We start from the raw sequence: 57671 nt of genomic DNA, 5'->3' as shown, positions 1-57671 counted from the left end.
CGGTAGCAGGATTAAGAGCTACATCGGTTACATCTGCGGTTACGGTAATGTTTCCATTATCTAGACCAGAGATATCTGCATCTGTTGCTGTCCACGCATTTCCAGTTACGGTAGCGGTAGTGGTAACAACAGGATTAGTACCGTCATTAAAAGTTACGGTTACTGTTTGTCCGTCTTCCACGTCTGTTGTTGTTCCAGATATAGTCACATCCCCATCTTCCGAAGCATTTACAATACCATCACCTTCAATCGGCGTGGTAATATCAATAGTAGGCAGCGTATTATCTAAAACAATTGTTTCTGTATCGGTAGCAGGATTAAGAGCGACATCGGTTACATCTGCGGTTACGGTAATGTTTCCATTATCTAGGCCAGAGATATCTGCATCTGTTACTGTCCACGCATTTCCAGTTACGGTAGCGGTAGTGGTAACTACAGGATTAGTACCGTCATTAAAAGTTACGGTTACTAGTTGTCCGTCTTCTACATCTGTTGTTGTTCCAGAGATAGTTACATCTCCATCTTCCGAAGCATTTACAATACCATCACCTTCAATAGGTGTAGTAATATCAATAGTAGGCAGCGTATTATCTAAGATTACAATTTCATTATCGGTAGCAGGATTAAGAGCGACATCGGTTACATCTGCGGTTACGGTAATGTTTCCATTATCCAATCCAGAGATGTCTGCATCTGTTGCTGTCCACGCATTTCCAGTTACGGTAGCGGTAGTGGTAACAACAGGATTAGTACCATCATTAAAAGTTACGGTTACTGTTTGTCCGTCTTCTACATCTGTTGTTGTTCCAGAAATAGTCACATCTCCATCTTCCGAAGCATTTACAATACCATCACCTTCAATAGGTGTAGTAATATCAATGGTAGGCAGCGTATTATCTAAAACAATTGTTTCTGTATCTGTAGCAGGATTAAGAGCGACATCGGTTACATCTGCAGTTACGGTAATGTTTCCATTATCCAATCCAGAGATGTCTGCATCTGTTGCTGTCCACGCATTTCCAGTTACGGTAGCGGTAGTGGTAACAACAGGATTAGTACCGTCATTAAAAGTTACGGTTACTGTTTGTCCATCTTCTACATCTGTTGTTGTTCCAGATATAGTCACATCCCCATCTTCCGAAGCATTTACAATACCATCACCTTCAATAGGTGTAGTAATATCAATGGTAGGCAGCGTATTATCTAAAACAATTGTTTCTGTATCGGTAGCAGGATTAAGAGCGACATCGGTTACATCTGCAGTTACGGTAATGTTTCCATTATCCAATCCAGAGATGTCTGCATCTGTTGCTGTCCACGCATTTCCAGTTACGGTAGCGGTAGTGGTAACAACAGGATTAGTACCGTCATTAAAAGTTAGGGTTACTGTTTGTCCATCTTCTACATCTGTTGTTGTTCCAGAGATAGTCACATCTCCATCTTCCGAAGCATTTACAATACCATCACCTTCAATAGGTGTAGTAATATCAATGGTAGGCAGCGTATTATCTAAAACAATTGTTTCTGTATCTGTAGCAGGATTAAGAGCGACATCGGTTACATCTGCAGTTACGGTAATGTTTCCATTATCCAATCCAGAGATGTCTGCATCTGTTGCTGTCCACGCATTTCCAGTTACGGTAGCGGTAGTGGTAACAACAGGATTAGTACCGTCATTAAAAGTTAGGGTTACTGTTTGTCCATCTTCTACATCTGTTGTTGTTCCAGAGATAGTCACATCTCCATCTTCCGAAGCATTTACAATACCATCACCTTCAATAGGTGTAGTAATATCAATGGTAGGCAGCGTATTATCTAAAACAATTGTTTCTGTATCTGTAGCAGGATTAAGAGCGACATCGGTTACATCTGCAGTTACGGTAATGTTTCCATTATCCAATCCAGAGATGTCTGCATCTGTTGCTGTCCACGCATTTCCAGTTACGGTAGCGGTAGTGGTAACAACAGGATTAGTACCGTCATTAAAAGTTACGGTTACTGTTTGTCCATCTTCTACATCTGTTGTTGTTCCAGATATAGTCACATCCCCATCTTCCGAAGCATTTACAATACCATCACCTTCAATAGGTGTGGTAATATCAATAGTAGGTGTTGTAATGTCAATAACAGCGGTGTCAGTAGCGCTGTTAGCGCCTACATTTCCAGCAACATCGGTAATAAAAGCAGTAGCTAGTATTGTACCTCCATCACCAGGACTTGCAAACTCCACATTTACAGTTCCGTTAGAGATATCTGTTGCAGATAAGGTAACAGTTTCAGTAAAACCATTTCCATCAGTAACAGAAACAATATCTCCGGCAACAGCATCTGCAGGTAAAGTTATTTCTACACCTATATCATCAGACAGTTCACTTAGAGAGATAAACTCATCGTTATTTGTGTCTTCGGTAATTATCAATGTAGGGGCAGTAGGAGGAGTTGCATCTAAAATACTATCTCTATAATCTACTTCGGGAGTTGATGTATTTTGATTATTAGGTAACGTAGTTGGATTGTCAATGGTACCATTAGGATCAGAATAGCCGGTAGTTGCATCTGTGTTGTCATCTAAGCCATCTAAATCAGAATCATTGTTAGCTAATGTTAATCCGGCCTCGGAAGTATCATTGCCACCTTCATTGTCACTATTTAAGTCAATATAATCAGGGGTATCTGTACCATCTGTATTTTCAGGAGTTATACCTCCTAAATAAGCACTATTAACACCACTGTTTGTTGTGTAAGTTGCAGTATTGTCTGCATTTGGAGATATATATCCTGCAGTGGTTTGTGCTTCTATATTATCTGGAATTCCATCATTGTCACTATCTAAATCAAGATTGTTAGGAATATTATCATTGTCAAAATCACCGCATTGTTGAGACAATTGAATATTATCTATCAGTACGCCTGTACTTCCTGTGCCTAATAAACCAGATGATTCAATATCAATTGTTATAGATGTACCAGTAGGGTTTAATTCTAGTGCATATGTATTCCATATAACAGTTGAAATTCTATTTCCTGCTCCTGACGCTCCATTTACAGTAGCTACGCTTGAAGGTTTTAGAACAGTAAGTAACACTCTTCCTGATCCGTAATTAACATAAACACTCGCTTCAAAAGCAGCTTCAGCAGAACTAAAGTCTAAGGAGAAATCTACAGTACTGCCAGGGGTGAAACCTGTATATGTTTTTTGAATATTGGCAGGGCTCGGGGAGCCGTAAAGATCAATATGTTGAAATCCTTTACTTGAATTAAATAGATCATAAATAACATCAAAAGTTCCTCCATTTGTTACAGACCAACCTTCGATTGAAGTTTGGTTTATAAAAATATCTATTTCTCCGTCTAAATCACCGTCAGATTTACTTGGTGGGTTAGCAGTATCACTAACAAGATTTGGAATTTCGAATGAATCATTATATTCAACTACATCACATTCAACAGCATCTAAAATACCATCATTATCAGCGTCTAAATCGCAATTGTCAAACACACCATCGCCATCAGTGTCAACGGTTCCACAAGGATCATATATTGTATCATCCCTATAATCTACTTCTGGTGTATCAGGATTTTGAGTGTTAGGTAAAGATATAGGTGCATTAATAATACCATTAGGGTCCGAATAACCAGTTGTGGCATCAATATTATCATCTAAACCATCATTGTCCGCATCATTATTTGCTAATGTTAGTCCGGCTTCAGAAGTATCATTACCACCTTCATTGTCACTATCTAAGTCAATATAATCAGGGGTATCTGTACCATCTGTATTTTCAGGTGTTATACCTCCTAAATAAGCACTATTAACACCATTGTTTGTTGTGTAAGTTGTTGCATTGTCTGCATTTGGAGAAATATATCCTGCAGTGGTTTGTGCTTCTACATTATCAGGTAAGCCATCTCCATCACTATCTAAATCTAAATAGTTAGGTATACCATCTGGAGTTGTTTCTGAATCTGAAATGGTATAATTTACTGTACCAGCATCCTCATTACCAGCTCCTTGTACAGCGTCTGGAATACCATCTGTACCGACAGCACCTGTAACCTCTCCGTTAGAATGAAGAGCATTATGACCCGCTTCTACAGCATCATAAATACCGTCATTGTCAGAGTCTAAGTCTAAATGATCTGGGACATTGTCATTATCAGTATCTTTATCTGTGCAATATTGTAGTTCGTACAATTGCATTGTAACGTTTCCTGGGTTTGAAGGACTTTCTTTACCCGCTATTATTGTTATTTGTGTTACGGGACCTGGTATTGAAACAATAATGCTGTTGTTAGGAGCATTACTACCTGAAGCAGTACTGAAAGCTGACTGACCAGTGATTGTTATGTTAGCATCGGGGTTTGAAAGTATAACACTGCTGTTTGTACCTGAGTTTAATGCTTTAAAATCTGCTCTGTCAGAATTATCTAAACCTCCCCATTTAAATTGTACATTATATACGGGGCCATTAGTAAAGTCAATTGTATATACAGCAACATCACCATTTTCAAAATTTGTATTTTGTGGTTGTACATTAATATAATCGCCCGATATAGAGCCGTTACTTTGGTTACTTACTCCAGATGCCCATGTTGCTGTACCTAGAAGATCAAAACTAAAATTAGCACTAACATCATCATAAGGGTACACACTATTTATTGTTCCGGGATCGTTTGTGGTAGAAAAAGTTTGACCTAAATCTATAAAACCTGGAGAACAATTAAGTTCTTCGATATCTAGTATACCGTCATTATCATCATCTAAGTCATTAGAGTTAACATTGTCTAAAATGATACTTTCTGTATCTGAAGCAGGGTTTGCTACAACATCTTCTACGTTTGCGGTGATAGTAATAGTCCCACTGTTTAGACCTGAAATGTCTGCGTCTGTAGCTGTCCATATACCACCAATTACAGTTGCAGTTGTTGTTACAATAGGATTAACTCCATCATCAAAAGTAATAGTAACTATTTGGTTATCTTCTACATCTGTTGTAGTTCCAGAAACCGTAACATCATTATCTTCATCCGCATTTACAATACCATCTTTTTCAACAGGAGTGTCAATATTAATTGTAGGTAATTCTTTAGAACCTTTTAATGTAATTATTAAATCTGCCGTATCAGAACTTGTTCCATCTGATAGTCTATATAAAAAAGTTTCAGTTAGTGTATCTCCTGTTAGCAAACCGGCAACAGCAGGATTACTTGTATTTGGAGTATAGGTATAACTACCATCACTATTTACAATAATAGACCCGTATGTGCCAGTGTATGTAACACCTACATTAGTAGCATTGCCTTCAATTTCTGATATTACTATATTACCTGTACCACCTTGCCAATAGATGTCAGAGACACCTGCTATTTGACCTCCTTGATCTGCATCGGTTGCATCTGGACCATAACTATAGCTTAGTTTTAATTCATTTATAGGTTGTTCAAAAAACACGTTGATATTTCCTGTGGCATCACTAGGAATAGCACTTCCTATACCATAAAATGTATTGTTTCCGGCATCAACCACACCGCCAGTTGTCACAAATTTAAAATTAGAAGCAGTACCGTTTAAGGAGCCATTTATTTGAATTTGATCTTGCCAGCTTGTCCCTTGGGAAAAATCTATATCTACTAATAAGAAACCCAAGTTATATACCGGTTGGTCAAATGTAATCGTCAACTCTGTAAAATCAGAATTATTGGTTGAGGCATCAATAGCATATCCTAAATAACCCGTGTGGCCACCATTGGTGTTTGTTTGGTTTACTACTTGATTTTGGTTTGCGATTCCTATTCCTCCGGCATCTGTAGAGCTAAAATTAAGTAGTACGCCATCAATAGTCCTTGATGTTCCGTTTATTGGTGCAGAATAATCTACAAAGAAGCCCCCTGGATCGCTAAATTCTGTTTCCCATACTAAGGTTGATAAACCTCTATCTACGGAGTCAGCGCCATCTACTCCGACATCTGTAATGATATTTCCAGAAACATTGGTTTCTGTGACAACTATAATTTCATCGGTATTATCTAAAGCTACCGGGGCTTCATCAACACCATTAATAGTAATAGATAAAGTTCCATAATCAATTATTCCTAAGTTATCTCTAGCGGTGTAAGAAACAATATCAATCAACGATTCCCCGTTTTTAAGGCCTGTAATAGATGAACTTGTCTCATCTACATTGTAGGTATAATTACCATTTGATTGCATAACTATGGAACCATACAAAGTAGTATATGAATTAGAAACTTGAGTAGGGTATACATCTACTTCTGAAACTGTTAGTATATTTCCTGTATCATTTGTTAATACATTTCCAGTGACTGTACCTGTGGTGTTTGCCGCTATGCTATTAGAATCATCTACAGCATTTGGGGGAGTGGTATAGACTCTTATAATACTTTGCGCAGAAGCACTTGCCAAATTTGCATCTGTAACGGTTACTGTTGCAATTCTGTTACCATCAGTAGGTGTATTTGTTAGGTTTCCGTAGGTTATTGTATTAAAAAAAGTAATAAAGTCAGCATTTGGGATAGGGTTTCCTGATGCTTCAGTAATTGTAAAACTGTTTAGGTTCTGTACTAGTGTGATTATAGAGCTACCCACGTTATAATTTTTAGAAGCTGTAGGAGCGGTAAAATAATATAAATCTCCTAGACTTGTTATATACATCAATTCAGTACCATCAACAGTTCCTGAGAAGTCTATGGTGGCACTCAATATTGTATTGTTGTCAGAAGAAAGTGTAGGATTTTTGAATATAGCAGTGATTGAACCTGTAGTGGGTTTAAACTGTAAATCATTATCTAAACCAACTGTAGTACTATTTAAATCTAAAATAGGATCCGCAAAAAGCATACTTAAATGAGGCAGCGATGAATTCGCGATACTATCTTTATCTATACTTGGATTTGCTTCTGAGGATAATCCCGTAAAAAATGATAATATAAATAAACAAAGAACCATCATCTTTTTATTGTGTATCGTTATGGGTGGTTTTTTCATGGAAGTGTTTTTTATAGAGGATATTTAATTTTTATCATTGAAATTATCGAAATCTTCAAATTCTAAATGTCCTAAACTTTTCAGAAGCCATTATGTATCGTTCAAATACCAATAACGTAAGATGAATTTTAATTACGTACGACTTTTCTCCTAATTGGGTTTTGTTTTATTAGGATAAAAATATTTTTTGTAATTCTTTTAATTAATTATTTGTTGTGAACTATAGCTTAATTAGTTGTAAGGTATATTGTTTTTGATGTTTGAATTTTTATATAAATCATGTAAGTAATAGATTACGTAAAATAAGAAAATAAATTCTATGTTAAAATATAAAATGGTATTTAATCGAATAAAATAAAGGTTAAGTCGGAATAAAGTTACCGTTTAACAGAATTCTAATTTTAAGAAAGTAAGTTAGGTCTACAGGAATTTGAATAAATAAGTAGAAATTAAAGTGCTAAAACCGATTGATAAATTGGTTACAAATTGGCGCATTTCAATTTTAAGATTGAAAATATAAGCAAACGGATTTTATAAATTTTATGTTATTATGAAAGTGATTTTTCACACTGAAATTTCATAATTTTCAGGAAAGTAAAAGGAAATTATAAAAAATAGCAGATCTCTGAAAAACGAAAGCTGCATGTTCATATCAGAAGTTAAGCTACAAGAAAATAATATTGAAATACTGGTATGATGCTCCTAAAATATCCTATAAATGTTTTTTTAGTACAAATTAACACTTCAATTATTCGAAAGATATTGGTGACATGGTGAAAGCGAATTTACAGTACAAGTAGCTTTCATAAGACTATAATTTAGAAAAAAAACAAGAATATAGATCCATTAGTAAGAAAAGAAATCAACCAAATTTAGTGTATTAATTAGCTTTCTAAACCAATTTCACTACCTTTTTGAAGCATGAATTGATAAGCTGCATCATATTCATTTGGAATTTCGCCTTCAAGAATTGCTTCTTTAATTGCCTCTTTTATAATTCCAATTTCTTTAGATGGTTTTAAGTTAAACGTCTCCATTATTTCTTCGCCACTAATTGGTGGCTGAAAATTACGTACATGATCACGTTCTTCTACTTCAACAATTTTTTGTCTTACAAGTTTGAAGTTGTTTTGGTAGCGCTTTTGCTTTTTAGGATTTTTGGTAGTGATATCTGCTTCACATAGGGTCATTAAATCCTCAATATTCTCTCCAGCATCAAAAATTAATCTACGTACAGCAGAGTCTGTCGCAAAATCTTCCGATAAAATAATAGGTCTAGAACTCAATAAGACCATTTTTTGAACAAATTTCATTTTATCATTCAAAGGCATGCGTAACCTTTTAAATAACTTATAGACCATCTTGGAGCCTATGAATTCATGGCTATGGAAGGTCCAACCTATTTTTTTATCAAAACGTTTTGTAGGAGCTTTTCCAATATCATGGAGTAGGGCAGCCCAACGTAGCCATACGTTATCTGTGTTTTTGGCTATGTTATCAACCACTTCTAAAGTATGCCAAAAATTATCTTTATGGCGTTGTCCTTCTATCTCTTCAATACCTTGTAAGGCAGTAAGTTCTGGAAGTATATAACCTAGTAATTCTGTTTTATGTAATAATGAAAAGCCTAAAGACGGAGTTTTACTCGCTAGAATTTTATGTAGCTCATCTACAATCCGTTCTTTTGAAATAATTTTTATACGGTCTTTGTGTTCTGTGATTGCATTTAGGGATGCTTCTTCGATTTTAAAATCTAGTTGCGTAGCAAAACGGATGGAGCGCATCATTCTTAATGGATCATCAGAATAGGTAATGCCTGGAGCTAGGGGTGTTCTTATTATTTTATCTGATAAGTCTTGAATACCCTTAAAAGGATCTAGAAGCGTAGCGTAATTTTCTTCATTCAAAGAAATCGCCAAAGCATTGATAGTGAAATCTCTTCTTTTTTGATCGTCTTCTAGAGTACCGTCTTCTACGACCGGTTTTCTACTATCCTCATGGTAGCTTTCCTTACGTGCCCCAACAAATTCTAATTCAAGATCGCCATGTTTAATCATGGCCGTACCAAAATTTTTGAAAACAGAAACTTCTGGTTTTCCTTTTAGCTTACTAGCTACTTTTTTGGCAAGTGCTATACCACTGCCAATGGCAACGATATCAATATCTTTAGCCGTACCTCTTTCTAGGAGGTAGTCACGTACAAAACCACCAATAACATAACAGTCTAGGTTTAACTCTTTTGCTGCATTAGAAATTACTTTAAATACTGGATTAGTTAGGGCTTGCTCGTGATTTGTCTGCGTCATGCTATTCTCGGATAATTTTTACAACTCCATCATTTCCGAGTTTAATAATAGAGGAAGGTGTTTCTGAATTTTTATCTTGGTGCAAATTTACCACATAGTCTACACCTTTTAAAATTGCACCGCTAATTTCTTTAAAAGTTTGCGGTGTTGGTTCTCCTGCAATATTTGCCGAGGTAGAAACAATGGGTTTTTTAAATTTGTTAATCAGGTATTGGCAAAACTTATCTGAAGCGATACGAATAGCTAAGGTGTTATCTTCTGCAACTAAATTTTTAGCAACTCCTTTAGGAGCGTCATACACTATGGTAGTAGGTTTTGTGGCTAAATCTATGATGTCATAAGCTACCTCTGGTACTGCGCTTACATGCTTTTCTAACATAAAATCATTAGCGACTAAACAAATCATTGTTTTAGTGTTCGCCCGCTTTTTTAGTGCATATATTTTAGCAACGGCTTCCTCATTAGTAGCATCACAACCAATACCCCATACTGTATCTGTGGGGTACAGAATTAGCCCTCCATTAGAAAGAATTTCGATACATTTATTTATTTCTTCCTGCATGATAAAATTTTTAGGGCTCAAAAATAACCTTTTAATAACGATTAAAATAAATCTTTTTCGAGATGTTTTAGTGCAAATGAGATAATAATAGGGCTCTAAAAGCTGTTATAGCAATGTTTTTTTGATGTAATTTGTAGTAGAAATGCAATTACAGCTATTTTAAAAGTGTACTATGAAGGAGAAATTGTCTGTTTTTATTATTACGTTCAATGAGGAGCGAATTATAGATAAATGTCTGAATAAGCTTTCTTGGGCCGATGAAATTATTGTGGTAGACTCAGGAAGCACAGATGCCACTATAGAGATTTGTAAAAAATATCAGGTAAAATTATTTCATAAAGATTTTGAAGGTTTTGGCACCCAAAAGCAATTTGCTTTGGAACAAACTACCCATAATTGGGTGCTTAGCATAGATGCTGATGAAATTTTAACGGATGAATTAATAGCCGAAATACAAGGAGTGCTTACTTCTGGCACCACCAACAGCGGGTTTTATTTAAAAAGGAAGCACGTTTTTTTAGGTAAAGTTTTTGAATATGGTCCTGAGAGTAAGGAATATATCTTGCGTTTCTTTAAAAAGAATATGGGTAAGTTTGACGGTAAAAAAGTACATGAAAATGTTGTTTTAGAAGGACCGTCAGATAAGTTGAAAAATGATTTTCTTCATTTTACGACGCGTTCATTAGACAATTATATAGAAAAGCTGTCGAATTACGCTTCTATCTTCTCAGAAGGAAAATACCTTAAAAATAAACGTTATGGAATAGCATATATTTTTATAAAAGTAAAATTTGAATTTTTTAAAAAATACTTCCTGGAGCTTAATTTCTTAAATGGTCAAGAAGGATTCTATTGGTCTTATTTAGCAGCGTATTATATGGGGATTAAATACATGAAAACTAACGAACAATATAAGCAGGTAAAAAAACAGTTGATGTTTTAAGGCTGATTCTCTTTTCGTAACCTTTTGAGTTCACTATACCTATTATAAATTCCCAAAGCCATTAAGTAGCTTAAGACAATTCCCTTCTTTCCGTCTAAAAAGCCTAAGCCAATTACATAGTGTTTAAAAAAACGAAATGCTGGTTTTACTATAAAGTGAAATGCTGTAGGTTTTTTGTTTTTAGCCAATAATTCTTTGGCTTGCATGCTGGTATATTTTAATCGCTTATTTTTGAACTCCTCGTAGTTGTTGTAGGAATAATGGATGAGTTTATTTTTTAACACTTTAGATTCTCCGTCTACCAACAGGGTTTCGTGTACTGTTTTAGTAAGGTCAAATTTTACTTTAGATTTTTGGAATAGCCTATAGTTTTTATCAGATTGTGTTCCAGTAAAACGCATCCGCTGTTTTTCGAACATAAATATTCTTAAAAAGTAATAAGCAGCTGCTTTCTTTTGATCAGAATTTACAGTTTTTAGTACTTCATTTTTCAAGGCATCTGTTAGCCGCTCATCAGCATCAATAAATAAAACCCAATTGTGTTTAGCTTGTGCTAAGGCATAAGCTTTCTGATCTGTAAAATCTTCAAAAGGTCTTTGAATTAAATGAATGTTGTTAAATGCTTTTAGCTTTTCAATGGTCGTATCCGTACTAAAAGAATCTACAACTATGATCTCGTCTGCAAATTGTAAATTCTCTAAAACACCATTGATATGGTCTTCTTCATTGTAGGTAATGACCAGCGCCGAAATTTTATTTTTTTTAGGCCCTGTAAATATGTCTTTCGTTGGTGTTCCAAAGATTTTATGTATTTTTTTCTTTCTTAAAAACGATAACTTTCTTTCGTTTGGCACACCATTTTTTGCAATATACTCTTGGGTAGTTTGCACCATTCGCGCTGCAGATTTTCCATCTTTATACGGGTGGTACTGTTCATTCAACTTTTTTCTTTCAGGAGCATACGTATCATGCTCTAGCGTGGCTTTAACCTTGCCAACTAACCCTTCATAAGATTTAATATCTAGCCACTGTATGTTTTCAGAGATATTTTTAAAGGTAATTACTGGTTTATCTAACAATAAAAACTCATAAATAACAGAAGAAGTATCACTGATCATTAGATCTGCCAGCAATAACGATTCGGTAATATTTTTATCTTCTTTAAAAAGAATATTAGGTACTTCTTTGGATAGTTTTTTATACGCTGCTACCCATTTTTGATCCATTAAATCATGAAATTTAAGCAGCAGGAGATAGCCTGTACTTATGGCTAATTCTCTAATTTGCTCTAGTAAATAAGGTGCAGAAGTTAGGCTAGGAGAGAAGGTAGGGGCATATAAAATAATTTTACCTGTTTGATAGTCCTTTAAAAGTGTCTCTTTTTCTTTCTGATATTCATGAACAGCTGTATGGTAAATATCTAATTTAGGCCAGCCCGTTTCTACAACGTCAAAATCTTGATGTTGCGCTTTAAATCTATTAAACTTTTCTGTAAAATAGGGTCCTTGTGTAAGGTACAAATCAAAATAATGGCGGATTCTAAAGTGGCCCTTTTTTTCACCTGCCAAGCCATGAAATATTTGCACTTTCACGCCTCGTAGATAATAAGGGACTTCATTACCAGGAGCAAATATAGCATCACTTTCAAACAATTGAAGGTCTAAAATACTCGTCGTAAAGTTTTCTTTTTTGAAAGGGAATGTATCTAATAACTTAGGTGCTATAAACCAGATATACTCATGATTTTCCTTTTGCAATACATCTCTAATGGGAGCTAAAATCCCAAAAGCATAGGCATTCTGACAAAAAAGAATAGTTTTCATTATTCTAGTAGCTTATTGGCGTTATCTAAATCTTCTTGAAAATCTACTTCCATACAATTGAATTGTGAAATATCAACAGCACATACTTCTAGACCATCTTTTTCAATGGCAATTTCAATGCCGCGTTCAAAATAGTCATTGGCATCGCATTCTTCTAGTCTAGCAATAAAGCTATTAATATCTTTGGAAGCAATATAATTAATACCAACCGCTTCTCCTAGTCCGCCTTTTACCGTTTTTGATAGTTCTTTAATAAATCCATTTTCCAGGGTGTATTTAACTTCTTCATCGGCCACTTTACTGGTGTTTACAGCAACAAAAGACTGTTTCTTTTTGATAAATGGATTTAAGACGTCAAATAATTTTTCGTCGAAAACAACATCGCCGTTCATCCAAAGAACAGATTTATCCTTAAATTTTCTTAACGCTCTTAATAAGCTTTTAGAGGTATTTGTAGTATCAAAAAGAGGATTGTAGATATAGCTTACCTCTGGAAAACGTTCCATGATTAAGTCTTTTTTAAAACCTACTACTACATTAATGTCTTCTACAGAGTAGTAAGAATTTATATTATCTACCTGCATTTGCATGATACTTTTTCCATTCACCAAAGGCGTTAAAGGTTTAGGAAACGGATTTCCCAATCTTGACCCCATTCCGGCAGCTAGTATCACTATTTTCATAATCAAAGTATATTTTAAACTTGTAAAATAGTTACAAGAACAATCGTTTTTATAGGTTGGCAAACCTAAAAAAAAATGGCCTGTATAAATAATATTTTAAGGTATTTATGTGAAAACGATTTTAAAAAAAAATCTCCCTTAGGCTATTAAAACCATGGGAGATTATTCTTAAAATAGTCGTTTGTAGCCTTATACCGCTACATCATATTCTCTAAGGGCATCATTTAGAGACGTTTTTTTGTTGGTACTTTCTTTACGCGTACCTATAATTAATGCACAAGGAACATTGTATTCTCCTGCAGGGAATTTTTTAGTATAGCTTCCCGGTATTACAACAGATCTTGCTGGTACTAAACCTTTGCGTTCTACAGGGGTATCTCCAGTAACATCTATAATTTTAGTAGATGCTGTAAGTACAACATTTGCACCTAAAACAGCTTCTTTTTCTACACGTACGCCTTCTACTACAATACATCTAGAACCAACAAATACATTGTCTTCTATGATGACAGGAGAGGCTTGTAATGGTTCTAAAACACCACCAATACCAACGCCACCACTAAGGTGAACGTTTTTACCTATTTGAGCACAACTACCAACGGTAGCCCAAGTATCTACCATAGTACCTTCATCTACGTAAGCACCTATATTTACATAACTCGGCATTAAAATAGTTCCAGCAGAAATATAAGCTCCATGTCTTGCTGTTGCTCCTGGTACCACACGTATTCCTTTTTCTTTATATCCTTTTTTCAAAGGCATTTTATCGTGATATTCAAAAATACCCGCTTCAAGAGTTTCCATTTTTTGAATTGGGAAATAAAGTACTACGGCCTTTTTTACCCACTCATTTATTTGCCATCCGTCTGTTGTAGGTTCTGCACAACGCAATTTTCCGTCATCTAATAAGTCTATTACTGAGCGTATTGCAGTTTGTGTCTTCTCTTCTTTCAATAAATCTCGGTTGTCCCAAGCTTTTTCTATTTGCTCTCTTAATTCAGTCATTTTACGCTAAAATTTTCTCAAATATAAGTCCTACGCGCTAATTATTCGCGGGAATTTATAGTTATAACAATTTATCCTTTATTTTTGCAAAAAATATAATTTAGATGGCACGGATTGTTGCACTTGATTTTGGTAAAGTTAGAACAGGAATTGCTGTTACCGATGAGTTACAATTAATTGCATCAGGATTATCTACGGTAGCCACTAAGGAATTGATTGATTTTTTAAAAAACTATATTGCAACAGAAAGTGTTGAATGTATTGTAGTTGGTGAGCCTAAACAAATGAATAATCAGGTGTCAGAATCTGAGGCGTTGATACTTCCTTTTCTAGAGAAATTGAAAGCAAGTTTTCCAGCGATGAGAATAGAACGCCAAGATGAGCGTTTTACGTCTAAAATGGCTTTTCAAACAATGATTGATAGTGGCCTGAAAAAGAAACAAAGAAGAGATAAGGCTCTAGTTGATGAGATTAGTGCTACCATTATTTTACAAGCATATTTAAACAGAATTTAATACAATGATATTACCCATTATAGCGTACGGAGATCCAGTTTTACGAAAAGTAGGAACTGATATTACAAATGAGTATCCTAAACTTGAAACCTTAGTTGAAAATATGTGGGAAACCATGTATAATGCGAGTGGCGTTGGTTTGGCTGCACCACAAATTGGTTTGCCTATTCGCTTATTTGTTATTGATACCACGCCATTCTCTGAGGATGAAGATTTAGCTCCAGAAGATCAGAAAGCATTAAATGGTTTTAAAAAGGTTTTTATTAATGCCAAGATAGAGGAGGAGACTGGAGATGAATGGAATTTCAACGAAGGTTGTTTAAGTATTCCGGATATTCGCGAAGATGTGAATAGAAAAGAAACTATTAAAATTACTTACTTGGATGAGAATTTTAATGAGAAAAGTGAAACCTATGGGGGTTTATTAGCAAGAGTTATTCAACATGAATACGATCATATTGAAGGAATTTTGTTTACAGACAAGCTTTCAAGTCTTAAAAAACGTTTATTAAAAGGTAAATTAAGTAATATTTCTAAAGGAAAAATTAATGCAGATTACCGCATGCGTTTCCCTGATATGAAAAAAGGAAGGTAATCTAGTTTTTTTATTACCGTAAAAGTTTAATATTTGTCCAGAAATTAAAATAATACATGAGTTTAGATAAAATTTTATCCATAGGAGGAAAACCAGGTTTGTTTAAATTATTAACACAAACTAGAGCTGGTTTTGTAGCAGAATCGTTATTAGATGGTAAAAAAATTACAGTAGGTTTTAAGAACAACGTAAGTGTTCTTTCTGAAATTGCTATTTATACACTAGATGCAGAAATTCCGCTTCGCGAAGTGTTTAAGAAAATTCAAGAAAAAGAGAATGGAGAAAAAACTCCAGTTTCTCATAAAGATGATAAGTTAAAATTGGAGGAGTACTTTTTTGAGATACTTCCTAATTATGATGAAGATAGAGTGTATGCTAGTGATATTAAGAAAGTAATTCAGTGGTATAATATGCTTCAAGAGCAAGGAATTACAGATTTTGAGGTTAAAGAAGAAGTAAAAGAAGCAGCAAAGGAAGAAGGAGGAGAGTAAACCTATTCACTTTAAAACCAGTTGTTTGAAAAGGCAACGAATATGAATTTTCATATTCGTTGCCTTTTTTTGTTAAAATCTATCTATTTCAAATTCCTTTATCTACAGTTTATTGCTATTCGTCTATGGTTTTATCGTAGTGGCGGCTTTATTCCTGATGTTATCACACAAAAAGAGGAGTTTTGAGACCTAATAATGATTTATTACAAATCAAAAACAAGATAGTATGGCAGCAGTAGAAGGAGAATTCGATAGAGATCTTAGAGGTGCTTTTTTTAATATGGCCTATTCGCCATTTGTTATTTTAAATAAGGATCTGAATTTTGTAGATATTAATCAAGCAGCTCTAACGGCTATCAAAATTAAGAGAGAAGATTTTATAGGAAGAAATTTATTAGATTTTTTTCCGTATTTAAAAGAGAATGAAAGATATCAGTTATATAAGGATGTTTTAGTAACAGGTAAGCCTGTCGGTTTTGATGAAGTTTCTTTTCATACCGATGCCGGAGTACTTAAATTCATGATAAAAGCCTTCAAGATTGGTGATTATTTAGGCATGAGTACGTTAAATGTCACGAATTTAACGAACACTATAGATCAACTAAAAACAACAAAAGTAAACTTACAGACTGTAAACGATAATCTTAAACGCAAAAATCAAGAGTTAGAAGAGTTTTCTTATGTAGCGGCACATGATTTAAGATCGCCACTTACTAATATTCATAGCTTGTTAGATATGTTACAGAATGAGAATGCTATTTCTGAAGCAGGTATGCCGGTATTTGATAAAGTACAGCAGGTAGCCAAACAAATGTGCGATAAACTTAGGGCTTTAAATTCTGTAATTGCTTTGAAAACGAAATCGGATGATAAAAAAGAGCTTCTAAGTTTTTCTAAAATTATTGAAAAAATAAAAGTTAATCACGCTGAGGAAATAGTACAGAGTAGGACAATAATTAAAGAAGATTTTGCCCGTGCGCCTAACATAGATTATAATGTAATTCAGTTAGAAAGTATTTTGCAAAACTTAGTATCTAATGCGATAAAATTTAGAAACCCAAACAGGAAACCTGTTATTCTTATTAAAACAGCCTTAGTTAAAGAGCGGTTGGTTTTATCGGTTAAAGACAACGGATTAGGGTTTGAGCAAGCTACTGATCCGAATAAAATCTTTGGATTGTTTAAAAGAATGCACACCCATGTAGATGGACTTGGAGTAGGACTTTATGTTACAAATTCTATTATTACAAATAATGGGGGTGCTATTGGTGTTACAAGTGAAATAAATAAAGGAACTGAATTTAAAATTACATTTTAATGGAAAATCAAACTAGTAGCGTTTTCAAAATACTGTTGGTGGAAGATGATGAAATTACCAATTACATAACTACCACAAAATTAAAAAATATAGGCTTTGAAAATGTTGACGCTGTGTTAAACGGGGAGTTGGCACTAGAATATTTAGCGAAGGAACAACCTAATCTAATATTTTTAGACGTTAACATGCCAGTCATGGACGGCTTTGAATTTTTAGACTCAACGGAAGTCCAAAATCAATACTCAGACATCCCCATTGTCCTATTAACATCCTCTAGTAGGCCCAAAGACAAAGAAATGGCTTCTAGGTATAGCAATGTCATAGAGTACTTAGAAAAGCCACTAAATTATGAGAAAATGAAAAAAATTCTACTAGCCATCAATAAGTAGATAGGCTTAGGGGTACTTAATTAAAAAGAATACAAACAGGCGTAGGAGCTTCAATTTCTGAAACAAATGTCAATAACCCCGTTTGTGCATTTCTTTTAAAAGAAATTAGATTATTGGTGTCTTGATTGGCTACAATTAAATAAGTGCCTTCTGGCGTTAATGAAAAATTCCTTGGATTCTCTCCACGGCAAGATTCATAACCAATTAAGCTTAAGTCACCACTATCTTCATGTATACTAAAAATGGCAATACTATCATGGCCTCGGTTTGAAGCGTAAAGGAATTTACCGTCCTCAGAAATATGGATGTCGGCACTCTTTGTTGGCTCTTTAAAACCCTCAGGAATAGAAGAAATTGTTTGCTTTTTTTCATAGATGCCGTCCGCTGATTTAGCAACCCTAGTGATGGTATTATCTAATTCATTTAAAACATATAGCATCTTTTTAGTAGGATGTTGTGCCAAATGTCTTGGTCCCGCACCTTCTGCCATAGGTAATCTAAAAGGAGCTACGGAATCTAGTGTATTCGTAGTGGTATTGATACTTGAAAACCAAAGCTCATTAGTTCCTAAATCTACTGCAATAACAGTGTTTTCATCAAACCAAGCAGAATGCGCGTGCGGTCCTTTTTGCCTCGCTGTAGTTCCTTGGCCACTATGTTGTTGCGTATCTAATAAATCAGTCAGTTTTCCGGCAGAATCTATTTTTAATAAGCCCACAGAGCCACTACTGTAATTTGCCGCTAAAACGTATCCTTTATCGTTAATAGCAACATGACAAGGATGTGCACCACCTGATGAACTCATGTTCTTGAAAAGTAAAGTATCTTTCTCAATTTGATAAGAACTTACAAAGCCGGTGTTTTTTTCGGCTACTTCATTTACGGTTAAAAGAAATTTTTTGTCTGGGCTCAAGGCTAAAAACGACGGATTATTTGTTGTAGCCGCCAAGCCTATTTTAGCTAATTTTCCATCGGCCGAAAGGCTGTATTTATAAATGCCCTTACTTTCTTTATCCGTATAGGTGCCTACATAAAAAGTAGCATCTTGTGCCGTTTCTTGTGCCACTTCTGGTGTGTTTTGAATAGGTTTGGTTTCTGTTTTACAACTTGTAAGCATAATTACTATTAAAAAAAAGATAGAATACTTCATTGAGTGGGTTTGTGGTGGTACTATTAATTAGTTTTTAAGTATGGTTTCTGAAACGTCTTTCTTCCAATCAATCAAAGTAGACGGGTAATAATTTACATTCATCCTGTTTAGATAAGGAGTTTGATTGGCTAAGCGTGTTTTAAAATCGTCCCAATTTCTATTTTCGTCCGTGGTCCAACCTAGTTCTGCATAGCCAATAATTCTAGGAAACGCTAAATATTCTAGCTCAGCTATTGTGGAAATTGTTTCAGACCACAGTGGTGCCTCTACACCTAAGATATCTTCTTTTTTTAGATCTTCAATATATGTAGTAGGAGACCAGTTGTAAGCCGTGTCAACAGGAATGAGTGCTGCCCAATCCAAGCCATGAATAGAGGTGTCATCATATTTCATATCCAGATAAGCTCTCGTAGCAGGTGACATAATTATTTTTGATCCTCTTGCAGCTGCTTCAGTTGCATTTTTCTTGGTGTTCCAATGTTGTGCAATACTGGTGCTATCTACATCCGCTTGCATAATTTCATCCCAGCCAATCATTTGCTTACCATGTTTTTGAACAATTTTTTCTACACGATTTACAAAAAGAATATAATCTTTCTTTTTAGTTACATGACTTTCATCTCCACCAATATGAAAATAAGGTCCTGGACTAAGTGCTGCTATTTCACGTACAACATCATCAATAAAAGCATAAACGGTATCCTTGTGCGCATCAAACGTACTAAAACCTACATGCGTACCTGTGTATGGCTTTAACGTTTTACCATTTCCGTTGAGAATTGGATATGCAACAGAAGCAGCATTGGTATGTCCTGGCATATCTACTTCAGGAATAATAGTCATATGATGTTTAGAAGCATAACTTACAATTTCACTATACGCTTCTTGCGTATAAAAACCACCTTCGCCACCGCCAACTTCTGTAGCACCAGAAACAGCAGTCAGTTTTGGCCATGATTTTATTTCAATACGCCATCCTTGATCATCCGTAAGGTGCAAGTGTAATTTGTTGATTTTATAATAAGCTAATACGTCTATGTATTTCTTTACATCGGTAACGCTAAAAAAATGCCTTGCAACATCTAGCATGGCACCTCGATATTCAAAATTAGGACTATCAATAATTTTGCCTGTTGGAATAAGCCACATAGGATGATCTGTGATGCTATCGTTACTTTTCTCTGGGATTATTTGGCGTAAGGTCTGCACACCTCTAAAAGCGCCTTCAGCAGTCTTAGAATTGATGATAATAGAATCTTTTGAAATGTATAATTGATAAGATTCTTTTGTTTTTAGCTCTAGACTGTCCGTTTGATTGATGTAAATAATGCGATCTACCTGTTCTAAATCAGTAGTATTTACAGGAACTTTCAATGATGTTAAGGTTTCAATTTTCTCTGATAAAAAAGTACCTACTTCGGTAAATCCATTAAATGCTTGAGAAGTGTAAATCACGGTGTTCTGATCTAAGCCAAAGGCAGAATTTGTCGCAATAACTTTAGAAGGCTTCGGAATAATATTTTCTGCGGATAAATTTGTTTCAGGAAATACAAGTACAACTTTCTTCTTTTTCTCTGCACAGGATAGGGATACAATCGCTAAAGCGAATAAAGCTATTTTTAAGGCAAGAATCTTTTTTTTCATAAATAAAAAACTAGCGTATTAGTCAATATAATCTTTAATAACAGAATGCCAGAGTTGATATCCTTTTTCATTCATGTGAAGGCCATCACTGATAAAAAGATCTTTTTTTAATTTCTTTCTCTCTAGCATGATGTCCCATACGTTTGCAAATTCTAAGTTGTCATTTTTTTCACAAAAACGTTTCAATTTTCTGTTTAATCGCTTATATTTTCCTTTGTATTTCCATCTAGAAATACTTGGTTTAGGCGATATAATAACCACTTTGGTTGTACTGTCATTTACTTTTATAGTCTCAATTAATTCTGAAAATGTTTGCAGAATTTCTTTAGATCTTTTTTTAGATGATATGTCATTATCTCCTTCGTAGATAAAGACTTTTTTAGGACGATACGTAAAAATAAGCTCCTTGGTATAGCCTAATAAATCAATAGTTTGAGACCCACCAAAACCAGTATTTAGTACTTGATGGTTCGGAAAATCTTGATCTAAAGTTTTCCACATACGCACACTAGAACTGCCTGTAAAGACAATGGTTTCTCTAGAAGAATCCCATAGCGAATCATATTTTTTAGAGATGGCTGTTACTTCATCTTTAAAATAAGCGTTGGGTTGCGCCATGCAAAATAGGGGAACTAAAAATAATACTAAAAATTTCACTTTAAATGCTTTAAGCTTCTAAGATAGCTTTTATCTGTGAAACCTTCAATTTAAAATATATTGCAAGTAAGAATTTTTGTAATTCAAGCGCAGCGAAATCATCCTGTAAAAATTCTTTTATTTAGTGTTACTATTCTATATATTTGGCATCAAATTAATCGGGATGTAGCGCAGTCCGGTAGCGTACACGGCTGGGGGCCGTGTGGTCGCAGGTTCAAATCCTGTCATCCCGACTGAATAAGAAAATGAATCGTGTTGCGGTTCATTTTTTGTTTCCAAGAGCATCACGAACAACGTTCGTGTAAGCGTTTGGACACAAAAAATGAGAAGGCGCTAGCCTTCATTTTGATATTTGCAATGAGTGTTTATTCGGATTCTGCAAATCCAGATTTTGTTCGTGTAAGCGTTTGGACACAAAAAATGAGAATGCGCTAGCCTTCATTTTGATATTTTCAATGAGTGTTTATTCGGATTCTGCAAATCCAGATTTTGTTCGTGTAAGCGTTTGGAAACAAAAAATGAGAAGGCGCTAGCCTTTATTTTTATATTTTCAATGAGTGTTTATTAGGATTCTGCAAATCCAGATTTTGTTCGTGTAAGGGTTTGGAAACAAAAAATGAGAAGGTGCTTGCCTTCATTTTTATATTTACAATGAATGTTTATTCGGATTCTGTAAATCCAGATTTTGTTCGTGTAAGGGTTTGGAAACAAAAAATGAGAAGGTGCTAGCCTTCATTTTTATATTTTCAATGAGTGTATATTCGGATTCTGTAAATCCAGATTTTGCTCGTGTAAGCGTTTGGAAACAAAAAATGAGAAGGCGCTAGCCTTTATTTTTATATTTTCAATGAGGGTTTATTAGGATTCTGCAAATCCAGATTTTGTTGGTGTAAGCGTTTGGAAACAAAAAATGAGAAGGCATTAGCCTTCATTTTGTTATTTTCAATGAGGGTTTATTAGGATTCTACAAATCCAGATTTTGTTTGTGTAAGCGTTTGGAAACAAAAAATGAGAAGGCGCTAGCCTTTATTTTGATATTTGCAATGAGTGTTTATTAGGATTCTGCAAATCCAGATTTTGTTCGTGTAAGCGTTTGGAAACAAAAAATGAGAAGGTGTTAGCCTTCATTTTTATATTTTCAATGAGTGTTTATTCGGATTCTGTAAATCCAGATTTTGTTCGTGTAAGCGTTTGGAAACAAAAAATGAGAAGGTGTTAGCCTTCATTTTGATATTTGCAATGAGTGTTTATTCGGATTCTGCAAATCCAGATTTTGTTCGTGTAAGCGTTTGGACACAAAAAATGAGAAGGTGTTAGCCTTCATTTTGATATTTGCAATGAGTGTTTATTAGGATTCTGTAAATCCAGATTTTGTTGGTGTAAGCGTTTGGAAACAAAAAATGAGAAGGTGCTAGCCTTCATTTTTATATTTTCAATGAGTGTTTATTCGGATTCTGTAAATCCAGATTTTGTTCGTGTAAGGGTTTGGAAACAAAAAATGAGAAGGTGCTAGCCTTCATTTTTATATTTACAATGAATGTTTATTCGGATTCTGTAAATCCTATTATTATGGTACAGGGGTGAGATGATTGGATTTTTGCTAGTTATTATTCATATGTTTCTTCTATGGCTTAAAATACAATACCTACAACAGAGTATAGGTGTTTTTAAAATTAAAAACCGCTATAGGCAAGTGTTCTTACTTGCTTATAGCGATTTAGTTTTTGAATACGGAAGTTGCTTCTAAAGCGCTCCTTTGTTATTTGCAATGAAACAGATTTATTGATTACAGTCCCAATCAGGTCTGTACTGCGCATCATTTAATTCAGCAATATCTTTATTAGCGCCAGTTTGGATGGTGATATCTTTCGTATCGTAAAGTAAAATGTAGTCTATATTGGCATTTTTTGAACGCCCAGACATGGTGAATGTATATTCTTCACCTTCTATCAAATTATATAGAATTGCCGATTTGTTATGGGCTGCTCCGCCATCACCAGAATAAACACCACCCCATTGATCAACACCTCTACCAAAAAATTTCAAGTCAGTTTCTAAGTCTTCCGTGGTATATTTATCAGTAGCCGTAGTAAAATTACCTGCCATTCTTATATAAACGTCATTAGATTTATCTTCCTCTGCACCCTCTAAACGCTGGTATAGACGCATAACTAGTTTATATGCTCCAGTAGACGGAGCTGTAAATACATATTCTAAAGGAGACGTTGCAGGACCACTACCTTGATTGTTACCTGTAAATTCTAAATGCGTTTCATTTATAGGACCAAGACTTTCTTTATCCAAATAGCCCGCGTCACCTTTGCTTATTAATTCCCATTGGTCTAAGGGCGATTCTGTTGCTTCTGCTTCAAAAACCACATAGTTTGTTCCAAATGTCTTTAGACAGTCTAAGACCTCTTCAGGATCTGTTGGTTCGGGATCTGGATCAGGTGTTTCTGGATCGGGTGTCTCTGGGCTAACTTCCTCATCAGTAGGATCGTCAGTTGCGTTTTCATCAACTTCTTCTGTTTCAGGATCTACAGAAGTATCTCCATCAGAGGAGCAAGAACTTAAGTTGAATAAAAGACATACAACTAATGCACTTAAATAATATTTTATTTTCATAATTAGGATAATAATTTAGATGGTTATTGTTAGAAATTAACGATTAAAGAAGGTTAAAATTGTATTTGAATTTTGACCCATTACAACAGCTTAATTCTTTTAATGTCTATGATCACTATGGTAGTATGAGCTGTTATTAATTAATAAGATCTTTTGAAAAAGCATACTGAATGCATGACCTGTAGGGTATTCCTTATGATTTTTTATATCTAGATAAGTGGAGCTGCTTTAAGGCTTTAAAATAGTTTGTGAAGTACTATAACTTACAGGATTTCTTTTGGAATTAATTTTCTGGTCCAAGTTTTTAATCGTTTATACTTATTTACTTCAGAATCTGGATTGAAATCTAACGTGGTCTCCCATGAATTTTCAGATTTAAACTCTTCTTCCATTCCGCTTAAAACACCCTTTGAAATTTTTTCAGAAGTAACAATAACCACACATTCAGTATTTAAATTAGCACTTCTGGGGTCTAGATTAAAGGTGCCAATGACTGTTGTTTTATGGTCTACAACCATAGATTTTGCATGCAACCCAAAAATAGGAGTGTAGTCTAGTTTTTCTTGTAACTCTCCTGTCATAATTTTTTTACGTTCTGCAGCATCAGGTCTAAATTCAAAGATTCTTACACCTGTTTGTAATAATTTTTTTCTATCTGTTTGATAACTACTGAAAGCTTCTACGTTATCTGTTGAAGCTAAGCTATTCGTTAAGATTCTAATTTTTACACCGCGGTCTACGGCATCTTTAAATAAATTTTGCGCTAATTTTGTTGTTATTAAATATGGGGTTTGAATGTCTATAGATGATTTCGCATTTTTAACTAAGTTAATTAAGGCACTAGTAGAAATTCCGCCACCTCCTAAACCACTTTCGCCATCATTTTTTCCGGGAGCATCAGAAATAAACTGTACATCATCTAACCAAACTAAATCTCCTGATGCATTAATTTTTTTAAATGTTGTAGGTAAGGCAGCAATACGCTTTCTAACTTGTGGCCAAAAATTATAAGGATTACAGGCATATTCATGAAGTTTGTCAAATCTTTCTTCTGATGTTATATTTTCAGGTAGCTCTTCAATAACTTCTGAAACCTCTTTTGTTAAGGTGCTATTCCAAAATTGGTCAAAAGAAGTATTTACAGTTTTAGCTATTTTTCCTAATAATAGAATATCCCTATCTCTAAAATTATACTCATGGTCATAATCAAAATACTCATCGGCAATATTCCTGCCTCCAGTAATGACCACTTTACCATCCACTATGAACGTTTTGTTGTGCATACGTTGATTGGCAGTTCTAAAATCTGTTGTAAATTTTTGTATTTTTTTAAAAATGTTTTTTCCTAGATTAACTCCTGGGTTATAAATTTTGACTTCAATATTTTTGTGAGAGGCAAATGTTAGAATATCTTGAATGTCTGCATTGACCATAATGTCGTCTACAATAATTCTTACTTTAACACCGCGATCTGCTGCTCTAATCAAATAATCACAAGCAATTAAACCTACGTTATCGGTAGAAAAAATAAAATATTGAATGTCTATGGTCTTTTCAGCATATTCGCTAAGCCACGCTCTGGCCACCATAGAACCACTGCCGTCTTCTAAAACATATACACCGGTTTTCGTAGCCATCAATTCTTTTACGCTGGCTAATTCCTTGCTTAATGTTATACTGTCGTTTTTATGAATGTTAGCACAGAAATCTGTTGGTGGAGTTATCTTCTGTTCTTCATTACAAGAAGCTAGTATTAATAAAAAAAGAACAAAGGCGTATTTATAGTTAAGAATCAAATTCATGGCGCTTATCATCGGTTGTTGTTAATGGTTTAATTGATAAACGCATTTATAGTCTTTAGCGTGTATAGGGAACCCAATCTATCATAAGAAAGATAGGGTTAACAAGCATATATTTTTCAGGAAACAATCAAGCTAGAAGTTACCACAACAGATTGATGAAGCGTTTTGTGTACAGGACATTTATCTGCAATCTCAAGAAGGCGTTTTTTTTGAGCCTCATCCAAATCACCTATTAGTTCTATGTTTTTTGTAATATGATCAATTTTTGATTTTTTCTCATCACATTCCATACAATCTTTTATATAATCTTTGCCATGGGTAAGGTGTACAATAACTTCTTTTAAATCCCATTTCTTTAGATTGGCATATAATCGTAAGGTCATTGCTGTACAAGCGCCTAAAGAAGAAAGCAAAAGGTCATAAGGGGCTGGTCCAAAATTATTGCCACCTACGCTTTCCGGTTCATCTGCAATTAAAGGGTGTCCTGCAGCTAAAATAGAGGTCGTAAGACTTTCGTTTCCAATTTGTACAACAACTTGTTTTGAGGTTGTAAGCTTCTTTTTATCCTCTTTTTTAATATATCTCGATGCCCATTGTGCAATTAAATTACCAACGTAGGCAGAATCTTCTTTATCTGATAGCAAATGATCTGCACCATCTAAGGAAACAAAGCTTTTAGGGTGCATGGCTTCAGCATAGATCTCGGCAGCATTTTTTATGCCTACAGTCGTATCTTGTGGAGAATGTAGGATCAAAAGTGGTTTTCGTAATGATTTTACAATAGCACTCATATTTTTGCTCGATAGATCTTCAATAAATTGTTTTGCAATAGCAAAAGGTCTTCCTCCAATATTTACCATTGCTTTTCCATTAGCTTCAATCTCTTCCAAGCCATTTTTAAAAAGATGTTGCACATGTTGGGGAGATGATGGGGCACCGATTGTGGCTACAGCATCAACAGAACTTATTTTTCTAGCAGCGTATATTGCCGCGGCACCCCCTAAAGAATGGCCTATGATTAATTTAGGAGCTTCTAATTCAAGCGCCATATAATTAGCGACATCTTCTAGATCTTGAATGTTAGAAGAGAAATTTGTGTCTGAAAAATCACCTTCGCTTTGTCCAAGTCCGGTAAAATCAAAACGTATAACACCAAAACCCTGAAGCGTTAGTGCTCTTGATATATTTCTGACAGGAGTTAAATTTTTATTACATGTAAAGCAATGCGCAAATAGGGCATAAGCAATAGGATGTTGGTTTGCAGGTAATTCAAGTTTACCAGAAAGCATTACTCCTTTTGAGTTTTTGAAGGATATCGTTTTATTTTTCATCTACGGTATTCGTTTTAATGGGCTTCAGTATTTGTAGTATACAAGTACCGGCAAGTAGGTAATTTAGCAAATAAAAAGAAGATAGGTCTTTTAATAAGTGGGCACCGGTATGCAAGTTTTTAGGTGTATGAGCGGTTTCTACAAGTTGTCTATAGATTTGAGTATGAAGTCATGATTACAACTTTCTCAATTCAACCCTTCTGTTTTTAGCCTTACCTTCTTCCGTAGCATTGTCTTCTACAGGTTTTGTTTGTCCAAAACCTTCACTTTTTAATCGTGCTTCATCAATATCTTCATCGGTAAGCGCCATAAGAACCGCTCTAGCTCTATTTTTTGATAATTTCAAATTAGCAACTTCATTACCTGTATTGTCAGTATGTCCCTCGATTTTAATTTTTAAATCGGGACTCGCTTTCATCATTTTTGCAATCTCATTAATTATGTCATAGGAATCTGCTTTAATTCTAGATTTACCCGTGTCAAAATTTATATGAAGGGTAGCAAAGCCTTTAGCGTTGATATCTTCTAACATGGTTTCAGCTGTAATTTTCTCAATAGTTTGCTCAAAATCTTTATATGCTACAACACCTATAGTTCTTGATTTTGAAGAGATTTGAAAGCCTATTTTTTGTTGAGCTGTTTTTAAAACATATAGGCTAATTGGGCCGTTTACAACATCTCCTGCGTAAAACTCATGCATGTGTTTATAAATAGCATTTGGGTTATCTCCCCATTTTTGAGTTTGTTCATAAGGAATCTGTCCTTCAAATAGTAAGATGGCCCCTATAGATTTTAAATATTCAGATACGCTTTTGTCAAATAAATAGTGTTCCCATTCTTTATCGCCTTCCATAGCAATACTCATTCGTTCCACTTTTCCATCAAGAACAAAGAACTGGCTTCCGTCAAAAAATTCTAATTTATCAAATTCAAAAGATTCTGAGTCGTCTTTATCTACAATCATCCCTTTAGGAGGTGTTAGATAGGGGAATTCACCGATATCAACGGTTGATTCTGGGATTTCTGCCCAAGAAAATTCTTTTTCAACTTCTTTATTTGGTGTTTTTTCGGTGGGAACCGCTACCGGAGTGGTATTGCTTTCTATCTCTTTATTCGCTTTTTCTGCTGTCGTATCCTTGCAGGAAAGGAGTGTTACTAAAACTAGATTGATTAAAGCTATTTTTTTCATCGTTATTGGTTTAATTAAAAAAAGAGACCACAGCTACGCTGGCGTTAAACTATTTGTTTTGCTAACTTAGGAAATATACGCTAAACATCAAATTAAAAACCTGACTGTTAGTTTTTTGAAGGATAATAAGTAAAGATATTTTAGTTGAAATCTTAGCTTAATCTTAGCAAGAATAAAATGTATTATTAATTAAGTAAACTAAAATATTCTTTTACTTGATTGATGTGTTCTTCCTTGCGTGCAGCACTCAACCAGCTGGCTTCAAAAGCATTGATGGCTAATTGCATAAGTTGTGATTTATTTAAATTTAGCGCCTTAGCCGTTTCATAGTAATTTTCATTCATGTACCCGCCAAAATAAGCAGGATCATCTGAATGTATAGTGGCTATTAGCCCTTTGTCAAGCATTTTAGCTACAGGATGTTCTTCCATTTTTTGAATAACTTTAAGTGCTACATTACTCAACGGACATAAGGTTAATGCAACCTTTTCTTGTAGCAATCTCTCTACCAGTGCTTCATCATCTAAACACCGGTTTCCGTGATCTATACGGACAACTTTAAGGAGGTCTAAAGCTTCCCAAATGTAAGTTGATGGTCCTTCTTCTCCTGCATGCGCTACCAATTTGTAACCTTCGTCTGCAGAGGCTTTAAAGACCTTAGAAAACTTACTAGGCGGGTTGCCCATTTCAGAAGAATCTAGCCCAACACCATGAATGTATTGTTTATAAGGCAATGAAGATTCTAGTGTTTTAAAGGCTTCATCTTCACTTAAATGTCTCAAATAGGACATAATAAGTTGGTAGGAGATATTTAATTCTTCTTTGGCTTTTTCTAATGCTTTAAAAATTCCGTTAAAAACTACCTCAAAAGAAATACCTCTATCGGTATGGGTTTGTGGATCAAAAAAGACTTCGACGTGCACTACATTTTGACTGTGGACTTTAGTAAGGTATGCCCACGTTAAATCATAAAAATCTTGTTCATGAATGAGGACTTGTGCGCCAATATAGTAAAGGTCTAGGAATTCTTGAAGATTATTAAATTTATAGGCTTCTTTTAAGGAAGCTATGGAATCATACGCCAGTGTAATGTTGTTTCTTTTAGCTATTTTAAACATCAGCTCAGGTTCAAAACTTCCTTCAATATGTAAATGTAATTCGGCTTTGGGAATACCTTGAATAATTTCTTTTAATGCAGATGATTCCATAAAATGTATTGTTTAAGTGTACTGAAAAGTGTTTTGTATGGCCGTTCTATGTTGAATTAAAATATGCTTTCTACTTAAAAATGTAGTTATAAGCGTTTTGATATCCATTAAATATAAAACTATTTTCTCGGCAACCTGATATTTTCTTTAATCTTTTTGAGCTATTCTGCGCTTATTTGCTGCTAATGTGTAAAGTAAAATCTCTTCATCGGAATTAGGAAGTTTCGTTACACCGTCTTTTTGTAGGCCTAGTTTTTCTAACAGTTTTTGAGAAGAAAAATTCTCTTTAGAGGTAATTGCTTTTACTTCATTCAGCTTAAATTCGTCAAAAGCGGCATTCAAAATTCTATGACTCGCTTCATAGGCATAGCCTAGCCCTTCAAAACCAGGTAAAAGCCCAAATCCAATATCAATACCCGCTATACCATCTCGATTGTAAAGTCCGCAGGTGCCAATTTTTACTCCATCATGTTTTGTGATCATAGTATAACTAGAAAATCCTAGCGCCTTTAGTTGTGGGAGCATCATACGTTTTATATAATCGGCAGCCATCGGAATAGAAATAATACCTCTATCGCCTACATATTTTATAAACTTATCTGTGTTCATTAACTGATAAATTAATTCAGCATCTTCCTCTAATGTAGGTCTTAGTTGTAAGCGTTCTGTTTTAAATTCTGTATACATTGTTTAGGTACTTTGTGGGCATAGTGCCTTTAGCCTAAAAATACAGAAAAGAAGTATATAGTAGCTTTATGAGCTTAAAAAATGTTTATTGAGGTTTAATATGATCGATAATTGGTGGCGACCTATATCTTTTGAAAAAGGATTTTTATGTGTAGAAATGCTATATCCATAAAAGATATTTACATCACCATAGAGTCCTAAACCTATTTTTGGTGTTATGACAAAATCTTGTTCTTCAAAATCGCTCAGGTATTTAGCCTCTAAAGCTAGATTAAGTAAGTAGGCATTGATCTCGTAGCCAATTTTTAAACCATAGATATCTTTTCCTTGGCTAGGAGTCCATTCTAGAGCACTATAGATATCATTAGAGAAAAAGCCAGTATCGCCATAATTACATCTATGTAATGCGAGACCAATTTCCGTATAGAATGATTTTTGTATTCCTGCTCCAACGCGAAACGAAATTTGTTTTTCAGAACTAAAATGGTGAGACCCCCAATTCGGGATGCTATCATTTTGAGTTTCCTGGCCGAATGTCATAAAACCTATACAAAGTATACAGATACTTAAACTACTTTTTATCATTTTTTTAATCTAAAAAACCTCGTACATCATAGTCCTCAATCTCGAATTTACCATTTCTGTATATAGCCTTCTGTTCTTCCAGTGCTCCAGTAGTGCTGTTTTTATAAGGGTAGGAAATGGTTTTTGTGTCCGTTTCATATGTTATTTTATAAGGCTCGTAAAATGTGAGTCCACTTTTAGGGAGCAGTCCTTTATTTTCATCCGTAGGATAGGATGTGGCTATAGATGTCCAAGAACATACGATCAATTCTGATCCTTGTCTAAATCCCTTCTTTTTTTTGGCAGTCTCTTTTTTGAGCTTAAAAACGGTGGCAGAATAACAAGAGAAGGATAAATCATCTTGCCTTTCAATAATCAAAAATTCTTTAGCATTCAGCGCATGTACTTCTACAAAATATTGATGCCTTTTAAAATCAGTATGAACAATTTTCTGTGTTTCACGGTCTATTAATTCGGAAATATAATTAAGATGATAAAAATCTTTTGAAAAATGATAAAGCTGTAATTTACTGTTGGTATCCTTAAAAGACTCAAAATGAAACATAGCAGCATCACACTTCTTTTTTACTATTTTTAAGATGCTAGTACTGTCATTTTTAGATTGGATAATTTCTTCAATTTCTCGCGTAAAACGATGTAGCAGACTGTCTTTTACATATTCGGATTTGTCAATTTCTTGCCCATAAGTAATTAACGAGACGCTAAATCCTATGAAGATTAGTGTTTTTAAGTGCATAGGTTACATTCTGAATGTGCTATTTTTTACTATAGATTACTGAAAACTACTTCCTGTAGCAGTAACTAATTCAATAGCCACTGTTTATAAAGTTTGGTATTAAAGGTGTAAAAAAAGGATAGTAGATTAATTGTATTTTAGTCCTCATTACCTTCATCAATAAGTTTATCTACAATAGATTTTAATTCCCCTTTTTTAATAGGTTTTATAATGTAATCAGAGATTTCACTTATTTTTTTTGCACGTTCAATATCTACAGTATCTACTGAAGATGAAACCATGTAAATAGTTATTTTTTTTCCTAATTTAGGTTTAATCTTTATGTATTCTTCCATAAACTGAAAGCCATCCATGATAGGCATATTGATGTCTAGTAGAATAACATCTGGTAATTCTTCATCTTTGTGAAGGTTTTTTATCATGAAATCTAAGGCCTCTTCGCCATCAGAAAAAGCAATAATTTTTTTAGCTAGATTGAGCGCTTTTATTGTTTTTATTACTGTAAATTGGTAAATGTCATCGTCATCAACAATACAAAAATTAAAGTTCTTAATCATCTGCTATTTATTAAATTTTATGGTGAAAATAGAGCCTTCGTTGACTTCACTCTCAACAGTTATTTTACCACCCATGGCTTCTACTTGTACTTTTGTCATAAATAAACCAACTCCTTTGGCATCTGGATGGCGGTGGAACACTTTATTTAAACCAAATATTTTCTTGCCATGTCTCACTAAATTAATACCGAGACCATTATCTTTAAAGCTTAGTTTTTGAACTCCGTTTTCTACCGTTGCTTTAATAAAAATTTCAGGAGTTTTATCTTCCGCTTTATATTTTATAGCGTTACTCACTAAGTTAAGGAAAATACTCTCTAAATAAACTTTACTATACATAATAGTTGGAGTTGCTGTAAAATCGCTACTTATTTTAGCATTAGTAGCTATTATTTGACCCGAAAGAATTTCTTTAGTTTTAGAGAGGATTTCTTCAAAGGAGAGGAGTTCTATATTTTTAGAGGTTTCATCTTTTGTTTTCAATGCTTCTACTAAGGTGTTTAGGGTAGAAGTAAGGTGATGTATGACACTCTCAAATTTCTCAAACAATTGCACTTTTTCAAGAGTTGTTTCTGCATCCTTATAAAATTCTAATAAAGAATTTAGATTGCTCACGGGTGCTCGTAAGTTATGGGAGGTTATATGCGCAAAATCTGCTAATTGGGTGTTTTTTATGGTTAGCTTATCTGTTAATAGTTCTAAGCTTCCTTTGGCGTCTATGATTCTTTTTTCAGCTCTTTTCTGAAATGTAATGTCTCTAACTGCAGCAGAAACAAGTACTCCTTCTTCTGTTTTAAGCGGACTTAAGCTTATTTGGATAGGAATTTCTCTTCCGTGTTTATCAATTCCAAAAAGCTCTTTTCCTTCTCCCATTTTTCTTGTTTTGGGAATATTGAAATACAGCTCGCGGTGGTTAGCGTGTGCATTAATATAACGTTCAGGAAGTAATAATTCTACAGGTTGGTCTAATAGTTCTCCTATAGAATATCCGAATAGTTTTTCTGCCTGTTTATTAATGAGTTGTATTTTACCATTTTCATTTACAATAACCATGGCATCTGGGGCAGATTCTAATAAACCTTTAAACTTAATTTCTGCCATTCGTTGCTGGGTCACATCTTGGCAGGTTCCAATGATCTCAATAACATCTCCCTTTTCATCTGTAATAACTTCTCCGAGAAGCTGAATTATTTTGATTTTGCCACTATCTAATTTAATGCGATGTAATAAATCGTAAAAATGTTTATCCTGTTTAGATTTTTCAAAAGAAGTACTTACAGTTTCCTTATCTCCAGGATGAACATAACTAAAATAGGTGTCATATGTTAAAACTTCATCTGGATGTACTTCAAAAATATTGTATAAGTTGCTAGACCATTTGACATTATCAGTAATAGTATCTAGCTGCCAATGCCCCATCAGGGTTATTTTTTCGGCATGGTTCAATACTTCATTTTTACGCAGCAAATCTCGCTCCACCTTTTTCTGATCAGTGATATCTCGTATAATTCTTATATAGCCGTTGCTTTTACCATTCTCATATTTCATAGGAGTAATCGTGGAATGTGCAATAAAGGTGCTGCCATCTTTTTTTAGGATAGTCCACTCTCTAGCATCATTCGCATCATTCTCAGCCAATATTTTGTAGGGATCAAAGTCAATAGTTTTTAACTGATAGCGTGCTGCTAAATCTCTTTTGAAGTTTTCAATTTCTTCTTTTAAAAGAAAAGAATCACTTTTTTTTGAGCCAACCATTTCATCAGGATCATACCCTAATAAGGTATGGGCTCCTGAGTTATACTGAGATATGATATTTTCATTTGTGGTGGCAATTACACCTATAATTTCAGCATTTGAGTTAGGGCTCATTAAAGTAGGTTTAGGTAAGCATATTAATTTTTAAGCTTGTGCATCAGAATTAAAACGCTGATTTTTCTCAACCAAATTTGTACAGGAGTGTTAAGCCCTCCGGTATAACTGCGCACATTAAAAAAGTTATTTATATTATTTTTAATGTACGTTTCTTGCATATCAATTGTAAAATATTAGATACTAAATTTTGTATCTAAAGATTTTACGCACGCTATAAATATAGATAAAACTTACAAGTAATTCCTTAAGAATGTTTAATTTATAGTCTTCGGGGATATGACTTTTAGTTGGTAAGATAGTTATAACTATATTTTTTTCTGTACTTTTTAAATTGCTAAGAACACTGATACTAGTAGGGTTCATTCAATGGTTCCTATCCTTTATTTAATAATTTAGTGTTTACATTAATCAGGTATCGACTTCAATTCTGCGATATCACTTTTTGTGAACATATTTTTAAGTTTGGCTAGGAAACCAGTATTTAAATTAAGGGATAGCGTGGCTTTTTTCCGAATATCAACCTGTAATTCTTTTGCGATTTCATCAATAAACTTATGGTAAGATCTATTAAGAATTAATGATGTATCACCAATTTCATTAGTCAGGTTTGTATCTAGGTGTGTTTGGGTTAGGTAGCAATTCTCAAGGGTTATTTCTTCCTCTTTATGTGCTAAAAGAAACCGTTTCTGTAGCAAGAAAATTTGGTTATCTCTTTTTTCAAGTCGCGCTACTTTTCCTTTTTTAAATTGCTTGGTTTCTTTATTGATATAGACCAAAATAGACAAGGTAGTTCCGTTGGTTAAAATAGTATCTTTTTTTCTAAAGACATTTAGAATAGGATATACTAACAAATATTTAATTCGAGTCACTAGGCGTATAGATTTTCGATAGAAGAACAGAGCTACAATAAACATAATTCCAGAGAAGATTACCGAAGTAATAGGGCTAATGATACTGATGAGAACAAAAACGATAGACAATACAATTTTTGATACTTCCAAAATTGTATCTATTAATGGTATAGGCGATAGAAAGATTAAAATATCAATAAAGAATCTAAAGGTCATCACGATTACTAAAAAATACATTGAAACGGCTAACACTAAAATTGTTTTTAAACTGATGGAAAAGAAGCTTGCTTGGTATACAATTTCATCATGAGCAGGATTATCAGACAAAAAGGTAGGCGCTAGCATAACAAAGCCATTAATTATTAAAGCAGCATGATTGGATAGGTAATTATCTGCTAAACCAATAGGAGCGGTAGCTTTATTTGTTTTAAATACAGTGCCTACTAACGCTGTAAATAGAAATAAAGCACCAAAAAGTATCAATACAAACCAATTATTAAAAAAAGGATTGGTCGCGACAAAATCATTATGAAAGCCAATTTTTGAACATAAAGAAGTCAGAAATATGGTGATATACGGATTAATAGCCATGGGTGCCAATTGTGAAAATTGATCTACGAGACTAAAATTTTGAGTGAGCGTTTGCTGTATTTGTGAAGCATCCGTTTGAGAAAACAGAACAAAAGGTATAGATAATACGATAAGTAAAAGCAGCACTAATTTTTTCATGCGTGGTAGGTTATTGTTTGGTTTTTAAATTTTATTTATCCACAACTATTCAGATGCATTATGTAGTGGAAGGTATAAATATAGAAAAAAGTTAGAATTATCGTGCGCCATCATTTTAATTATACTTTTTATAAAGGGGATGTGAAATTGTATTAATCCAGAAAGCAATGCGTTTTTTAAAGGTAATTCCTGTACGGTAAATGAACTAAAAGAATCTTTTATTGCGCGTTTTTCTCCGTTTTACTATTCTTCTTCTAGCTAAGAGAATACGATTCGTTAATCTATTTCTTTTAAAAAATAAGACGGAAATCCCCATTGTAGTTAATAAAGCGATGAATGCAGAATTGCCTAATGCACCTCCATAGCCATTAAAAAATTGACTCTTATGAAGATAAATACAACTAAATATGATGCTGGCAATAACTAAAATGACATAGGTGCCTTTGGCCTTAAAAGAAACCATACCAATAAATGATCCTCCTATAAATACCACAGGGATATTTTTGGTTAAAAAAGGATTAAGAAGTTCAGGAAATAGGTGAAAAAATAAACCAACAACTAAAGATAACATGGCAGAAGACCTTACTGGCCCTTGTTTTAGATGTTCATTGAAATAAAACGTTAGCGTAGCTCCAAAAATTCCTGTGATGATAATGATAAAAGTATTCATAAACTCAACCAGTAAATTAAAGATACCGTGACTACGCCTGCAAAAGCGATAGTACCTAGTTTTCCGCCGACTCCTAGAAATAAGTTTTTAGAAAACATATAAAATAGACCTGCAACCATTCCTGCGGCAATTACAAAATAAATTGAAGGTGTTATCTCTGAGCTAGACATCCCTATAAATGCACCGCAATATAGTGCCGGAGGTAATTTTTTTAAATAGCGTGATTGTTTTTTTATTTTTGGAATAAATGAAGCCGTTGTCCCAACAATACCAGCAGATAGGACACTTCCTAGGCCTACAATGTTGTTTAAGGTATACGTAATAACTGCGCCAATAGGAATCCAGATAACCACCGCTATTTTTTCATAAGCGTATTCACTGTGGTGCAAATCTACATATTTGTGCCCAAATAGTAATAAGGTAATTAAAAATAACGCCAAAAGCGCTGCGTAATTATTGGTGTCATAGTTTTCTCTGAAAATCATGGTCATAAATGTAATTTGAATGCCAATAACATGTATGATCATAAAAAGTCGAAGGGCTTTATGCTTCTTCATTAAGGAAATTTAATAGTCACTAGTACTCTATGGAGTGTACTTGTTTTTAACAAAAAATAAACGTTGGAAAAAAGAATTCTAAAGCAGGAGGGAGGCCTTAGAAGTATTTCTGTTTTCACGTTGCAAATTTAAGAATTTAAGCTTGAATTAAAAATTTCAAATGCCTTGAAGTTGGGTTTTAATTGAAGGATGGCTAGATGGAGCCTATAAGTTTTTTAGTGTGTTGTTATTGCTAAAGTTATAGCGTGTACGATGTGCTATTTTCACAAGTTCTATGAAGGCCTTGCTCTATGGTCTGTGTTGAATGTAGGAGTTATGCTTAGCGACTTAGTTTTTCTCAGGCCAAATAGTTTTAAAACGCTCACAAACAATTAACATCGTTTCGGTAGGTTGTTCTCCGCTTTCTTCCATGGCATTTGCAAAGAAATCCCAGTGGGCTTTCTTCCATTTATTTAGCGCATCAATTTCTGTTCCCATATCCATCTGAGCGTAGCTTGAAGAAACTTTATTAAAAGGAATTGTATCTACTTTAGTAGTTTCGATGATGGCCTGAGGAATGCCTTCAAAATTTGTGACAATAATTTTTGTTCCTACTTCAGGCAATGGGGCCTTAGCTTCTTTATACCACATATAGAGTCCAGAACCTGCCTTCTTTTTCCCATCTAAAATGAGCTTTGCCAACCGGTCTGCATCTTCTTTATTATCATGAAAAAAATAGGATTCTGGTTGTTCTTCTTGAGCCTCAGGATGTGCTTTTTTAAAACTAGTCCACATACTTTCAACAGCGTTCTCTGTATCCTGATGATTTTTTGTTTCGCTTTTGCAGCATATCAACATTAAAAATAAAAAGATACTTGTAAGTCTCATAAAATAAAGAATCTAGGTTAAAATGTACTTATACGTTAAAAATAAGCTATGTTTTTTTAGACCTAGAATGATGCTCCTCTATTCTTCTAAATAGTTGATCAAAGCCTTTATAAACGTATCAAATTTTTCAATATGTGGCAAGTGACCCACATTTTCTATTTCGACCAATGTGGAATTTGGAATTGCTTTTTGAGTTTGTTTCCCCAATTCACTGTACAAGCCCATAGTTTTTCTTACTTCATCGGTTACCAAACCTTTTCCTAATGCAGTTCTATCTCTGGTGCCTATGATCAAAAGAGTGGGAACCGTAATATTTTTAAATTCATATACTACGGGTTGCGTAAAAATCATATCATAAGTAAGTGCAGCATTCCATGAAATTGTTTTATAATCAGAATTCAACGTCCACCCTGCTAACAAGTTTACCCATTGGTCATATGCTGGTTTCCATTGATTGTCATAGTAATTCACCAGTTGGTATTTTTTAATCCCTTCATAATTCTTTTTCAGTTCATTGTTGTACCACCATTCTACAGGTTTATAAGGAACTTTTAGTTTCCAATCTTCTAATCCTATAGGATTTTCTAAAATTAATTTCTCAGTAATTTCAGGATACATTAATGCAAATCGTGTTGCTAACATACCTCCCATAGAGTGTCCTAAAATAGCAGATTTTTTTATGTGTAGTGTATCTAATAATGTTTTTGTGTTTTGGGCAAGCTGTTGAAAAGTGTAGTGCAGATGATCTGGTTTAGAAGATTTTCCAAAACCTATTTGATCAGGAACAATTACCCGGTAGCCTTTTTTGGTGAGTGCCGCTATTGTGGTTTTCCAATACGCACCATTAAAGTTTTTACCGTGTAATAGTACAATGTTTTTTCCCGTATAATTATTTGGCGTTACATCCATATACGCCATTTTTAATTCCTGATTTTGCACGTTTAAGTGCAGTGTTTCAACAGGAAAAGGGTATTCATAATTAGCTAGTTCAATATCTAACCATGGTAACTTATCGGTTTGCGCATTACTTAGTTGTGTTGTAAGGATTACTAGAAGTAACCCGAGTAAATTCTTTTTCATATTCTTAATTTCAAATAGCTACTCATTCTTGCTTTAATCTATTGTTCATTTCAGATAGGGTTTAACTATTTTAGTTTCTCTTTTCTGAAAGCCTTTATGATAGCCAGTTAAAGGCAGTACGAGATGTGGGTATCGTAAAGGTAAGAATAGGATTAAATTATGTGCTTAATTTTGTGTTAAGATAAATAATAGCAAAGGCTAGCACATTTTTGCTAAACATCTAAAGAAATTTATAAGCATTTTTTTTCAAAAGATTAAACTCTTTTCACTGGTTGTTGCAGTGGGGTAGATTTTAATTTTTAAAAAACATAATTAGACAGATCAAAGCTTAGACTAGGTTAAATGAACTATAGAAAATTGGTAATTTTTAGTGCCGTATTTGAGAGAATCATTTTCATTTTTAAGACTTAAATGTCATATGTTTATAATAAATTATAATAATATAGATTATAATAAGAATATATTTTCATCGTTTTAAGTCTATTAATTATAAAAACTTAACAATGAGAAAATTTTTAGCATTACCATTATTAGTAGCATTTGTAGGATTTACATCTTGTTCAGATTCAGAGGATAACGATGAGCCTGTAGTGGAAGAAAATAACGAGATTTTATCTTATGAGGGAATTGAATTAAAATTAGATGATTCTGATACCGAAGATTATGGAATTGCATTTTCTACAGCAACTGGAGAAACGTATTCTTATGCTGAAATTAGCGCAGATAATATTGCGGATATTGATATAGTTTCTGCAACCAATCAAGCATTTATTGCTTTTAATAGCCCAGATGCAGATGATGTTCTTAGCGAAATTGAAGGGGCAAAGTCTACTAAAATACAAGTGAGTAATGTAGCTATGACTGTAGCCGAATTTGATGCTATGGAAGATGACACCTTACTTAAAGATTTGACAGTTTCGGATGATAATGAAGCACAATCTATAACGTATAGAGAAGTGGTTCTTTTTGAAACTGCCGAAGGTAAGATTGGTGCATTTAAAATAAATATGCTTAATGCTCAAAGAATTTCAATTGACGTAAAGGTTATGAAATAGATTCCGTATTAAATGGAATAAAAAAAGGCTATCTAGATCAGATAGCCTTTTTTGTATTTGAAACTGTCATTTTTAAAATGAGCGTTTGTAGTATTAGTTTTTTGTTGGACTCGTGAAGTTTTTAGTGCTATGAGATATAATAATATTGTCTAATTTTTGAAAGCTTGTAACAACTAAAAATATAAAGTGAGAAGATCACTGTGATACTTACAATAGCGGTTGTATTTAATATATTTGAATCAGCGAAAACATAGCCAAAGAATAAAGCCAACATTCCTGCATTGGCATAGCCTACAGGTTCTAAGTATTCAATTGTTTTTTTTGAGTAAAATCCATTCTTAACCACTTGTTTTAACATAATTAGGTATACAAAATAGGTGATACCGGTTAGAAATAACAAAACGATAATTGCTTTGATGGAAAGTTCCTCCCAACGATCAAAAAGTCTTTCTCCTGCAGCAACTAGGGCTATAAGGAAAGAAGCAGCTGTTAGTAGCCTGGTACTAAAATAAAGTAGAAACCAATTTTTAGGCTTATAATTAAAACTTGAATAGTTGTAATAACTTAGAGAGCCATCAAGTAAATTAGTATAAAATGTAATAAATAAATCATTGGTCAATTGTAACTCATATAAGCCCTCTTTATATTCTTTTTGTATGGAGTTTTGGTTAGAATCATTGTAGGCTGTCGTCCATTTTATGAAAGCATTATCATCAATATGTAAAAGGGAGTGGAGCGCATTTTTTTCAATTTCTTTGAACTCGGAATCAATTTTGAAATAAAACTGAAAATTGATATTTAAAAACGAATAAGATTCATCAAAGTCAAGACAAATAACCAGGTAGTCGTTTTCCAAGAAAACATTGAAATTTTCTGATTTATTTAATTTTACAGCCAAATGTTGATTCACTGAAAAATTATATTTTTCAATTACTTCTTTGAAGTGTATTTCAACATCATGAACTATTCTTTTTTGTGAGTAGGATATTATTCTCATATGATTTTTCTATGCCTTAATTATATCTAAACGCAAGTACGAAAAATTCATTGCAGTATGATGATTAGTTTATTTCCTAGTGCTTACCAAAGCCAATAGTTATAAGCGGTATACGTCATTAATCCTTGCAATGTTAAATCCTTGATCTAAAATATTCTTTGCCTCCTTACTATCTAAGCTAATGGCCGGATTGGTATGATTAAAATGAATAAAAATCACTTTATTTCTTTCCAAAGTATCCAATGCTTTAAAACGCTCAAGACTTTCAATAATAAAAGGATGTGGGATTTGAGAAATATCACGATTGTCTATTTCTTTTCCGCTATAAAATGTAGCATCTAAAAAGGCATAATCTACTTTTTTAATTTCTGCAACAATATTTTTATCCCACTTATTCCATTTATCTATGTCTGGTATGAATAATGCGGTTTTATTAGGTCCTTGAATCTTATAACCAACGGTTTCAGAATATTCATCTCGGTGGGGTACTAAAAAGGGAGTCACTGTTAGATTTTGAGAAAGAGAAATTGATTGTTCATTTTCAATGGGAGTCAATTTAATATTGTTATTTAAAACAAGCTGACTCCAAGGGCCATTGGTTTCTAGATATTTCTTCATTCTAGGCATAGCAAATACAGGAATATTCTTTGCATTGGTAGCTTCTTTACCTAAATACATTAATCCTGCGTAATGACCAATATGCGCATGGGTTAAGAAAATTCCGTCTACCATCTCGTTTTTATTTAGAATTTCATCTTTTACCAAGGCTTTCATTTGTCTTGTGATATCAGGAGTAGCTTCAAATAAGTATTTTTTACCATGGTCATTATCAACCAAGCCTAAGGCAACTACTTGTCTATTCTTGTCTGGATGATCAAATAAGTCTTTACAACAGTCCTTTTTGCAACCAATATGAGGAGAACCAGCATCTTGAATCGTTCCTAGAATCTTTAGGAAGGTACTTCCTTGAGATTGTGTCTCATCTGCTTCTGTAGTCAGGGTCTCAGTTGTTTCTGTTTTCTGGGGAGATTGCTGGTCTCCACAAGAACAGATTAAAAATAGAAGTAGTATTCTATAAGCGTATTTCATTTTTGGTTGATTTATTAGTAATGCGATAGGTTGTTATTCTTGGTTTATTTTCAATAAGGCTGCTTTTCCGTTTTCATTTTCTGGATTCAATTCAATAGATTTCTCGTACATTTTAATAGCTTCTGGCTTATTATTGGAAAGCAATAAAGCTTCGCCATAACTATCAAAAGCATTAAAACTATCTGGAAATAACATGGTATTTAATTTAAAAATTGCTAATGCCTTTTCTGATTCTTCATTTCTCAAAAACGTATAGGCCCAATCATTCAAATCACTTTCTGAATGCTTATTTTCTGTTTCTGTCTTTTTAGCAGCAATAGCTAACACAATGGCATTATCCAATGCTTTTTCTAACAGTACTTTTTTATCGTTCTCATTTAACGTTTGTGCGTATGCTTTAATAATCGCATTAATAACTAAGCCTGGGTTATCCTCAAATATATAATGACCACTTCCTTCTGCGATAAGTTCAACTCTATTGGATGCTGCATTTACAAAATCTTTATGGACTTTATTTATTAGTACCCAATACTCGTCAGGGTAGCCTCTATTAATTGGAGAAGTAATATCTATTACAGGGATATTTGAAGGAAAATCTATGGTGCGTAATAGTTTAACCGTTTCAGCATAGTTCTTTACCAAGTAATGGATGCCTAAGGTTTCAGGAGTTTTTGGCGGAATTTCATCTTCATTCATTATTTGGAGTACATCGTCCGTATACACCCCCACTAAATTGGCGTCTATCCGTACAATATATTTTACGTCGTTCGGGTGACGGGATGCGTAAAGCGTTGTATAAAATCCGCCATAGGAATGAGGAACTAGAATAAGGTCCTTGTTATAACCCAGCTTAGAAAGGCCTGTCTCTAGTTCTTTAATTCCGTTGAGTATACCAAAATCTGAATCATTTTTTAACGTTGGATTTACGTCACTTTTACCAAACCCTGATCGGTCATAAGTAATTAATGTGGTGCCTGTAACCTCATGAATTTTTTCTAATAGGTGGTCCCATACAGAACCATCATTACCTGCTCCGGCATCAAAAAGAATTGGAGTTCCTTCTCCTTTTATTATTTTGAAATGCATACGGTAACCTCCAACATCTACGAGTGTATCTAGGGTTTGAGCATGTATGGCAAATGGTAAAAACAAAATAATGAAGAATTTAAAATAGAAGTGTCTCATGGGTGTGGTCGTTTAAATTATGTGAAAAAGGATTAACAAGTGGTGGTGTAGTAGGAAAAGGTTTACTCGTTTCCGCATACAGGTGTTTCAACAAAATAAATAGGCCACAAAAGTTATGCCGCACATAATAAATATCCGTTATTTTTTAATTATAAAACCAAGCTTAATTACGACTATGTTGTGGAGCACCCTATTGCCTACTTTATTTAAGCGGTCTATCTATAGTTTCAACGGAACCTAGGGTGCGCTATATTCATTTTTCAGGTAAACTGATGTTAAACGCTGTGCCTTGCCCCAATGTGCTTTGTATTTTAATAGACCCTTCTAGTTTTTCAACTAGCGTTTTAACAATTGCTAAACCCAATCCGTGAGAACTTTCTCCATCTGTTGGCTGTGCAGAGAGTTTTTGAAACATTTTAAAGGCTCTTTTTTTATCAATTTCAGACATACCAGGACCATAATCCTTAAATGAAATATGGATAAGACCATTGCTTGAATTCACTGATAAATCAATGATACTACCTTTATCTGAAAATTTTATGGCGTTGGTCATTAGGTTATCAAAAATACGGGTTACTAATTTTTGGTCTGCATGAATTATCAATGGTTTATTATCAATAAATTTTCTAAGTTTTTGTTCCTTTTTGTCTAATCGAGTGATATAACTTTTTTCCCATTCATCAATAAACTCGGAAAGCTCTATATCTGCTAATTCAATTGTCTTTTCTGGGTGATTAACGTTACTCATAAACAGTAAATCGGTGATTAAACTATTGCCACTGTTTACAGACTTATTAATGTATTTTAGATATGTTTTTTGCTCTTCATCCAAATTTTCATTACTCTCTAGTAATTGGGTAAGTCCATGAATATTGTTAAGAGGACTGCGGAGATCATGGGCCATAATCCCGATGATTCCATCTTTTTCCCTGTCTAATTCTTCTAGCTTTTTATTGTTACGTACTAATTCCTTAGTTTGCTTGGTTACCTCATTTTGAAGCATGGTTTTTGTTCTATTCAATCTTTTGATCCGTAAATAATAAAAGGTAAAAAGTGATCCTATAATGAGTAAAAGACTAAGTATTCTAAACCATAATGTTTTATACCAAGGCGGACTAATAGTAATGGTTAGTGAGGTTTCATTTTCATTCCAAACGCCTTCATTATTTGAACCCTTTATTTTTAGTACATACGTTTTAGGATCTAAGTTGGTAAAAGTCAAATCGTGTTTGTTGCCATAGGCAATCCATTGATCATTAAATCCTTCTAATTTGTATTTGTATTTATTAAACTGTGAATTGGTGAATTCTAAGGCTGAAAATTCAAATGTGATATTGTTTTGGTTATGAGATAAGTCTATGCTTTTCAATTCGGAAATGCTTTGATCAAATGACATAGATTCATTATTGATCTTTACATCTGTAAAAACAACAGTAGGAATGTATGGATTACTTTTTATATCACTTGGATTAAAAATGGTGAACCCAGAGGTGCCTCCTACAATTAGGTTTCCATTTAATCCTTCGGAATGACCTCCCATGTCTAAAATATTGTTTCCGGGTATAGTAATATTTTTGAACTGTATCTTGCGAGGATCTGTTTTGGACAGTCCGTTTGGTGTTGTAAGCCACACGTTCCCATCACTACCTGGAAGGATTCCAAAGATAATATTGCTAGGTAATCCGTTTTCGATGCTATAATGTTCGAATTTTTTAGTTTCTAGATCCAAAAGCGCTAAGCCACTTCTAGTTCCGATCCATAGTTTATTGTACTTATCACGGTATAGAGACCGAATTTTGTTTCCTATGATACAGTTGGTACAACCCTCTTCAAATTGGTAAGATTTAAAGTTAAGCGTATTCATATTTAACAAAAGTAAGCCGCTGTCACTACCAATATATACTTCTGAATCAGTGGCTTTTAGCATGCATTTTACATCTAAATTAAATAAGAAGGTATTGGGGTCACTATTGGTATAGATACGCTCAAGGTCGCCCGTGTTGGTATTGTAAGTAATCAGACCAGCTCCTACGGTTCCAATTAATAATTGGCCAGCTTCAAGCTCATAAATACTTTGAATGTGTCCTATTTTAGTGGCCAACTGGCTATCAGCAAACCCTAGTGCTAAGCTAAATTTATCGAGTTTTTGATCGTAGGTATAGAGTCCACCACTTTGGGTACCTACCCATATGGTATTATTTTGAGAACGATAAATTGCACGGATTTTTGTAGTATTTACATCAGCTCTGTAATTAAAATCCTTTATATAATTTCGATACCGCTTAGACTTAGGATTAAACCTGCTAAGGCCATTGTTGGTCCCTATCCATATAGTGCCGTCTAGGTCTTGTAACATGGCCCGGACATTATTATTTACTAACGAATTACGATCGTCGTTATCTTTCTCCCAATGATGAAAATTTAAGTTTTTTAAATTAAATTTATTTAACCCGTTGCCTGTCGTGGCCATCCAAATATTTCTGGATTTATCTACGAGTACATCTTCGATGGAATTGCTACCAATTTTATAGGCGGAGTTGCCATCGGCTTTATAAATAGTGGTTTCGTGAGTTGCTATATTATAATTTATTAAACCATTTCCATTTGTGCATAACCAAATACTTCCATTATGGTCATTATAAATTTTCCAGATGCACATTGTGCTAACAGCATTTTTATGTTTGCCATCTAATGTCATCTCTGAAAATGGTTCAGTTTTTGTGTTTATTATAGCCAAACCATTGTCAGTACCTATCCATAGCATTCCTTTTGAAAAATACAGATCGTTTATGAATTTTGAAGGGAGCAAGTTATTATTGGGGGAGCTTAAATGGGGTCTGGAAAACTTACCGCTTGTAGGCATAAAATAATACAAACCTTGAAACTCATCTCCAATCCAAAGGTTGCCTTTCTCATCCTCTGTAATCGCTTTCAGAGAAAATTCACAATGTTGGCATTCATTGGGTTGAATCCAATGTTGAAAGGTTAGCTTATCACGATCCAATAAATTCAAACCATTTTTTGTACCTAACCACAATCTCGACTGGCTATCCTCGTATATGCGATGCACTACGTTGCTACTAATCGATGTTGAATCATTTTTTTTATGAGTGAATCTCGTAATGACATCGGTAGTTGTATTGTAATGATTTAATCCGCCACCTTCTGTACCAATCCATATATTACCTTCTTTATCTTCTAGGAGACTCGTTATCCAATTTTCAGATATGGTATTACTATCGTTTGGGTCATATTTAAAAATTTTAGATTGATATCCGTCGTAACGGTTCAAACCGTTGTTAGAGCCTATCCAAATAAACCCTCTAGAGTCTTCAATAACACAAGTAGGGTAATTGGAAGATAGGCCATTCTCAATTCCAACTTTTTCTAAAAATTGATTCTTAGACTGCGCATTTAGCTTCAGTGCCATAAGTACAAAAAATACTATGGCAAAGAATGTATTGGAGGGGGAATGCTGCATTTGTCAGTTGGGTTTTTATAGTATGAGATTCATAAAATACTATCAAAAGGCAAAAGCAACGTTCTCTTTTTAAGGAATGTATAGCGTTTGTTAATTTTAATCATCTTTACTAATCCTAAAGATATAAAAAGTGTTGGTATTTTCTATCATTTAATTATGGTCTTAAGCTTAGATCAAAGTCTATCCAACAAGCTACAGACTTTCAGTCTGTCACGGTATTATTCAGGGGATTATAAGGCATCCCCATTAATATGTTTTTAAATCTTCCTAAATGTTCTTTGTTTCAAACACCAGAAGTGGGTGTTTTTTCTCCATTTACCGTGGGCGATTTCGCATGAAGTGAAGTAGTTATTTTTAAGATATTTCATCACTTTTTATTTATGTTAAATAAAAAATCGATTGCGTTAGAAAGCATCTGATGAATCTTATATTTTCATAAAAATTTTAATTATGAAGAAAACTATTACCCTATTAACTGTCGCAATTACAACAGTTTTTTTTGGTTGTAAGTCTAAAGAAAAAAATAAAATAGAAGTACCGGAAGATGTGAAAGCAATGATTTCTCAACAACCAGCAGATACGGTGCAAACTGCCATTGGTGAGCTTATTTTACCAAAACCATATGCAACAGAATCTGTGCGAAAACAAAACAAACTTGTAGCTTGGCCTGCAGGTAAGATGCCAACAGCTCCAGAAGGTTTTGAAGTGACGAAATTTGCAGACGGATTCCAAAACCCTCGGTGGACTTATATTGGTCCTAATGGAGATATATTTGTATGTGAGGCCAATACCAAAAATAGTGCTGGACGAATTACGCTATTAAGAGATGCTAATAATGATGGTACTATTGAAATGCGAGAAGTGTTTCTTGAAGAACTAAAGCAGCCGCTAGGAATGTTAATCATAAGAAATCATTTTTATGTGGCTAACACAGATGGTTTATATAAATATCCTTACGAAGCCGGGCAGACTAAATTAAACCCATCTGAGGGAGAAAAAATTGTAGCGCTTCCAGCAGGAGGGTACAATAATCACTGGACACGAAATATAATTACCAATAAAGCCGAAGATAAAATCTATATTTCAGTAGGTTCTGCAAGTAATGTTGCAGAATATGGAATGGAAGAAGAGGTACGCCGTGCCAATATTTTAGAGGTCGATTTAGATGGAGGAAATGAAAAAGTATATGCTAGCGGACTCAGAAATCCAGTAGGAATGGATTGGAATCCTGTAAATGGTGAGCTATGGACTGCTGTGAATGAGCGTGATAAAATTGGAGATAATTTAGTTCCCGATTATGTAACTAGTGTAAAACAAGGTGGTTTTTATGGTTGGCCTTATGCATACTATGGTGATATTCCAGACCCTAGATTAAAAGGTGCTGCGCCAGAGTTAGTGGCAAAAACAATTGTGCCAGATGTGTCTGTAGGCTCACATACTGCTTCTTTAGGTTTAACATTTTATGATCAAGATAGTTTTCCTGAAAAATATAAGAACGGTGTATTTGTAGGACAACATGGTTCTTGGAATCGCTCTGAACTTTCTGGATATCGCGTAGTTTTTATTCCTTTTAAAGAGGGCAAACCAGTCTCGGAACCTGAAGACTTTCTTACCGGATTTATTGCTGAAAATAGTGATACCGAAGTATACGGAAGGCCTGTTTGTGTTACCGTAACTCCAACCGGAGATTTATTAGTAAATGACGATTCTGGAAATACCATCTGGAAAGTAAGTTATAGCAATTAGTTCCTGACCATCAACTTTACCATCTTATGAAATTTTCACCAGTACAATTAATGATGGTGGCTATTTTTATAATAGCTACCATCAACAAAATATATGCTCAAAATATTAATGGTCGTGTCATTGACGAAAAAGATATCCCAATTTCACAAGTGGCCATTTTAAGGGATTCTAAAATAATTGCTACCACAGATGAAAATGGTGTTTTTATCATTGAAGAAACAGTGAAGTTACCTTTTAAAATAGAACTTCAGCATCCAAGTTATTCTAGTAGAAAATTTGTAGTATCAAGTGATAATAGCGTGTTTCAACTTTCTGTTTTAGAAGGTACGCAGTTACTTAACGAAGTCATTATTTCATCAACCTACCAAAAGCAAAGTAGGATTATTATTCCAAGCTCTAGAATAACAGCAGTTAAATTAGATCAATATAGTCCCGTTGATTTGGTTTCAGCCATCAATGAAACCCCCGGAGTTTATATACAAAGCGGTGCCTTAAATACGAACAGAATCGTAATTCGTGGTGTAGGATCGCGCACCTTGTATGGAACTAATAAGATAAGAGCTTATTTTAATGGTATTCCCATCACAAATGGTACAGGAGCTACAGCTATTGATGCGTACAATTCAGAGGATATTTCAGATATGGAAATAGTGAAAGGCCCCAAGACAACACAATACGGAACTAATCTTGGTGGAACTTTGTTGCTGAATTCAAAACAAGCTTCAGCCGGAGAGACCTATCTAAAATCCAGTAATACCTTTGGAAGTTATGGTTTGATGAAAAATAGTGTATCTGTGGCTACCGCAGATAATAACTCGACATTCAATCTGAATTATGACCATATGGAGTTTGATGGTTTTCGAGATAATAGTAGGTATGAGCGGAGTACTGTTTTTTTAAATTCTACCTATTCTTTTGATGAAAAAAATGAAGTTGGCGTATTGTTTAATTATATAGATTATAACGCTCAAATTCCGAGTTCTATTAGTAAAACTGCCTTTGAAGAAGATCCTACCCAAGCAGCATATACCTGGGGCGCATCTCAAGGTTATGAAGATAATAAGCAATTGCTTGCAGGAATAACCTATACGCATCTATTTTCTGAAAATTTCAGTAACACTACGGCTGTATATTACAACTACTTAGATCATTATGAACCAAGACCCTTTAATATACTTGACGAATTCACTAATGGTTATGGGATGCGGACACTTTTTGCTAAGGATTTTAATTTTTGGGACACAGAAGCAAGTTTAAGTTTTGGAGGTGAATTTTATAAGGATCAATACAATTGGAAAACTAAAGAGAATTTGTACGAGGATAATGAGGGCGGTGGTAGTTTAGAAGGTTCACTGCTTAGTGACAACATAGAAAACCGAAATAACTTAAATGTTTTTGCTACAATAACGGTACCAGTCACTGGTAAATTAAAAGCGCAGTTAGGTGTAAATATCAATAAAACAAATTATGACTTTAAAGACGTGCTTAATTCAGGTATGAATAATAAAGATGCTGATCGTAATTTTGATCCTATTTTTGCTCCCAACCTAAACGTACTATATCAACTAACGCCGAATATGAAAGCTTATGTAAATGTAAGCCGTGGGTTTAACTACCCGTCTATTGAAGAAACCTTAACTCCAGAAGGCGTCATTAATCCAGAACTGGGTCCAGAAACAGGTTTTAATTATGAAATAGGCAGTGAAGTAAATGTATTTAATCGTGCGCTACATCTTCAGTTTTCGGCTTATTTACTAGATATAAATAATTTATTGGTGGCAGAGCGTGTGGGTGATGATCAGTATATAGGTAGAAATGCAGGGAAAACAGAACATAAAGGTATGGAACTTGCTATTTCTTACATCCACAAAATAATGGATGGATGGAGTATCTCGCCATATGTCAATGCTGAAATTTCACAAAATAGATTTATTGATTTTGTAGATAGAACAACTGATTATTCAGGTAACGACCTTACTGGCGTACCCAATAGCAAAGTGAATGGGGGAGTACGTTTTGAACTTAAGAATTTTAGTTTCAATGCAAATGTTCTTCATATAGGTGACATGCCCCTTAATGATGCAAATACGCTATACTCTGATGCGTATACTATTTTTAATAGCCAGTTGTCTTATAAAAATTATATTACAGATCAACTTTCTATAGGAGTTAATGTAGGTATAAATAATTTTACAGACCAAGCCTATGCTTCTTCAATACTCATAAACGCAGTAGGTTTTGGAGGCGCTGAACCTCGTTATTATTATCCCGGAATGCCAAGAAACTGGTTTGGCGGAGTGAAGATTAGATATTCACTTTAAGCACTGACAATATACATGCATATGATCTTAACGTTTCAAGATATATTAGACCTAATTGGATATTTTAAAAATAATGACGCTCACTTAAAAATCATTTTCATCAAGGTGGAACTTCGGCACGAAATAATATAGATACAAAATCATTCCTAGGTAGGTCGCTATTAAAGTAGGTATGTTTGAATTGAAGCCCAAATTAAAATCTGGTATATGAAGTAATTCTCTAAATGAAGTTGTTGCAATTGATAGCATAAAAATGATGCCAAATACAAATAAGCCTATAATTGAAGCTTTGTTTTTAGAAGTACGTTGAACTCCTCTTTGTGCCTCTTGTTTAAAGAAATAACTCAGGATAAAAATACAGAAAACTGCTTCTATCGCTATAGCTACGTAAACATTTGTAGCATAAAGTCCTAAAGCCACCTCTGGAGTTTCTGCTCCAAATACATGATGTGGGTGACCTGAAAAGAAATCTAAAATAAAGTGTATAGCGACTAATGCCGCACCTACAACACCAATTTTGGTGCTTTTAAATAAAATTTTACCGACGAGAAAGATGAAAAGCAACCAAAATATTTGAGGGAGCAAATCGTGACTATACAACATATCTACCGTCATATTACTTAACGTAGTATCTAGTACATCACTGGGCCTAGTAGGTTCCAAGCCTACTATATGAAATGTGAACCACAATAAATCTTGTAATTGCGAGGCTATTAAAAAATAGAGTAAACTCCCTTTTGGAAATTTTTGGTTTGCGATTAATGCGGTGGTATAATGTCCTGCTAGCATAGGTGTTGTTTTTGATTTATAGTGATGATTTGTTTAATGAAAAAAAGGGGCTGTTTCTGGAAATAGTACTATACCGACCATTAAATTTATACCATAGCGCTCTGTCAATAAAAGATTTATTTTTTCTCGCCATTCGCAGCCCAATAGATACCACCAAATAAATGGTCTAAATACGTTTGATTATGGAAAGCTTCTGGTTTATGTCCGAGAGTAGTATAGAAAGAACGTCCTCCTTCATAAAATTGATACCACGCAATAGGATGGTTTTTACCCATACCTAAAAGCGGTATTTCATCATATCCTTTTTGATAATCATACGTGTTTTCATCTACGGAAAGGAGTACTTTAATATGTTCTGATTTTAAAAGCTCAAAATTATACCATTCTTCGCTCCACAGCCATTTTTCTGGTAAGTGCATATTGGAGGGGAAATCCACGTCATGATTTGTGAGTACCGCTGCTTGAAATTGAGGGTGGTCTTTGAAAACTCCGCCTACAAGATTATCAAACCAAAGGTTTCTAATTTTACTATCGGAAGTTGAATGGACTCCTACAAAACCTTTGCCGTTATGGAGATGCGTTTTTAGCACATCAAGCTGGTCCTCCGTTAAGACATCAGCATCAGCATTTAAAAAGACAACCACATCATAAGAGGGTAGTTTTAAGGCAAGATCTTCAGGACTTTGCGTCCAATCAAATTTAAATTGATGTTCTGTAGCCATTTGATGGAAAGCAGCTACCGCAGTGGGAATGCACTCATAATGCCACGTATCTTGAACGGTGAATAGCAATACCTTAAATTGGTCTTGAGAAAAAGCCATTTGGTTACAGGTAAAAATGATAAAACAGGTTAATGATAAAATTCTTGTGTTCATAAGATCTATGTGTTAAGAGTAGAAGGTTATAATAGGTTAAAGTATAAATAGTTCCAAGCAGCATTGATGCTATACCATACGGGATAATTGTAAGCTTCTACTTCTGCTACAATATATTTGACACCCGCCGTTTCTGCATATTCAAAGTAGAGCTCAAAATCCATTTTGCCACTCTGCCCAAGTTCTTTGTAATCTTTTACATGCCAGCTTATAAACCGGTTCTTGTATTTTTTAAAATAGTCAATGGGGTTTATCTGTGAAAAATGCATCCAATACAAGTCGGCTTGAAAACTAACATATTCCGGGTCAGTGTTCTTTAAAAGGTAATCGTAAATAACTTCGTTTTCTACCGTTTTAAATTCATCGGAATGGTTGTGGTAGGCGAATCTGATGCCTCTTTCTTTGCATAGTTTTCCAATAGCGGTGTAGTATTCAGCGTACTTTTTTAGTTCTGAAAGGGTCTTAATTTCTTTAAGCTGATTGTTGGATATAGTGAGGTATTCCACACCGGCTTGTTTGTGGTCTTCGATGCATTCCTTCCACCAATTCATAGCTTTTTTCCAAGCTTGATGGTCATTAGTTGGGAGGTCATAGAATGTCATAGAGCCCGTAAATTTCAGGTGGTTATCTGCGACCAGTTTTTTGAAAGCCAAAGGAGATAGGCCATAAAAAGAGCGATCTTTATAAACGAAAGTTTCTATATAGCTATAGCCCATTCGATCAAGATATTTCAAAGTCTCTTTAGGATTCTTCTGCATTTCTTCATGTACCGAAACCAACTGAATGCCTATATTTTTATGCTTCGGATTTTTTTTAATGTAGCGTGTTTGCCAAAGGACTTCGTTCTGCGGATTTACACCCTTTAAGCACACATCAGTCTGATTTTTAAAATCAAAACTAACGGTCATGGTTTCTTTGCCTGTAAAGTCCCGGTCTTTCATTATCCAGTCTGTGTCGCTAGTAAACCCACCTTTACCAAGAAACATTTCACCTTGGGCACTTTTGCCCAATGCAAAAATTGAATCGGTCTTGGTGTCGTGCCCAATAAGTTCTGTTAAGGTATGCTTGTACGATGTTCCATTGTGTTGAAGTACATCAACCGACATTCCGGAATGATCTATTTTAGGATAATTGTTCATTTTTATTAGCGGTAGGTTGGCCACACTATCGGTCTTATAATGAATTGAACTAACCCAGAACCCTAGATACTGTTGTAATCTATCTGATTGTTTGGGAATCTGCATTTGTGAGAAAACAGCATTTGCACTTATGAAGAGAAGCAGTACTACGGTTTTATGTGCAAACCGATATAAACTAAAATTGTAATTCATCCTTTAAATCTTGTAGAAGTAAATTTAATTGAGTTGCAGGTGTATGACTATAAGCTTTGAAGCTATGATTGCAACGGGTGTTGCAAATGGGCAATTATGCTCCTTGGAAGCCATCGCAATGGGTTTTAGAGATGGAGTGATCCATGTAGCTATCTGCGCCTGTGGGTGTATAATTTTCAATACAGTCAAAGTAAGTGTTCATAGAGGCGGAGGAATGCCACATGGGTGCTATACAATGCGTAATTTATTATAGTGTCTGCATGGTGAACTATTTACCTTCGAAGCATAAGGAGCTCTTTGAGATTTTCTTAAAGAAATGCCATAAAATGGATAGCCTTATGTTTTTACATAAAAATGGAATTCCTTCATAAAAGAACTCCGCTATCATGATAAAACCCAACATCTCTTTTTGTATACCCGTGACAAAAAAGCTGATATTGGTAAAAGAGATAATGTTAGAAATACTAAAATAAACGGCTTATTAATAAAAATCATTTAAATACATACAACTCATGAAAACTATATTTTTTGCTGCATTCGCGATGCTATGTGTAACTAATATCTTGACTGCGCAATCTTCTGCTAAGGAGGATTTAAAGAACGTAGAAACAGAGAAATTACTATTGACTATTTTCTTGAAGCACAATCAGTCTATGAACCTAAACGAGATAGAAGCTATTAGGAACGAGCAAGGTTTTTATAAAAATTTCCCTCCAGAAGGTGTTTCTGTGGTCAATTGGTTTGTAGTCATGGGGATAGGCCAAATGGTGGTGCTGGAGTTGCCCACCTCAAAACTTAAAGATGTAAATTTAGCCATAGAAAGAAGCGCGTGGAAAGCTTTTCGATCTGAAATTTATCCTACCTACGATTTATACCCGATTGTAGAGCAAAAGCTGGGCAATACGTCTAAAGTAAGCTACTAAGCATGGTGCTAACTCCTCCAGATTACTCCATCGTGAACAGGCTAAAATAATTTGGAGGAATCACAACGTGCCAATAAAAATCTTTAATTTCTGTGCTGTAGTCTTAATAGAGTCAGTGGTAAAAGCTTATTGTAAAACTAGTTTTTCAGTGGTACTGCATGTATTTTACCTGTCATCATATCGGGGACTAATAATCTGTCTTTATCCTCTTCAAGATAAAAATCTGCGGCAGATGCTAGTCCTTCTATAAGCAGGGTAGACGCTTCTGTTTTTGGGTCTATTTTCCAAACTTTTCCAGAGACCCAACTGCTTACATAATAGTTGCCTTTACTATCTTGTTCTACAGCATCAGCTCCTCTAAATTGGCCTTTTAGTGGGGTGAGTACACCATCTTTTGTCACTAGAAAATTTCCTTTAAAAAAAGCAGCAACCATAATATTCCCATTGTTATCTACACCTACACCATTGGGGTTTAACATTAGGGGAGAAGTATCTTGTTGTATAGTGATATGCCCTTCTAAATCTACATGATAAATACGCCCTAAGGATGGAATCTTTTTTGCTTCCTCACTGTCTAGCGGCCATAAATTGTTATTGGCGTCCCGCATGTATTCGGTAGCTCCCATATCGGCAATAAAGATTCCGTTTCCTTTGCCATCTAATGAGACATCATTTAAATAGAGAACAGGCTTAGGGAAGTCGGCTTTATCAACAAAAATACTGGCCTTTCCTTCATTATCCACTTTCCAGATTCGAGTAACATCAGAGAAATACAAATACCCATTGAGGAAAACAATTCCTTTAGGTTCATCAAAACCTTTTGCAAAAACCTTAATACCGTTCTTGGAGACCTCCACCAATTCGCCATCGCCTGGTTCTTTTGCATTCATTACAGTGACATAATAATTGTCGTGAAAGCCTTTTGTAATACTCTCGGGCTTCATGCCCACGGAAATGGGAAAGGCTATCTCAGATTGTGCCTGAGCAAGAAAGGCCCATAATAAAGTAACGGTGAAAGTAATTTGTTTAGTTCCCATAATACTGTTTTTAAGTAGATTAGTCATATGTATTTTTTCTTAAGCGGAAATGCAAAGGTCATATGTGCTATAAGGCAAAAAACGCCTAAGTATGAAACCTACAGAGGTAACAGCAAACGTTCCATACACGCTCGCGAAACAATTTTAAATTTAATTCACTGGTGCTGTATTAATTGTAATCGTTTTATAATTAACACTTTAGCGCATTGTGTTTTCACAAAGCTATACGTCATTTATCTCTTTTTATGGGAGTTTTGATGCAGATCATAATAAAATTGCTGCGTATATGAGGAGGTATGAAACTGATTTGGAAATATTTGGTTTCTCTTCTATTTTAGTTGAAGTAGATATTTCAGTTTGCAAATGTTTATAGTAGGCCTTGGAAATTGGTAAATGATAACAGGAAATAGAGCAGTCTTTAATAGGTTGTAAGCTGTAAATTATTAAATTTCAGTTATTTACATAGAGGAAGTGAAATTTGAGCCATACACGAAACACTACATTATTTAAGGGCAGTATCATGTATAGCAGTTTCATCCTTAAATAATAGGGCTAATAGATTACACAACAGATTATTCTCGATGTTAAACTCTATCTTTAAATTCCATTCTTGAATAATTACAACAACTGCATTTATTTCGGGTTTAACCATCAATATTGGCCGCCTTTACCTCTGGCGGTATAAATTTCAAGGCCTGGGTAATTAAATAGTTACGAACAGTACCCGTAACCTATTGCCGTATAATCGTCTAGCATTCTAAACGATGCGCTGGAATCGGTATAATTGGTAAACGATGTTTCTCTCCGCTAGCATAACTTGCCAATGGTTAATTTATTTTGATATTCTTTAGTGCTATAGAATACATGGTTATTCTTGCTCAAAAATAATATTCCTCTCCGTGTTCTTCTTGTAGAGATCCTTAGCAATAACTATTTTGCTTGCAGTTGCAACATAGTTTTTACTCTTTGGATTTATCATATATTCTAGCTGATATGCAATCATTTTTTCAAATGGAATAAGGAAATTTTTCGTGTCGCATTGTTCTAAATTACCTTCCTTAAGTAAATTCAGGACCGTATAGACAGATTCGATAGTGCTTAGACATAGCGATTCTGGCTGCTGCTTGATAATAAATTTTGATTTTATCTCATTATCAAAACTTACTCTTTTTAGTTTTTGTAGGTTCTTACTTAATTTAAGTATTTTACGAGCACAGGGCCAGGTACCATCGATAAGGAAAATGATTGGATGAGCTCCCATAGTAGAATTGATTTCGGAACTATCTCTTAGCGATAAATTGAAATTATCTTTTCCCGGATAAAGTAAGAAGGAAGTGCTATTTTCTTGATTCAGAAGTTCATTTACACGAATGTTATTGGTGAAATCTACACCCACTATAATTTCTGAATTCTCAAGTTGAAGATTTGTCATATGCCCCGTTCCGTTTTTCTCTTTTTTGTACTCTTTCGGGTGCATAAGAATGATAAATCGAGTCTTGGTATGGAATGAATTAATGTGTTCACAAATACAGGTGCTTGAGGGCCTCATGCATTTGTAACATTGTATTCTTGTTTTTTTTAGCGCTACGTGCAAGTTGAATATCTTTTTAATGTCTTCACCAGTATAAGTGCGGCAGTAGTAGGGAATTTTTTGTTTCCGCCTGCATCCTGCAAGGTTTAGGCACGAAGCTAAAGCTTTTTTGTCTATTTCTAATTTTTTGTTGCAAGGTGAAAATGGAATACTTCAACTAATTATCTGCGATTTCATAAACTTCTCGAGCCAAGAATAGGGGAGCACAGAACTTTTTACTATTTCGTAATGCCTTTTCTATCATTGAATTAATTAAGGCAATGCTATTTTATTCCCAATTCACATTTAGGTTTTTAAAAACTATATTGAGGGCATCTTTTTTGTAACCAACGTTGGAATAAAAATCAATTACTAAAGCGGTAATTATGGGTGTTCCAGAGACTATTTCGTTAAGTTCAACTGTAAATTTGGCGGGTATATCCTTTAGTAATTTTGCGATTCTTGTTTCATTACCCACGGTCATTTTATAGGACATTATCCCGTTACCTTTCGGATCAAAAGCGTTTGCTTTATGTCCTTGAATAGACCTTAAAACACCATTGTTTATTAAAATTCCTTCAATCATTACGGTTCCAGTATCTGAATTTCCGGTAACAGAATTAATTTTGAAGGTTACCTCTTTGTTTTCTGTAGTTATTTTTGAATTGATCAATGCTAAGGTTTCTTTATAATAGAGAATTTCTTTCTTTTGCTGATCAATCGTAACATTTTGAGTGGTTATTATGCCATCTTTAGTTATTAATTCCGATTTGAGGCTGGCATTATCTGCTTCAAGTTCTACACAATTAGTTTGTCCTAAAACTATGGTGGTTGATAGT

At 34.3% G+C, this 57671-nt stretch carries 45 protein-coding genes and 1 tRNA gene (2 of these 46 only partly in view); 12 read left to right on the top strand and 34 right to left on the bottom strand.

What is annotated here, in order from left to right; all coding sequences use genetic code 11:
• From M666_RS18935 to M666_RS18925, 3 genes are all read right to left on the bottom strand, one after another.
• Nucleotides 1–7006, bottom strand: partial view of a T9SS type B sorting domain-containing protein gene (locus M666_RS18935; protein WP_082007934.1) — the 5' portion only. The gene continues 1847 nt to the left of window position 1, outside the view; only the first 7006 of its 8853 coding nucleotides appear in the window; its start codon is at nucleotides 7004–7006; its stop codon lies beyond the left edge, outside the window.
• Nucleotides 7007–7890: 884 nt separating this feature from the next.
• On the bottom strand, nucleotides 7891–9312 hold the full coding sequence (locus M666_RS18930) for a CCA tRNA nucleotidyltransferase (RefSeq protein WP_029445600.1): 1422 nt from the start codon (nucleotides 9310–9312) through the stop codon (nucleotides 7891–7893).
• 1 nt (nucleotide 9313) lies between these two features.
• The gene (locus M666_RS18925) at nucleotides 9314–9874 is read right to left on the bottom strand and encodes an L-threonylcarbamoyladenylate synthase (protein ID WP_024479678.1); all 561 of its coding nucleotides are present in this window, start codon (nucleotides 9872–9874) and stop codon (nucleotides 9314–9316) included.
• Between the two features lie 172 nt (nucleotides 9875–10046).
• Here M666_RS18925 and M666_RS18920 point away from each other — a divergent pair, with 172 nt between their 5' ends.
• A complete protein-coding gene (locus M666_RS18920) occupies nucleotides 10047–10817 on the top strand; it encodes a glycosyltransferase family 2 protein (protein WP_029445601.1) in 771 nt (256 codons plus the stop codon).
• On the opposite strand, the gene M666_RS20880 is transcribed toward M666_RS18920, so the two are convergent.
• The 3 genes from M666_RS20880 to M666_RS18905 all read right to left on the bottom strand — a co-directional run bounded on the left by M666_RS20880 (nucleotide 10814) and on the right by M666_RS18905 (nucleotide 14328).
• The gene (locus M666_RS20880; protein WP_029445602.1) at nucleotides 10814–12640 is read right to left on the bottom strand and encodes a CDP-glycerol glycerophosphotransferase family protein; all 1827 of its coding nucleotides are present in this window, start codon (nucleotides 12638–12640) and stop codon (nucleotides 10814–10816) included. The two genes, M666_RS18920 and M666_RS20880, sit on opposite strands and share 4 nt — an antisense overlap.
• Nucleotides 12640–13323 carry a phosphocholine cytidylyltransferase family protein gene (locus M666_RS18910; protein WP_173399761.1) on the bottom strand — a complete coding sequence of 228 codons (684 nt, stop codon included), beginning with the start codon at nucleotides 13321–13323 and terminating at the stop codon, nucleotides 12640–12642. Before M666_RS18910 ends, M666_RS20880 begins: the two co-directional genes overlap by 1 nt.
• A 189-nt stretch (nucleotides 13324–13512) precedes the next feature.
• Nucleotides 13513–14328, bottom strand: coding sequence for a 2,3,4,5-tetrahydropyridine-2,6-dicarboxylate N-succinyltransferase (locus M666_RS18905; RefSeq protein ID WP_029445603.1), 816 nt, complete (start codon nucleotides 14326–14328; stop codon nucleotides 13513–13515).
• 104 nt (nucleotides 14329–14432) lie between these two features.
• Here M666_RS18905 and ruvX point away from each other — a divergent pair, with 104 nt between their 5' ends.
• The 5 genes from ruvX (at nucleotide 14433) to M666_RS18880 (ending at nucleotide 17636) form a co-directional block, all read left to right on the top strand.
• On the top strand, nucleotides 14433–14843 hold the full coding sequence (gene ruvX / locus M666_RS18900; RefSeq protein ID WP_029445604.1) for a Holliday junction resolvase RuvX: 411 nt from the start codon (nucleotides 14433–14435) through the stop codon (nucleotides 14841–14843).
• A 4-nt stretch (nucleotides 14844–14847) separates the two neighbouring features.
• Nucleotides 14848–15438, top strand: coding sequence for a peptide deformylase (gene def, locus M666_RS18895; RefSeq protein WP_029445605.1), 591 nt, complete (start codon nucleotides 14848–14850; stop codon nucleotides 15436–15438).
• A 56-nt stretch (nucleotides 15439–15494) separates the two neighbouring features.
• Nucleotides 15495–15929 (top strand): DUF5606 family protein, encoded by a 435-nt coding sequence (locus M666_RS18890; RefSeq protein ID WP_029445606.1) that lies wholly within the window; start codon nucleotides 15495–15497, stop codon nucleotides 15927–15929.
• Nucleotides 15930–16155: 226 nt separating this feature from the next.
• Nucleotides 16156–17247, top strand: a complete 1092-nt coding sequence (locus M666_RS18885) for a sensor histidine kinase (protein WP_029445607.1) — start codon at nucleotides 16156–16158, stop codon at nucleotides 17245–17247.
• The gene (locus tag M666_RS18880; protein WP_029445608.1) at nucleotides 17247–17636 is read left to right on the top strand and encodes a response regulator; all 390 of its coding nucleotides are present in this window, start codon (nucleotides 17247–17249) and stop codon (nucleotides 17634–17636) included. Before M666_RS18885 ends, M666_RS18880 begins: the two co-directional genes overlap by 1 nt.
• A gap of 16 nt (nucleotides 17637–17652) precedes the next feature.
• On the opposite strand, the gene M666_RS18875 is transcribed toward M666_RS18880, so the two are convergent.
• Genes M666_RS18875 through M666_RS18865 form a run of 3 tightly spaced genes read right to left on the bottom strand, consistent with a single transcriptional unit; the run spans nucleotide 17653 to nucleotide 21087 of the window.
• Nucleotides 17653–18753, bottom strand: a complete 1101-nt coding sequence (locus M666_RS18875) for a lactonase family protein (protein WP_226989934.1) — start codon at nucleotides 18751–18753, stop codon at nucleotides 17653–17655.
• Nucleotides 18754–18813: 60 nt separating this feature from the next.
• Nucleotides 18814–20430: a beta-N-acetylhexosaminidase gene (locus tag M666_RS18870; protein WP_029445610.1), complete on the bottom strand. Its 1617-nt coding sequence runs from the start codon at nucleotides 20428–20430 to the stop codon at nucleotides 18814–18816.
• An 18-nt stretch (nucleotides 20431–20448) separates the two neighbouring features.
• Entirely contained in the window at nucleotides 20449–21087 is a 639-nt protein-coding gene (locus tag M666_RS18865; RefSeq protein ID WP_029445611.1) for a GDSL-type esterase/lipase family protein, read from the bottom strand.
• Between the two features lie 159 nt (nucleotides 21088–21246).
• Between M666_RS18865 and M666_RS18860 the strand changes: the two genes are divergently transcribed.
• A tRNA-Pro gene (locus M666_RS18860) sits at nucleotides 21247–21320 on the top strand.
• 1546 nt (nucleotides 21321–22866) lie between these two features.
• Here the strand turns inward: M666_RS18860 and M666_RS18855 are convergent.
• The 15 genes from M666_RS18855 to M666_RS18785 all read right to left on the bottom strand — a co-directional run bounded on the left by M666_RS18855 (nucleotide 22867) and on the right by M666_RS18785 (nucleotide 38433).
• A complete protein-coding gene (locus tag M666_RS18855) occupies nucleotides 22867–23712 on the bottom strand; it encodes a hypothetical protein (RefSeq protein ID WP_029445612.1) in 846 nt (281 codons plus the stop codon).
• Nucleotides 23713–23975: 263 nt separating this feature from the next.
• Entirely contained in the window at nucleotides 23976–25514 is a 1539-nt protein-coding gene (locus M666_RS18850; RefSeq protein ID WP_226989933.1) for a phospholipase D family protein, read from the bottom strand.
• Between the two features lie 116 nt (nucleotides 25515–25630).
• Complete coding sequence (locus M666_RS18845) at nucleotides 25631–26845, bottom strand: bifunctional alpha/beta hydrolase/OsmC family protein (RefSeq protein WP_029445614.1); 1215 nt, start codon at nucleotides 26843–26845, stop codon at nucleotides 25631–25633.
• Nucleotides 26846–27020: 175 nt separating this feature from the next.
• Nucleotides 27021–28034, bottom strand: a complete 1014-nt coding sequence (locus M666_RS18840; RefSeq protein WP_029445615.1) for an OmpA family protein — start codon at nucleotides 28032–28034, stop codon at nucleotides 27021–27023.
• Between the two features lie 185 nt (nucleotides 28035–28219).
• On the bottom strand, nucleotides 28220–29242 hold the full coding sequence (locus M666_RS18835; protein ID WP_029445616.1) for an adenosine deaminase: 1023 nt from the start codon (nucleotides 29240–29242) through the stop codon (nucleotides 28220–28222).
• 147 nt (nucleotides 29243–29389) lie between these two features.
• Entirely contained in the window at nucleotides 29390–29929 is a 540-nt protein-coding gene (locus tag M666_RS18830; protein ID WP_029445617.1) for a GNAT family N-acetyltransferase, read from the bottom strand.
• Nucleotides 29930–29995: 66 nt separating this feature from the next.
• On the bottom strand, nucleotides 29996–30514 hold the full coding sequence (locus M666_RS18825) for a hypothetical protein (protein ID WP_151198093.1): 519 nt from the start codon (nucleotides 30512–30514) through the stop codon (nucleotides 29996–29998).
• A gap of 4 nt (nucleotides 30515–30518) precedes the next feature.
• Complete coding sequence (locus M666_RS18820) at nucleotides 30519–31250, bottom strand: hypothetical protein (RefSeq protein ID WP_029445619.1); 732 nt, start codon at nucleotides 31248–31250, stop codon at nucleotides 30519–30521.
• A 137-nt stretch (nucleotides 31251–31387) separates the two neighbouring features.
• Nucleotides 31388–31807, bottom strand: coding sequence for a response regulator (locus tag M666_RS18815; RefSeq protein WP_029445620.1), 420 nt, complete (start codon nucleotides 31805–31807; stop codon nucleotides 31388–31390).
• Nucleotides 31808–31810: 3 nt separating this feature from the next.
• Nucleotides 31811–33676: a PAS domain-containing sensor histidine kinase gene (locus M666_RS20130; RefSeq protein WP_029445621.1), complete on the bottom strand. Its 1866-nt coding sequence runs from the start codon at nucleotides 33674–33676 to the stop codon at nucleotides 31811–31813.
• Nucleotides 33677–34083: 407 nt separating this feature from the next.
• Nucleotides 34084–35259, bottom strand: coding sequence for a hypothetical protein (locus M666_RS18805; protein ID WP_029445622.1), 1176 nt, complete (start codon nucleotides 35257–35259; stop codon nucleotides 34084–34086).
• A 205-nt stretch (nucleotides 35260–35464) separates the two neighbouring features.
• Nucleotides 35465–35929, bottom strand: coding sequence for a hypothetical protein (locus tag M666_RS18800; RefSeq protein WP_024479702.1), 465 nt, complete (start codon nucleotides 35927–35929; stop codon nucleotides 35465–35467).
• On the bottom strand, nucleotides 35926–36486 hold the full coding sequence (locus tag M666_RS18795; RefSeq protein ID WP_029445623.1) for a hypothetical protein: 561 nt from the start codon (nucleotides 36484–36486) through the stop codon (nucleotides 35926–35928). Before M666_RS18795 ends, M666_RS18800 begins: the two co-directional genes overlap by 4 nt.
• A 327-nt stretch (nucleotides 36487–36813) precedes the next feature.
• The gene (locus M666_RS18790) at nucleotides 36814–37353 is read right to left on the bottom strand and encodes an ASCH domain-containing protein (protein ID WP_029445624.1); all 540 of its coding nucleotides are present in this window, start codon (nucleotides 37351–37353) and stop codon (nucleotides 36814–36816) included.
• A 78-nt stretch (nucleotides 37354–37431) separates the two neighbouring features.
• Complete coding sequence (locus M666_RS18785; RefSeq protein WP_029445625.1) at nucleotides 37432–38433, bottom strand: alpha/beta fold hydrolase; 1002 nt, start codon at nucleotides 38431–38433, stop codon at nucleotides 37432–37434.
• Between the two features lie 503 nt (nucleotides 38434–38936).
• Here M666_RS18785 and M666_RS18780 point away from each other — a divergent pair.
• Nucleotides 38937–39488 carry a hypothetical protein gene (locus M666_RS18780; protein ID WP_024479706.1) on the top strand — a complete coding sequence of 184 codons (552 nt, stop codon included), beginning with the start codon at nucleotides 38937–38939 and terminating at the stop codon, nucleotides 39486–39488.
• A gap of 127 nt (nucleotides 39489–39615) precedes the next feature.
• Here the strand turns inward: M666_RS18780 and M666_RS18775 are convergent, their stop codons facing one another.
• From M666_RS18775 to M666_RS18760, 4 genes are all read right to left on the bottom strand, one after another.
• Nucleotides 39616–40485, bottom strand: coding sequence for a hypothetical protein (locus tag M666_RS18775; protein WP_029445626.1), 870 nt, complete (start codon nucleotides 40483–40485; stop codon nucleotides 39616–39618).
• A 99-nt stretch (nucleotides 40486–40584) separates the two neighbouring features.
• Nucleotides 40585–41574, bottom strand: coding sequence for an MBL fold metallo-hydrolase (locus M666_RS18770; protein WP_029445627.1), 990 nt, complete (start codon nucleotides 41572–41574; stop codon nucleotides 40585–40587).
• Nucleotides 41575–41607: 33 nt separating this feature from the next.
• The gene (locus tag M666_RS18765) at nucleotides 41608–42759 is read right to left on the bottom strand and encodes an alpha/beta fold hydrolase (protein WP_029445628.1); all 1152 of its coding nucleotides are present in this window, start codon (nucleotides 42757–42759) and stop codon (nucleotides 41608–41610) included.
• Between the two features lie 253 nt (nucleotides 42760–43012).
• Complete coding sequence (locus M666_RS18760; RefSeq protein ID WP_082007933.1) at nucleotides 43013–46240, bottom strand: ligand-binding sensor domain-containing protein; 3228 nt, start codon at nucleotides 46238–46240, stop codon at nucleotides 43013–43015.
• Between the two features lie 450 nt (nucleotides 46241–46690).
• Between M666_RS18760 and M666_RS18755 the strand changes: the two genes are divergently transcribed.
• Together M666_RS18755 and M666_RS18750 are read left to right on the top strand one after the other, a co-directional pair.
• Nucleotides 46691–47986, top strand: coding sequence for a PQQ-dependent sugar dehydrogenase (locus M666_RS18755; RefSeq protein WP_029445630.1), 1296 nt, complete (start codon nucleotides 46691–46693; stop codon nucleotides 47984–47986).
• Nucleotides 47987–48012: 26 nt separating this feature from the next.
• A complete protein-coding gene (locus M666_RS18750) occupies nucleotides 48013–50307 on the top strand; it encodes a TonB-dependent receptor family protein (protein WP_029445631.1) in 2295 nt (764 codons plus the stop codon).
• Nucleotides 50308–50391: 84 nt separating this feature from the next.
• Here the strand turns inward: M666_RS18750 and M666_RS18745 are convergent, their stop codons facing one another.
• From M666_RS18745 to M666_RS20125, 3 genes are all read right to left on the bottom strand, one after another.
• A complete protein-coding gene (locus M666_RS18745; RefSeq protein ID WP_029445632.1) occupies nucleotides 50392–51096 on the bottom strand; it encodes a hypothetical protein in 705 nt (234 codons plus the stop codon).
• A gap of 116 nt (nucleotides 51097–51212) precedes the next feature.
• Nucleotides 51213–51971: a ThuA domain-containing protein gene (locus M666_RS18740; protein WP_039326055.1), complete on the bottom strand. Its 759-nt coding sequence runs from the start codon at nucleotides 51969–51971 to the stop codon at nucleotides 51213–51215.
• 26 nt (nucleotides 51972–51997) lie between these two features.
• Nucleotides 51998–53302, bottom strand: coding sequence for a sugar phosphate isomerase/epimerase family protein (locus tag M666_RS20125; protein WP_029445634.1), 1305 nt, complete (start codon nucleotides 53300–53302; stop codon nucleotides 51998–52000).
• Between the two features lie 43 nt (nucleotides 53303–53345).
• On the opposite strand from M666_RS20125, the gene M666_RS18730 reads away from it, so the two are divergent.
• Both M666_RS18730 and M666_RS18725 read left to right on the top strand, forming a co-directional pair.
• Nucleotides 53346–53555 (top strand): hypothetical protein, encoded by a 210-nt coding sequence (locus M666_RS18730; protein ID WP_029445635.1) that lies wholly within the window; start codon nucleotides 53346–53348, stop codon nucleotides 53553–53555.
• Between the two features lie 259 nt (nucleotides 53556–53814).
• On the top strand, nucleotides 53815–54225 hold the full coding sequence (locus M666_RS18725) for a hypothetical protein (RefSeq protein ID WP_029445636.1): 411 nt from the start codon (nucleotides 53815–53817) through the stop codon (nucleotides 54223–54225).
• A gap of 137 nt (nucleotides 54226–54362) precedes the next feature.
• Here M666_RS18725 and M666_RS18720 read toward each other — a convergent pair whose 3' ends face one another.
• The 3 genes from M666_RS18720 to M666_RS18710 all read right to left on the bottom strand — a co-directional run.
• A complete protein-coding gene (locus M666_RS18720) occupies nucleotides 54363–55262 on the bottom strand; it encodes an SMP-30/gluconolactonase/LRE family protein (RefSeq protein WP_226989932.1) in 900 nt (299 codons plus the stop codon).
• An 868-nt stretch (nucleotides 55263–56130) separates the two neighbouring features.
• The gene (locus M666_RS18715; RefSeq protein ID WP_262486528.1) at nucleotides 56131–56856 is read right to left on the bottom strand and encodes a tRNA-uridine aminocarboxypropyltransferase; all 726 of its coding nucleotides are present in this window, start codon (nucleotides 56854–56856) and stop codon (nucleotides 56131–56133) included.
• A gap of 265 nt (nucleotides 56857–57121) precedes the next feature.
• Nucleotides 57122–57671, bottom strand: the 3' portion of a protein-coding gene (locus tag M666_RS18710; protein ID WP_029445639.1) for a hypothetical protein. The gene runs 35 nt beyond the window's last position; 550 of the gene's 585 nt are visible here — the last part of the coding sequence; its start codon lies beyond the right edge, outside the window; it ends in the stop codon at nucleotides 57122–57124.

The sequence above is a fragment of the Cellulophaga baltica 18 genome, assembly GCF_000468615.2.
GTDB lineage: Bacteria > Bacteroidota > Bacteroidia > Flavobacteriales > Flavobacteriaceae > Cellulophaga > Cellulophaga baltica.
The sequence above is the reverse complement of the archived record's forward strand: the minus strand, read 5'-3'. Positions and strand labels throughout refer to the sequence as shown.

What these genes read in the sequence shown, in the direction of transcription:
- M666_RS18875 (WP_226989934.1), bottom strand. Translation starts at nt 18,753, where the DNA reads ATGCTTACAAGTTGTAAAACAGAAACCAAACCTATTCAAAACACACCA.
- M666_RS18775 (WP_029445626.1), bottom strand. Translation starts at nt 40,485, where the DNA reads ATGAGAATAATATCCTACTCACAAAAAAGAATAGTTCATGATGTTGAA.
- M666_RS18880 (WP_029445608.1), top strand. Translation starts at nt 17,247, where the DNA reads ATGGAAAATCAAACTAGTAGCGTTTTCAAAATACTGTTGGTGGAAGAT.
- M666_RS18905 (WP_029445603.1), bottom strand. Translation starts at nt 14,328, where the DNA reads ATGACTGAATTAAGAGAGCAAATAGAAAAAGCTTGGGACAACCGAGAT.
- M666_RS18855 (WP_029445612.1), bottom strand. Translation starts at nt 23,712, where the DNA reads ATGAAAATAAAATATTATTTAAGTGCATTAGTTGTATGTCTTTTATTC.
- M666_RS18870 (WP_029445610.1), bottom strand. Translation starts at nt 20,430, where the DNA reads ATGAAAAAAAAGATTCTTGCCTTAAAAATAGCTTTATTCGCTTTAGCG.
- M666_RS18790 (WP_029445624.1), bottom strand. Translation starts at nt 37,353, where the DNA reads ATGAGACTTACAAGTATCTTTTTATTTTTAATGTTGATATGCTGCAAA.
- M666_RS18770 (WP_029445627.1), bottom strand. Translation starts at nt 41,574, where the DNA reads ATGAAATACGCTTATAGAATACTACTTCTATTTTTAATCTGTTCTTGT.
- M666_RS18845 (WP_029445614.1), bottom strand. Translation starts at nt 26,845, where the DNA reads ATGAAAAATAAAACGATATCCTTCAAAAACTCAAAAGGAGTAATGCTT.
- M666_RS18925 (WP_024479678.1), bottom strand. Translation starts at nt 9,874, where the DNA reads ATGCAGGAAGAAATAAATAAATGTATCGAAATTCTTTCTAATGGAGGG.
- M666_RS20125 (WP_029445634.1), bottom strand. Translation starts at nt 53,302, where the DNA reads ATGAATTACAATTTTAGTTTATATCGGTTTGCACATAAAACCGTAGTA.
- M666_RS18910 (WP_173399761.1), bottom strand. Translation starts at nt 13,323, where the DNA reads ATGAAAATAGTGATACTAGCTGCCGGAATGGGGTCAAGATTGGGAAAT.
- M666_RS18760 (WP_082007933.1), bottom strand. Translation starts at nt 46,240, where the DNA reads ATGCAGCATTCCCCCTCCAATACATTCTTTGCCATAGTATTTTTTGTA.
- M666_RS18840 (WP_029445615.1), bottom strand. Translation starts at nt 28,034, where the DNA reads ATGAAAAAAATAGCTTTAATCAATCTAGTTTTAGTAACACTCCTTTCC.
- M666_RS18720 (WP_226989932.1), bottom strand. Translation starts at nt 55,262, where the DNA reads ATGGGAACTAAACAAATTACTTTCACCGTTACTTTATTATGGGCCTTT.
- M666_RS18785 (WP_029445625.1), bottom strand. Translation starts at nt 38,433, where the DNA reads ATGAAAAAGAATTTACTCGGGTTACTTCTAGTAATCCTTACAACACAA.
- M666_RS18825 (WP_151198093.1), bottom strand. Translation starts at nt 30,514, where the DNA reads ATGATAAAAAGTAGTTTAAGTATCTGTATACTTTGTATAGGTTTTATG.
- M666_RS18820 (WP_029445619.1), bottom strand. Translation starts at nt 31,250, where the DNA reads ATGCACTTAAAAACACTAATCTTCATAGGATTTAGCGTCTCGTTAATT.
- M666_RS18755 (WP_029445630.1), top strand. Translation starts at nt 46,691, where the DNA reads ATGAAGAAAACTATTACCCTATTAACTGTCGCAATTACAACAGTTTTT.
- M666_RS18805 (WP_029445622.1), bottom strand. Translation starts at nt 35,259, where the DNA reads ATGAAAAAATTAGTGCTGCTTTTACTTATCGTATTATCTATACCTTTT.
- M666_RS18890 (WP_029445606.1), top strand. Translation starts at nt 15,495, where the DNA reads ATGAGTTTAGATAAAATTTTATCCATAGGAGGAAAACCAGGTTTGTTT.
- ruvX (WP_029445604.1), top strand. Translation starts at nt 14,433, where the DNA reads ATGGCACGGATTGTTGCACTTGATTTTGGTAAAGTTAGAACAGGAATT.
- M666_RS18885 (WP_029445607.1), top strand. Translation starts at nt 16,156, where the DNA reads ATGGCAGCAGTAGAAGGAGAATTCGATAGAGATCTTAGAGGTGCTTTT.
- M666_RS18725 (WP_029445636.1), top strand. Translation starts at nt 53,815, where the DNA reads ATGAAAACTATATTTTTTGCTGCATTCGCGATGCTATGTGTAACTAAT.
- M666_RS18730 (WP_029445635.1), top strand. Translation starts at nt 53,346, where the DNA reads ATGACTATAAGCTTTGAAGCTATGATTGCAACGGGTGTTGCAAATGGG.
- M666_RS18815 (WP_029445620.1), bottom strand. Translation starts at nt 31,807, where the DNA reads ATGATTAAGAACTTTAATTTTTGTATTGTTGATGACGATGACATTTAC.
- M666_RS20130 (WP_029445621.1), bottom strand. Translation starts at nt 33,676, where the DNA reads ATGAGCCCTAACTCAAATGCTGAAATTATAGGTGTAATTGCCACCACA.
- M666_RS18850 (WP_226989933.1), bottom strand. Translation starts at nt 25,514, where the DNA reads ATGAATTTGATTCTTAACTATAAATACGCCTTTGTTCTTTTTTTATTA.
- M666_RS18795 (WP_029445623.1), bottom strand. Translation starts at nt 36,486, where the DNA reads ATGAAGAAGCATAAAGCCCTTCGACTTTTTATGATCATACATGTTATT.
- M666_RS18740 (WP_039326055.1), bottom strand. Translation starts at nt 51,971, where the DNA reads ATGAACACAAGAATTTTATCATTAACCTGTTTTATCATTTTTACCTGT.
- M666_RS18835 (WP_029445616.1), bottom strand. Translation starts at nt 29,242, where the DNA reads ATGGAATCATCTGCATTAAAAGAAATTATTCAAGGTATTCCCAAAGCC.
- M666_RS20880 (WP_029445602.1), bottom strand. Translation starts at nt 12,640, where the DNA reads ATGAAAACTATTCTTTTTTGTCAGAATGCCTATGCTTTTGGGATTTTA.
- M666_RS18930 (WP_029445600.1), bottom strand. Translation starts at nt 9,312, where the DNA reads ATGACGCAGACAAATCACGAGCAAGCCCTAACTAATCCAGTATTTAAA.
- M666_RS18800 (WP_024479702.1), bottom strand. Translation starts at nt 35,929, where the DNA reads ATGAATACTTTTATCATTATCATCACAGGAATTTTTGGAGCTACGCTA.
- M666_RS18765 (WP_029445628.1), bottom strand. Translation starts at nt 42,759, where the DNA reads ATGAGACACTTCTATTTTAAATTCTTCATTATTTTGTTTTTACCATTT.
- M666_RS18745 (WP_029445632.1), bottom strand. Translation starts at nt 51,096, where the DNA reads ATGCTAGCAGGACATTATACCACCGCATTAATCGCAAACCAAAAATTT.
- def (WP_029445605.1), top strand. Translation starts at nt 14,848, where the DNA reads ATGATATTACCCATTATAGCGTACGGAGATCCAGTTTTACGAAAAGTA.
- M666_RS18750 (WP_029445631.1), top strand. Translation starts at nt 48,013, where the DNA reads ATGAAATTTTCACCAGTACAATTAATGATGGTGGCTATTTTTATAATA.
- M666_RS18920 (WP_029445601.1), top strand. Translation starts at nt 10,047, where the DNA reads ATGAAGGAGAAATTGTCTGTTTTTATTATTACGTTCAATGAGGAGCGA.
- M666_RS18830 (WP_029445617.1), bottom strand. Translation starts at nt 29,929, where the DNA reads ATGTATACAGAATTTAAAACAGAACGCTTACAACTAAGACCTACATTA.
- M666_RS18780 (WP_024479706.1), top strand. Translation starts at nt 38,937, where the DNA reads ATGAGAAAATTTTTAGCATTACCATTATTAGTAGCATTTGTAGGATTT.